This window comes from Corallococcus silvisoli (assembly GCF_009909145.1).
Classification (GTDB): Bacteria; Myxococcota; Myxococcia; order Myxococcales; family Myxococcaceae; genus Corallococcus; species Corallococcus silvisoli.
In genome coordinates this window covers 1-57,671 of sequence record NZ_JAAAPJ010000017.1, presented here as the reverse complement: position 1 = coordinate 57,671, position 57,671 = coordinate 1, and the positions used below count along the sequence as shown (strand labels likewise).

Annotated in this window: 45 protein-coding genes (1 of these 45 running past the window's edge); 16 read left to right on the top strand and 29 right to left on the bottom strand. The window is 67.2% G+C overall.

Going from position 1 to position 57,671, the window contains the following annotated elements:
• Window positions 1–836: the 3' portion of a hypothetical protein gene (locus GTY96_RS28890; protein WP_143904830.1), read on the top strand. The gene continues 799 nt to the left of window position 1, outside the view; 836 of the gene's 1,635 nt are visible here — the last part of the coding sequence; the start codon falls outside the window, past its left edge; it ends in the stop codon at window positions 834–836.
• Window positions 837–839: 3 nt separating this feature from the next.
• A complete protein-coding gene (locus tag GTY96_RS28885; RefSeq protein WP_143904831.1) occupies window positions 840–2,507 on the top strand; it encodes a type VI secretion system baseplate subunit TssF in 1,668 nt (555 codons plus the stop codon).
• Between the two features lie 10 nt (window positions 2,508–2,517).
• On the opposite strand, the gene GTY96_RS28880 is transcribed toward GTY96_RS28885, so the two are convergent.
• From GTY96_RS28880 to GTY96_RS28860, 5 genes are all read right to left on the bottom strand, one after another.
• Complete coding sequence (locus GTY96_RS28880; RefSeq protein ID WP_143904832.1) at window positions 2,518–2,904, bottom strand: DUF4280 domain-containing protein; 387 nt, start codon at window positions 2,902–2,904, stop codon at window positions 2,518–2,520.
• Entirely contained in the window at window positions 2,904–4,583 is a 1,680-nt protein-coding gene (locus tag GTY96_RS28875) for an AMP-binding protein (RefSeq protein ID WP_161666425.1), read from the bottom strand. Before GTY96_RS28875 ends, GTY96_RS28880 begins: the two co-directional genes overlap by 1 nt.
• A complete protein-coding gene (locus tag GTY96_RS28870) occupies window positions 4,580–5,614 on the bottom strand; it encodes a hypothetical protein (RefSeq protein ID WP_161666424.1) in 1,035 nt (344 codons plus the stop codon). Before GTY96_RS28870 ends, GTY96_RS28875 begins: the two co-directional genes overlap by 4 nt.
• Before the next feature lie 208 nt (window positions 5,615–5,822).
• Window positions 5,823–8,156: a PAS domain-containing sensor histidine kinase gene (locus tag GTY96_RS28865; RefSeq protein WP_161666423.1), complete on the bottom strand. Its 2,334-nt coding sequence runs from the start codon at window positions 8,154–8,156 to the stop codon at window positions 5,823–5,825.
• A 242-nt stretch (window positions 8,157–8,398) separates the two neighbouring features.
• Entirely contained in the window at window positions 8,399–8,779 is a 381-nt protein-coding gene (locus GTY96_RS28860; RefSeq protein WP_143904836.1) for a DUF1622 domain-containing protein, read from the bottom strand.
• A 261-nt stretch (window positions 8,780–9,040) separates the two neighbouring features.
• Here GTY96_RS28860 and GTY96_RS28855 point away from each other — a divergent pair, with 261 nt between their 5' ends.
• The 3 genes from GTY96_RS28855 to GTY96_RS28845 all read left to right on the top strand — a co-directional run bounded on the left by GTY96_RS28855 (window position 9,041) and on the right by GTY96_RS28845 (window position 12,228).
• The gene (locus tag GTY96_RS28855; protein ID WP_161666422.1) at window positions 9,041–10,963 is read left to right on the top strand and encodes a hypothetical protein; all 1,923 of its coding nucleotides are present in this window, start codon (window positions 9,041–9,043) and stop codon (window positions 10,961–10,963) included.
• A 140-nt stretch (window positions 10,964–11,103) separates the two neighbouring features.
• On the top strand, window positions 11,104–11,604 hold the full coding sequence (locus GTY96_RS28850) for a flavin reductase family protein (protein ID WP_143904838.1): 501 nt from the start codon (window positions 11,104–11,106) through the stop codon (window positions 11,602–11,604).
• 45 nt (window positions 11,605–11,649) lie between these two features.
• A complete protein-coding gene (locus tag GTY96_RS28845; protein WP_143904839.1) occupies window positions 11,650–12,228 on the top strand; it encodes a superoxide dismutase in 579 nt (192 codons plus the stop codon).
• A gap of 320 nt (window positions 12,229–12,548) precedes the next feature.
• On the opposite strand, the gene GTY96_RS28840 is transcribed toward GTY96_RS28845, so the two are convergent.
• The 4 genes from GTY96_RS28840 to GTY96_RS28825 form a co-directional block, all read right to left on the bottom strand.
• The gene (locus tag GTY96_RS28840) at window positions 12,549–13,784 is read right to left on the bottom strand and encodes a hypothetical protein (RefSeq protein WP_161666421.1); all 1,236 of its coding nucleotides are present in this window, start codon (window positions 13,782–13,784) and stop codon (window positions 12,549–12,551) included.
• A gap of 132 nt (window positions 13,785–13,916) precedes the next feature.
• Window positions 13,917–16,052, bottom strand: coding sequence for a peptidase domain-containing ABC transporter (locus GTY96_RS28835; RefSeq protein WP_161666420.1), 2,136 nt, complete (start codon window positions 16,050–16,052; stop codon window positions 13,917–13,919).
• 64 nt (window positions 16,053–16,116) lie between these two features.
• Window positions 16,117–17,067 (bottom strand): HlyD family efflux transporter periplasmic adaptor subunit, encoded by a 951-nt coding sequence (locus GTY96_RS28830; protein ID WP_161666419.1) that lies wholly within the window; start codon window positions 17,065–17,067, stop codon window positions 16,117–16,119.
• On the bottom strand, window positions 17,064–18,056 hold the full coding sequence (locus GTY96_RS28825; protein ID WP_268903988.1) for an efflux RND transporter periplasmic adaptor subunit: 993 nt from the start codon (window positions 18,054–18,056) through the stop codon (window positions 17,064–17,066). Before GTY96_RS28825 ends, GTY96_RS28830 begins: the two co-directional genes overlap by 4 nt.
• 242 nt (window positions 18,057–18,298) lie before the next feature.
• Between GTY96_RS28825 and GTY96_RS28820 the strand changes: the two genes are divergently transcribed.
• On the top strand, window positions 18,299–19,555 hold the full coding sequence (locus GTY96_RS28820; protein ID WP_161666417.1) for a radical SAM/SPASM domain-containing protein: 1,257 nt from the start codon (window positions 18,299–18,301) through the stop codon (window positions 19,553–19,555).
• Between the two features lie 18 nt (window positions 19,556–19,573).
• Here GTY96_RS28820 and GTY96_RS28815 read toward each other — a convergent pair whose 3' ends face one another.
• The 6 genes from GTY96_RS28815 to GTY96_RS28790 all read right to left on the bottom strand — a co-directional run bounded on the left by GTY96_RS28815 (window position 19,574) and on the right by GTY96_RS28790 (window position 28,585).
• A complete protein-coding gene (locus GTY96_RS28815) occupies window positions 19,574–21,094 on the bottom strand; it encodes an MBL fold metallo-hydrolase (RefSeq protein ID WP_161666416.1) in 1,521 nt (506 codons plus the stop codon).
• Window positions 21,095–21,250: 156 nt separating this feature from the next.
• Window positions 21,251–24,517, bottom strand: a complete 3,267-nt coding sequence (locus tag GTY96_RS28810; protein WP_161666415.1) for a lantibiotic dehydratase — start codon at window positions 24,515–24,517, stop codon at window positions 21,251–21,253.
• Window positions 24,514–25,584 carry a hypothetical protein gene (locus tag GTY96_RS28805; protein WP_161666414.1) on the bottom strand — a complete coding sequence of 357 codons (1,071 nt, stop codon included), beginning with the start codon at window positions 25,582–25,584 and terminating at the stop codon, window positions 24,514–24,516. The genes GTY96_RS28810 and GTY96_RS28805 overlap by 4 nt, the downstream gene beginning before the upstream one ends.
• Before the next feature lie 42 nt (window positions 25,585–25,626).
• Complete coding sequence (locus GTY96_RS28800; protein ID WP_161666413.1) at window positions 25,627–26,856, bottom strand: hypothetical protein; 1,230 nt, start codon at window positions 26,854–26,856, stop codon at window positions 25,627–25,629.
• 32 nt (window positions 26,857–26,888) lie between these two features.
• Complete coding sequence (locus GTY96_RS28795) at window positions 26,889–28,259, bottom strand: JmjC domain-containing protein (protein WP_161666412.1); 1,371 nt, start codon at window positions 28,257–28,259, stop codon at window positions 26,889–26,891.
• Between the two features lie 158 nt (window positions 28,260–28,417).
• The gene (locus GTY96_RS28790) at window positions 28,418–28,585 is read right to left on the bottom strand and encodes a hypothetical protein (RefSeq protein ID WP_161666411.1); all 168 of its coding nucleotides are present in this window, start codon (window positions 28,583–28,585) and stop codon (window positions 28,418–28,420) included.
• A gap of 220 nt (window positions 28,586–28,805) precedes the next feature.
• Here GTY96_RS28790 and GTY96_RS28785 point away from each other — a divergent pair, with 220 nt between their 5' ends.
• Both GTY96_RS28785 and GTY96_RS28780 read left to right on the top strand, forming a co-directional pair.
• Entirely contained in the window at window positions 28,806–30,065 is a 1,260-nt protein-coding gene (locus GTY96_RS28785; protein WP_161666410.1) for a lanthionine synthetase LanC family protein, read from the top strand.
• A 157-nt stretch (window positions 30,066–30,222) separates the two neighbouring features.
• The gene (locus tag GTY96_RS28780; RefSeq protein WP_161666409.1) at window positions 30,223–31,344 is read left to right on the top strand and encodes a HEAT repeat domain-containing protein; all 1,122 of its coding nucleotides are present in this window, start codon (window positions 30,223–30,225) and stop codon (window positions 31,342–31,344) included.
• 32 nt (window positions 31,345–31,376) lie between these two features.
• Here the strand turns inward: GTY96_RS28780 and GTY96_RS28775 are convergent, their stop codons facing one another.
• Entirely contained in the window at window positions 31,377–32,099 is a 723-nt protein-coding gene (locus tag GTY96_RS28775) for a GNAT family N-acetyltransferase (protein WP_161666408.1), read from the bottom strand.
• A 60-nt stretch (window positions 32,100–32,159) separates the two neighbouring features.
• Window positions 32,160–33,518 (bottom strand): MBL fold metallo-hydrolase, encoded by a 1,359-nt coding sequence (locus GTY96_RS28770; protein WP_161666407.1) that lies wholly within the window; start codon window positions 33,516–33,518, stop codon window positions 32,160–32,162.
• A gap of 262 nt (window positions 33,519–33,780) precedes the next feature.
• Between GTY96_RS28770 and GTY96_RS28765 the strand changes: the two genes are divergently transcribed.
• The 6 genes from GTY96_RS28765 (at window position 33,781) to GTY96_RS28740 (ending at window position 41,774) form a co-directional block, all read left to right on the top strand.
• Entirely contained in the window at window positions 33,781–35,055 is a 1,275-nt protein-coding gene (locus GTY96_RS28765) for a cupin-like domain-containing protein (RefSeq protein WP_161666406.1), read from the top strand.
• Between the two features lie 14 nt (window positions 35,056–35,069).
• Window positions 35,070–36,395, top strand: coding sequence for a JmjC domain-containing protein (locus tag GTY96_RS28760; protein WP_161666405.1), 1,326 nt, complete (start codon window positions 35,070–35,072; stop codon window positions 36,393–36,395).
• A 138-nt stretch (window positions 36,396–36,533) separates the two neighbouring features.
• Window positions 36,534–37,841 (top strand): TfuA-like protein, encoded by a 1,308-nt coding sequence (locus tag GTY96_RS28755; RefSeq protein ID WP_201756500.1) that lies wholly within the window; start codon window positions 36,534–36,536, stop codon window positions 37,839–37,841.
• Window positions 37,838–38,989, top strand: a complete 1,152-nt coding sequence (locus GTY96_RS28750) for a YcaO-like family protein (protein WP_161666404.1) — start codon at window positions 37,838–37,840, stop codon at window positions 38,987–38,989. Before GTY96_RS28755 ends, GTY96_RS28750 begins: the two co-directional genes overlap by 4 nt.
• Before the next feature lie 68 nt (window positions 38,990–39,057).
• Window positions 39,058–40,785 (top strand): glycosyltransferase family 4 protein, encoded by a 1,728-nt coding sequence (locus GTY96_RS28745; RefSeq protein WP_161666403.1) that lies wholly within the window; start codon window positions 39,058–39,060, stop codon window positions 40,783–40,785.
• A complete protein-coding gene (locus GTY96_RS28740) occupies window positions 40,782–41,774 on the top strand; it encodes an MvdC/MvdD family ATP grasp protein (protein WP_161666402.1) in 993 nt (330 codons plus the stop codon). Before GTY96_RS28745 ends, GTY96_RS28740 begins: the two co-directional genes overlap by 4 nt.
• Before the next feature lie 66 nt (window positions 41,775–41,840).
• Here the strand turns inward: GTY96_RS28740 and GTY96_RS28735 are convergent, their stop codons facing one another.
• Genes GTY96_RS28735 through GTY96_RS28725 form a run of 3 tightly spaced genes read right to left on the bottom strand, consistent with a single transcriptional unit; the run spans window position 41,841 to window position 44,219 of the window.
• Window positions 41,841–42,113, bottom strand: coding sequence for a ubiquitin-like small modifier protein 1 (locus GTY96_RS28735; protein ID WP_161666401.1), 273 nt, complete (start codon window positions 42,111–42,113; stop codon window positions 41,841–41,843).
• 27 nt (window positions 42,114–42,140) lie between these two features.
• Window positions 42,141–43,238 carry a polysaccharide pyruvyl transferase family protein gene (locus GTY96_RS28730; protein ID WP_161666400.1) on the bottom strand — a complete coding sequence of 366 codons (1,098 nt, stop codon included), beginning with the start codon at window positions 43,236–43,238 and terminating at the stop codon, window positions 42,141–42,143.
• A gap of 9 nt (window positions 43,239–43,247) precedes the next feature.
• On the bottom strand, window positions 43,248–44,219 hold the full coding sequence (locus GTY96_RS28725) for a class I SAM-dependent methyltransferase (RefSeq protein ID WP_161666399.1): 972 nt from the start codon (window positions 44,217–44,219) through the stop codon (window positions 43,248–43,250).
• 333 nt (window positions 44,220–44,552) lie between these two features.
• On the opposite strand from GTY96_RS28725, the gene GTY96_RS28720 reads away from it, so the two are divergent.
• Window positions 44,553–45,704, top strand: a complete 1,152-nt coding sequence (locus GTY96_RS28720) for a site-specific integrase (protein WP_201756499.1) — start codon at window positions 44,553–44,555, stop codon at window positions 45,702–45,704.
• 162 nt (window positions 45,705–45,866) lie between these two features.
• Here the strand turns inward: GTY96_RS28720 and GTY96_RS28715 are convergent, their stop codons facing one another.
• From GTY96_RS28715 to GTY96_RS37985, 5 genes are all read right to left on the bottom strand, one after another.
• Entirely contained in the window at window positions 45,867–46,433 is a 567-nt protein-coding gene (locus GTY96_RS28715) for a hypothetical protein (RefSeq protein WP_161666398.1), read from the bottom strand.
• A 33-nt stretch (window positions 46,434–46,466) separates the two neighbouring features.
• Entirely contained in the window at window positions 46,467–48,482 is a 2,016-nt protein-coding gene (locus GTY96_RS28710; protein WP_161666397.1) for a DNA polymerase, read from the bottom strand.
• 83 nt (window positions 48,483–48,565) lie between these two features.
• Window positions 48,566–49,096: a hypothetical protein gene (locus tag GTY96_RS28705; RefSeq protein WP_161666396.1), complete on the bottom strand. Its 531-nt coding sequence runs from the start codon at window positions 49,094–49,096 to the stop codon at window positions 48,566–48,568.
• Between the two features lie 179 nt (window positions 49,097–49,275).
• Complete coding sequence (locus tag GTY96_RS28700) at window positions 49,276–50,181, bottom strand: DUF4238 domain-containing protein (protein WP_161666395.1); 906 nt, start codon at window positions 50,179–50,181, stop codon at window positions 49,276–49,278.
• 66 nt (window positions 50,182–50,247) lie between these two features.
• Window positions 50,248–51,138 carry a hypothetical protein gene (locus GTY96_RS37985; protein WP_235685943.1) on the bottom strand — a complete coding sequence of 297 codons (891 nt, stop codon included), beginning with the start codon at window positions 51,136–51,138 and terminating at the stop codon, window positions 50,248–50,250.
• 675 nt (window positions 51,139–51,813) lie between these two features.
• Between GTY96_RS37985 and GTY96_RS28690 the strand changes: the two genes are divergently transcribed.
• Entirely contained in the window at window positions 51,814–52,026 is a 213-nt protein-coding gene (locus GTY96_RS28690; protein ID WP_161666393.1) for a hypothetical protein, read from the top strand.
• Window positions 52,027–52,087: 61 nt separating this feature from the next.
• Here GTY96_RS28690 and GTY96_RS28685 read toward each other — a convergent pair whose 3' ends face one another.
• The 4 genes from GTY96_RS28685 to GTY96_RS28670 form a co-directional block, all read right to left on the bottom strand.
• The gene (locus GTY96_RS28685; RefSeq protein ID WP_328701040.1) at window positions 52,088–53,914 is read right to left on the bottom strand and encodes a helicase; all 1,827 of its coding nucleotides are present in this window, start codon (window positions 53,912–53,914) and stop codon (window positions 52,088–52,090) included.
• Between the two features lie 2 nt (window positions 53,915–53,916).
• Window positions 53,917–55,221, bottom strand: a complete 1,305-nt coding sequence (locus GTY96_RS28680) for a RecB family exonuclease (RefSeq protein WP_161666392.1) — start codon at window positions 55,219–55,221, stop codon at window positions 53,917–53,919.
• A 74-nt stretch (window positions 55,222–55,295) separates the two neighbouring features.
• Window positions 55,296–55,976: a hypothetical protein gene (locus GTY96_RS28675; protein WP_161666391.1), complete on the bottom strand. Its 681-nt coding sequence runs from the start codon at window positions 55,974–55,976 to the stop codon at window positions 55,296–55,298.
• Between the two features lie 264 nt (window positions 55,977–56,240).
• Window positions 56,241–57,671, bottom strand: a 1,431-nt coding sequence (locus GTY96_RS28670; RefSeq protein WP_235685942.1) for a virulence-associated E family protein, incomplete at its 5' end; no start/stop codon positions are given.

Below are 57,671 nucleotides of genomic sequence, written 5' to 3'. Positions count from 1 at the left end.
ACGCGGACGCGATCTCCGGCGTCCTCACCGAGCGCCTGTTGACCTCCACGCTGGAGGGCACGCTCACGGACCAGGTGTCGCTGGAGACGAAGCGCGTGCGTCCGGAAGGGCCGGAGGTGCGGCTCACCTTCGCGCGCTACCCGCGCGTGGCGCTGGTGCTCAACGGGCTCTACACACTGGGGCCTGACTGGAGCAAGGGCTTCGCGACGCACGGCAAGCAGTACCGCCTCCACACGCTCTCGCTGGAGGCGCGCGCGGTGGAGGCGGAGGCGGAGGCGGCGCCGGACGGCGTGTTCAACGTCTACCGGATGTCGCTCACCGGGGCGCTGGAGGAGGCGGCGGACCCGACCTTCCGGCGCCCCCGCTTCCGCGTGCCGCGCTGGCCCTTCTTCGCGGAGGGGCGGGTGGTCAGCGAGGAGGGCAAGGAGGAGGAGCGCACCTACCAGGTGCGCCAGGACGAGGAGACGTCGCTGGAGTCGTACCGGGTGAAGCTGCCGCTGTGGGACGCGGAGGTGCGCGTCCCCTATGAGCCGCACCAGCAGCCCGGGCACTTCTACTTCCCCGCGGACAAGACGACGCGGATGCTGGTGGCGCTGAACTTCCAGGACGCGCGCCTGGATCGCTTCCTGGAGTGGCGCCCGGGCGCGAGGCTCCCCAAGGAGTCCCAGGGCAACCACCTGCTCCTGGGCAAGACGGACAAGAGCGAGACGTCCGTCCAGCACCTGTACCAGGACTCCAAGCCGCTGCTGCGCATCCAGCGCACGCAGGAGAAGGACACCCAGCTCATCGAAGTGGCCGAGGGCCGGATGTTCCTGCGCGTCCAGGAGAAGGAATAGCCCATGCGGATGGACGAAGCGCTCTATGCGTCGTTCCTGGAGGAGCTTCAGGCGCTGGAGAAGTTCCGCCTGGGCTACACGGCCCTGCACCCCACCGCGCCGCTGGACGGCGAGGACGCGGACGTGCGGCGGCTCACCGAGGCGATGGCGCTGTTCACCGCGCGCACGCGCCGCGCGGGCCAGCGGGCGCTGGAGAAGAGCACGCTGCGGCTGTTCCAGCAGCACTTCGCCTACCTGCTGAATCCGGTGCCCGCGATGGCCATGGTGCGCGCGGAGCCGGATGCGCGCTTCGTGGACGCCGCGGAGCTGCCCCGGGGCACGCCCTTCCTGCTCAACCCGGGGGAGGGCGGCGGGCCCACCGGGCCGCTCACGCTGCGCACGCTCACGCCGCTGCGGCTGTTGCCGGTCCGGCTCACGCAGGCGCGGCTGGAGCGCCAGGGGGATGACGGCGCGCTGCTGCGGCTCGTCTTCGAGGGCGGCTTTCCGCGCAACGACTCGCCCGGCGTGGTGCGCCTGCACATCAACCACCTCAACGACTTCCGGGCCGCGCTGGCGGTGTTCTTCCAGTTGAAGACCTCCGTCCGGTCGGCGACGGTGTGCTTCGACGACGGGGCGGTGGAGCACGAGGTGAAGCCCTTCGACGCGCACGAGGGGCCGGTGCGCTTTGGCGCGCCCCCGCCCGTGCCCGCGGAGGGCGAGCCCTCCGAGCACCCGCTCCAGCGGCTGCGGCAGCTGCTGCACTTCCCCCAGCAGGAGCTGTTCCTGGAGGCCCGCATCCCGCCCGCGCCGCGCAACTGGCAGGGCTTCACCCTGTGCCTGCGCCTGACGGGGCGCTGGCCGTCGGAGCTGGTGCTGGGCCCGGACTCGTTCGTGGCGCACGCGGTGCCGGTGGTGAACCTCCAGCGCGCCATGGCGACGCCGGTGGAGCATGACGGCACGAAGGAGCGCCACGCGGTGCAGCACCCGGATCCATCGGGAGGCTACCGGCTGAACACGGCGGTGGGCGTGTACCAGATGGGCGCGAAGGGCATGGTGCCGCTGCGGCCCGGGGCCATCTCCGGGGGCGCGGACACCTACGAGCTGGAGCACGAAGGCCAGGGGCTGGCGCGCACCGCGTGGCTGGCGGTGGAGATGCCGGACGCGTTCGTGCGGCCGGTGCGGCTGGGCGTGGACGGGCTGTGGCATCAGCCGCTGCCGCCGCGCTTCGACGCCCGGGGCTACCGGCCCGTGCTGGCGGACCGCTTCCTGGAGGGGGTGCCGTGGAGCCTGGTGGGCACGGTGGCCCCCGGCGGCGACAACCCGGTGGAGCACGGCCAGCAGTCGCTGTTGCAGCTGCTGGCGCTGCGCACGCAGCGGTTCATGGGGCGGGACGACCTGCTGTTCGTCCTGGAGGTGCTGGGCGTGCGCACGCAGCGCTACTTCCGGGAGCTGCTGCCGTCCCTGACGGAAGTGAGCGTGAAGCCCAAGCCCTTCGCCCGGAGCGCCGCGGGCTTCAAGTACGTGTACCAGATGGGCTTCGGGCCCATGGACGCGTCGCTGCTGCCGCTGGTGGATCTGCTGTGCGGCCGGCTGGTGGAGCTGCTCGCGTGCTGGAGCGCGGAGGACGTGGTGGAGCTGGAGGTGCGGCTGCCCCAGCGCGAGGCGCCGCTGCGCTACACGCCGCGCGCTTGAGGCTGGCGCGTCACTTCACCTGGGCCTTCATCTGGCCGGGCACGTTGATCTTGATGACGCCGCCCCAGGCGCAGTTGCAGATGGACTTGTCGGTGAGCGCGGGCTTGCCCTTGATGAACACCACGGGCGAGCCGGGGAGCCAGGGGGACACGATGACGGGCAGGCACGGCATGGGCGTGAGCACGCCCATCGCCGCGGCGGTCGCGAGCGCCACGGTGGGGTTGCTCGGCGACTGACACATGCCGAAGGGCGGCACGTTCATGGCGGGGACGTTGTCCATCACCGTGCCCGCGGACGCGGTGGCGTTGACCATGTTGACGGGCAGCACCGACAGCGCCGACGGCGCGGCGCCGAAGCTGCATTGGAGGGCTGCTCCGGACGCGACCTGGGTTCCCATCAGCGTGTCTCCACCCGGGCGCGCAGCGTGGTGAGCGCCAGGAACAAGGGGTCCCTCGACTTCAGCCGCAGGGCGCCCGTGAGGTACTGCGTGCGGCACCAGTCCTCGTCCACCGGCCCGTCCCGCGGGCCCTCGACGCGCCGCGCGTGGAGCGGGAAGCGCTCGATGCGGTCGGGCAGGGCGTCCGGGCCCAGGGCCTGTTCGATGCGGCGGCGCACGTCCGCGTCGCCCACCTCCACGCCCGGCGGCAGGTCACCCGTGAACACCAGCAGCACGCCCCGGTACGCGCCGGCCATGCCGCTCATCGGCAGGGCGAGCCCCACCGCGTCCAGCCGGGGGCCCGGCCCCTCGCGCAGCACCTGGGCCACCTCCGCGAAGGGGAAGATCCGGCCCTCCCGCCGAGGCTCTCGCGCGCCGGCGTAGTGGTACTGGCCCCGGACGCGGGCGAGGACGACGTGCGCGGGCGGACGTCCGTCGTCCGGCAGGGGCGTGAAGAGGCCCGCGTCGCCCGCGGCGTCCTGGCCGCTGCCGGTGAAGTCGCGCAGCGCCCAGGGCCGTCCGGGCGCGGGCGCGGCGTCCGTGTGCACGTCGCCCACGCGCCGGTGGGAGCACAGCACCGCGCCGCCCCAGGTCGCGTCCACGGACACGTTGCCGCCGGGCACGCCCGACAGGCCGCAGGCCTTGAGTCCGTCGCGCCACGCCAGGAAGTCGAACGGGGCCTGCGGATCGCGGAACCACAAACCCACGTTCTTGAGCGGCAGGCGGGCGCGGGCCACCAGGTCGCGCACGGCGGGCGTGAGGCCCAGCGCGCGCACCGGGTGTTCGGTGAGGAGCGCGGGGGAGACCTCCAGGTCCGCGGGCTCCACGTGCAGGTACGTCGCGCCCCTGAGGAGCGTGGTGAAGTACAGCGCGGGCAGGTGCTGGAGCGGGTGGAAGCCCGGCGCGGCCAGGTGCTCGCCGGGGGACAGGCCGAAGGTGAGCAGGCCGTCCACCAGCGCTCCGCGCCACGCGTCCCCGGCGGTGAGCGGCACGGGCACGTCGCCAGGGTCCGCCAGAGGGGAGAACAGCAGGCCCACCGGCTCCGCGGGCTTGTACGTGTACGACAGCAGCGCGGGCGGCACCTGGGTCTGGAGCGGCAGCAGCTGCGCCGCGTACTTGCCCAGGAGCGGCGCCTGATGCGGCTCCGCGGCGACGTGCTGCGGCTCCAGCGTCTCCAGCCGGCGGGCGATGAAGGCGCGTGCGCCGGGCGGCAGCAGGCTCACGCATGCGCCCAGGCCCAGCGCGGCGCAGAGCGACACCATCAGCTCCGGGCCGGGGTGCAGCAGCAGGCACAGCTTCGCGCCTGGCTTCACGCCCAGGCCCGCCCAGGCGGTGGCCCGCCGCGTGGCCTGTTCGTGGAGCTGGCGGTAGCTCAGCGTGCGCCAGCCCTGCACGCGCGAGTAGGTCCGCAGCGCGATGCGGTCCGTGGTGGCGTGGCGTCCCACCAGGTCGTGGAAGAAGTCGTGGTGCTGGCCCGCGCGGCTCTTGAAGGGAGGGCTCCGGCCGACGTGGAGGGGGGCGAGCGCGGCGGCGAACCCGTCTGGGTCCTCCCAGCTCCGCGGGAGCCATCCGGGCACGGTGTCCGGAGGCGGCGTGGTGCCGTCGAACGCGGCGAGGACGGTGCGCGGCTCGAAGGTCATGGCGGAGACGTGGGCGCGGGCTCGGGGGGAAGCAGCTCGCGGGTGGGCACTGGCTCCACGCGCGAATCCGGCGTGCGCTCCGGCCGCGTCTGGAACTCCTCCAGCCGCAGCTGGGGCACGGGCTCCGGGAGCGTCTCCATCCGGGGGGGAGGCTCCTGGCGGAACGACACGCCCAGGAGCACGCGGGCGACGGGGGTCCCGGGCGAGCGTCCCAGGCCGGGGCCCGCGAGCGCATGCAGCTCCAGGCCGTCGGAGAGCGGGAAGTGGCCGCCGCCCAGGATCTCCACCGCGGGCTGGGTCATGTCCCCCGCGAAGGCGGCCTTCACGGCCAGCTCGCCGCGCAGCCCCTGGCCGGCCGTCGTCACCCCCGCGCCCAGGCGGACCTCCAGGGCCTGTCCGGTGGCGCCCGGCGCGGAGAGCGGGTTGCGCGAGCGCAGCAGCACGCCGGCCTCCAGCGTCGGCCGCAGGAAGCCCACCTGCGTGCCCATGGCGGTCAGGGCCCGCACGCGCAGGCCCCGGTCGCGGCCCAGCACCGCCGTGCTGCCAACGGGAAGGCCCACGCCCAGATCCAGGGACAGGTCCAGGGGGTGCTCGTCGCGCCGGGACAACAGGCCCATGCGCGCCTGCACCTCCGGGGTGCCCAGCCCCTGGGAGGCCAGGGGCGTGACGCCCAGGGGACCGGGGTCGTCGCCGCGCTGCCACAGCACGACGGGCACCTGCGCGCCCACCTCCAGCCACGGCAGCACGCCATAGCTGCCCGCGAGGATGGCCGACGTGCGATTGCGCACGGCCTCCAGACGGCGCTCGCCATTGAGGAGCACGAGCGGCAGTTGTTGATACTGGCCCACGAGCCCGACGCTCAATCCGCCGGGAACCCGCAGCTCGCCGTTGCGCATCACCACCGTTCCCCGTCCTGGGTTGATCTCCAGGTGTTCCAGGTCGAAGCCGGGCAGGGCGGTCTGTGCCCCGGCGGGCAGGGCGCTCAACAGGAGCGCGAAGACAGCGCCGTGCGCGGGCAGGGATCTGGGCATGGGAATGATGGCGCGCCGGCCGCTTCCGGCGGGACGCGCTCCACGAGCCTCATGATACCCAGACAGCGTCTCGAAACATAGCCGTGGCGGCTGTATCGGATGAGCAGGGAATGGGTCGAAGCGGCCCTGATGCGTGGGGTTGCCAACTCAGCGGGTCCTGGTGTTCTGGCGGCGGAGGGGCTTCGCGACCTTGTTTCGCTTGTTTGTCTCAGGGGGCTGGAGCGAGCCGGGCCAGGGGCAGCTCGACGATGAAGGTCGCCCCCTGGCCCGGCTCGCTCTCCGCGCGCAGGGTGCCCTGGTGGGCTTCGACAATCTGTCGCGTGATGAAGAGGCCCAATCCCAGTCCGCCGTAATGTCGCGTGGAGACGGCCCGGGTGAATTTCTCGAAGATGTTCTGGAGGCTTCCTGGCGCGATGCCAATGCCTTCGTCCTTCACGCTCAGCCGCGCCCGTCCCCGGATCCTTTCCACCTTGAGCGTCACCGGGCGGCCCGGGCCGTACTTCAGCGCGTTGGAGACGAGGCTGCTCGTCACCTGCTCCAGCCGGTGCCGGTCCCAATGGCCTACCATTCCGGAGGGGGCTTTGATGACGAGCTGGCAGCCCGCCTTCGCCGCCTGGGCCTTGAAGCGCTCCGCCACCGCATGGACCACGGTGGCCAGGTCCACCGCCTCCAGCCGCAGCGGCGCGGAGGGACCCGTGAGCTGCGTCACTTCCAGCAGGTCATTGATGAGCGTGGTCATCTTCCGGACCTGCCCGGAGACGGCCTCCGCGGTGCGCACCACGCGCGCTCTCAGCCCCTCCAGGGACTCGGCCGTCCGGGCCTCGCGCACCAGCGCCTGGAGCTTGAGCTGCAGGGGCGTCAGCGGCGTCTTCAATTCATGGGAGGCCACCGTCAGGAATTCGTCCCGCAGGGACACCGCGTGCTGGAGCTGGGCCTGCGTCTTGCGAAGCTCGGTCACGTCCTGGAGCGCCAGCAGCACCGAAGCGGAGTGGCCGTGCTGGGCGGGCAGGGGGGCCGCCTCCACCAGCACGGAGTAGTGCCCGGTGGGGGTGTGCCAGACGACCGGCTCCGCGTGCACGGGTTTGCCCAGCGCCGCGCGCACGCCAGGGATCTCCTCGCTGGTCAGCTCGCGGCCCTCTTCGTCCGTGAATTGATGGAGGCCCGTGTAGCTCTCCGCGCGCAGGCCCTGCGGCACGTCGCCCCCGGCCATCTGCCGAGCCGCCTGATTCGCGAAGAGCGTCCGGCCGGACTCGGGCTCCATCAGCAGCAGGGCCACGGGTGTCTTGTCCAGCACCGCCTCCAGCCACTGCTGCTGGTTCTCCAGGGACGCGGCCCACTCCTCCAGCTTCTTGCGGGCCTCCACGCGCTCCGTCACGTCGATGGCGAATGACAGCACGGTGTCCACCCGGCCATGCACGTCGCGCAGCGGCTGGTAGGTGATGTCGAAGCTCCGCGTCGAATCCACCCCGCCGCCGTAGTCGGAGGTGACGGGGACCTCCGTCTCCCATTGGGCCTTGCCGGTGGTGTAGGCCAGGTCCAGCATCCGTGAGTACTGCCGCGCCCGGGGCTCATCGATGTCCCGCACGGAGATGCCCGTCACGTCGACCCCTCGCGACAGCACGCGGTAGAGCGGGTTCACCAGCATGAACACCTGCTCTTCTCCGGAGAGGAGGGCGATGGACGCGGGCGCGCTCGTCAGCACGGCGTGGAGCCGCGCTCGCTCGGTCTCCACCTGCGCCTCGGCCTGCTTGCGCTCGGTGATGTCCTCCGCCGTGGACACCCACTCGCGGATGGCGCCCCCGTCGCCGAAGACGGGGACGGCCCGGCCCACCACGTCGCGGTAGCCTCCGGAGTGGTAGCGCAGGCGGAACTCCCCTCGGTACGAGGTGCGCGTGCGCAGGGACTCCACCCAGCCGCGCACCACGCGCTTGCGGTCGTCGGGGTGGATGGCGGCGAGCCAGCCCAGGCCCAGGTGCTCCGCGTGCGTCTGGCCCGTGTAGGCCAGCCAGCGCGGAGCGGGGTCCACCACTTCGCCCCGGGCGTTGGTGGTCCACACCGGCTGCGCCATGGCCTCCACCAGCGAGCGGTAGCGCTGCTCGCTGTCGCGGAGCGCGTCGTGGGCCTTCCGCTGTTCGGTGACCTCCACCACGATGACGCCCGTGCCCAGCAGCACGCCCGTGGCGGTGCGCACCGGGTAGTAGCTGACGAGGAAGTGCCGCTCCACGCCCACCTCCTTGGGCGTCATGCCGCTGATCTCCAGCGTCTGCGGTCCCCCTCCGTCCATGACGCGCTGATACTGGGGGCGCAGCGTGGGCCACAGCTCGGGGAGGACCTCCTGCACCTTGCGGCCCAGGTGGGCGGCGCGCGGAACGCCGTTGATGGAGGCCAGGGCTTCGTTCACCTGGATGAAGCGCAGCTCCAGGTCCACCACGGCGAGGCCCACGGGCGTGCTGGCCACCAGCGTCTCCAGGAGCAGCCGGGAATGCGCCTCGGAGAGGGCTCCGGCGGCCACCGGGTCGAAGCTCGCGCTGGGACTCTCCACGCACGCCTCCTCAGGCTCCGGCCCTTCCCGGCGAGCTTGGAGGCAGGGCCTCGTGACGCCGCTTCCCACCATGGAAGTGGCTTGATCTGGAGGGTGTGCATCCTCGGGGTGTCAGGGCAATCAGCACCCACCCGGGGGCGCGGCCGCTGACTGGCTGGCACCTGCCCAGGCCCAGGCTGCTCGGGCGCCCCCGTCCTCGCGAGCGTCCGGTCGCCGGCCAACACATGGGTTGGCGGGGAACCTCAGGGGCCAGGCCCGCCCTTCGCGTCGCGGTCCTCCAAGCGCTGAGTCGGCTGCCACGGCCAACGCCCGTCGATCTCCACCTCCAGGGTGAAGCTGAGGAACGTGCGGATGAGGACGATGAGGCCCAGGATGATCACCTCGCGCAGCGTGGGGGCTTCGGCGATGGTCCGGATGATGTCCGCCGCGACGAGCAGCTCCAGGCCCAGCAGGATGGTGCGGCCCAGGTGGTGGCGCAGCAGGCGGTAGGCCTCCGCGCGCTGGGGGCCCCGGTAGCCCTGGACCACGAGCAGCACGGAGACGAGCGTCCCCACCACCATCACCCCTACACCCGCGCCTTCGAACAGGCGTGCGGCCAGGGCCACGAATTCGATGAATCGCATGGGCCGCTTCCCCCACCCGGGAAGATGGCGCATGCCCACCGGCCCCACCACCCCATGCCATCCTCCCCGTGGGGCAGGTCCACCGTCGGATTTGTCGCAAGCGCAGACCCCGGGAGGCCTCAAGGGCATACCTCGTCGGAGGTAGAGGCGGGACGTTCCAGGTGGGCTAATGAATCCTCCTGAACGCAACCGGGTCCAGCCGGCGGCTCGAGCGGGTGCGTGACAACCGGTGTTCCCCTGCCAGTAGCGCGAGGAGTTTCGATGTCCGCCAGGAAATCGTCGAGCCTGATTCACGCGATGCAGTCCACCGGTACGCATCACTTCATCGAGCGGACCTATCGAGAAGGGGGCGCCTTCCAATGGGCTCGCGAGACCTTGGTGAACGCCATCGAAGCCGGGGCCACGCGGGTCGAGTACGGCATTGAATGGCAGGCCGTCGCGCGCAAGGGCGTCTACCGGCGGGTCATCGCGGATGACGGCAAGGGCATGCGGCACGATGAGCTCGTTCGGTTCTTCAATACGTTTGGCGGGGGCGGCAAGCCGATTGGCGGCGTCACGGAGAACTTCGGCGTGGGTTCGAAGACGTCCCTCCTGCCGTGGAACCGCTACGGGATGGTGGTGGTGTCATGGGTGGAGGGTGAGCCGTCGATGGTGTGGCTCATGCAGGACCCTGACACCTGCGAGTATGGGTTGAAGTACTGGCACCTCTCCGACGAGGAAGAGGGCGGGGGGAGCATCGAAACGGAGCGGCCGCCGTTCGACGATGAAGAACATGGTTGTGATTGGCGCGCCGTGAAGCCGGATTGGATCAAGGCGCACGGAACGGTCATCGTCCTCCTGGGGAACTCGCCAACGGACGACACGGTGCTGGGCGACCCCAGCCGGGACGAAAGCGGCGTGCATGGAATTCCCAGGTACCTCAATCACCGCATCTGGGAGATTCCGTGCAACACCACCGTCGTGGTGGATGTCCTTCAGAGCGACACCAAGGAGAACTGGCCTCGTGATGCGCAGGAGGCGCAACACCACGGCCTCCGGCCGACCCTCCGGCGCACGGTTCGCGGCGCCCGTCACTGGATTGAATACCCGCGGGGCCATGACGGCGGCAGTCTGGCCGACAAGGGGGCCCTGACGCTGGAGGATGGCACGCGGGTGGATTGGTTCCTCTGGTCCGGTGCGCGCCCCAACATCCACGGCTATGCGGCGCGGTACGGGTACATCGCGGCGCTCTACCGCAACGAGCTGTACAACTATCAGACGCACCATTCGGTCTACCGTTCCCTGGGGGTGAGCGCCTCGCAGGTCCGGCAACTGCTCTGGATCGTGTTCCAGCCGCCGGAGTTCGACGGCGAGGGCCGCAACGGTGCCTTCCCGACCACGGACCGGAACACGTTGAAGCTGCGCGGAGGGCCGGGCGCGAACGACGACCTGCCGTTGAGCGAATGGGCCAGTGAGTTCGCCGACAAGATGCCTGAGCCCATCCGCAAGGCGCTCGCGGAGGCGAGGACAGGCGAGTCCCGGGGCATCGAGGATGAGGCCTGGCGGGACCGGTTGATCGAGCGCTTCGGGGCGCGCTGGAAGATGAGCCGGCTGTCGGCGAGGAAGGACGGCCCGGAGAAGGTCACGCCCGTCCAGCAGGGCGCCCAGCTGACGCTGCCCGGAACGCCGAGCGGGTCACGGCGTCCTCGGTCGGAGACGGTCTCCGCTCGAAGGAGTCCGCGGGGACCGGAGAACCTGGGGTCCACTCCTGGCGCCTCGGCCGCGCGGAGTGCCCGCGTGGGGGGCGGGCTGCCGCACTGCCGCGCCGTCAAGAAGGAGGACATGGATCGTCCGGGGCTCCTCGCGGTCTGGCAGCCACGAGACCCGGAGTACCCCAACGGCGTCGTGCTCCTGAACGTGGAGCACCCGGTCCTGACGCAGCAGATCGCCCACCATCAGGCGCAGTACCCGGATCACTTCGCGGAGGACGTCGCGACGGAGGTCCGCAACGTCTACATGGAAGTGGCCATCGCGAAGATCGCGCACTCGGAGTTCTTCCGCTCCATCCTCCCATCGCCGGAGGTGGACGGGGAGCTCAGGTCGCCCCACGCGTTGACGCTGGCGCTGTTGGGGTTGGTCTCGGAGGACTTCGTCATCCACAACCGCCTGAGCAAGAAGTTCGGCAAGGCGCGGCCGGTCGATTGAGCCCGGGCTTCGGGCGATGTCAGGGAGTTGACGCGCCGGGAAGAGGGGGCGGCAGGGGGCCCTGCCACCCCATTGGTATTCCGCCAATGGATTGGAGGAAGTGCTGACCTGGTGGCGGCGCGGGTGGTAGAGACCGGCACATGACTCAGAGCGGGACTGAAGGGGTGTCGGCCCCGGACTTCCGGGAGGCGATGTCCCGTTGGGCGAGCGGTGTGGCGGTGGTCTCGGTCCGCGACGCGGACGGGGTCGCGGCGACGACGATCAGCTCCTTCAGCTCGCTCTCCCTGACGCCTCCGCTGATCGTGCTGGCGCTGCAGAAGACCTCCCGGACGCTTCAGCGGGTGGAGGCCGCCCGTCACTTCAGCGTGAGCGTGCTGTCCACCACCCAACGCGAGGTGTCGGTCCGATGCGCGAAGGGGGAGGTCGAAGGCCTGGTGTTCGACGAAGGTGCCTTCGTCCAGGACAGCCTGGTGGGCCTGGCATGCAGTCTGTTGGATGTGCACCGTTACGGCGATCACCTGTTGCTGGTGGGCCTCGTGGAGCGCATCCAGCAGGGGGCGGAAGGGGAGCCCCTGCTCTACTGGAACCGGGCGTATCGCGCGCTGACGGCGCACCCGGAGCCAGGGCCCGCCCCGAAGTAGCCGACGAGAAGACGAACCACCCTGAACCCAGAAAGGACGTACCCGATGCCGTTCACGCTGCCCGAGCTCCCGTACAAGAAGGACGCGCTGGCCCCCCACATGAGCGCGGAGACGCTGGAGTTCCACCACGACAAGCACCACGCCGCCTATGTGAACAACCTCAACAAGCTGGTGGAGGGCAAGCCGGAGGCGAACAAGTCGCTGGAAGACGTCATCATGAGCAGCGACGGTGGCGTGTTCAACAACGCCGCTCAGGTGTGGAACCACACCTTCTTCTGGAACTGCATGAAGCCGAACGGCGGAGGCAAGCCGACGGGTGAGCTGGCGGACGCCATCAACCGTGACTTTGGCTCCTTCGACAAGTTCAAGGAGGAGTTCTCCACCGCCGCCGCGACGCAATTCGGCTCCGGTTGGGCGTGGCTGGTGAAGGACGGCGACAAGCTGGCCATCATGAAGACGTCCAACGCGGACCTGCCGATGAAGCACGGCAAGAAGGCGCTGCTCACCATCGACGTCTGGGAGCACGCCTACTACATCGACTACCGCAACCTGCGTCCCAAGTTCATCGAGACGTTCCTCACGAGCCTGGTGAACTGGGACTTCGTGGCGGCGAACCTCAAGTAGTCCAGGCGTGACGTCACGGGAACCGCGCGGCCCGGCTCGGCACGGTCCGGAGCGGCGCGGTTCTCCGCTGGAGGGGGGCTCAGCGGGTCGGGCTCGGTCCTTCCCGATTCCCTTCGCCGGGTAGAGTCGGGAGAGGAACTCGAGGTCGCTGTACGCGTAGGCGTTCCCATCCGCGGAGACCTCTGCCATCGGGAAGTGGCGCTATTGAGCTCGCTTGTCTGGGCGGTGCGTTTGATGGGGGCTGTGCGCCGGGTGCGCTGAAGCAGGATGGCATGAGACTCGAACTCGCCAGGGAGTGCTTCGTCCCCTGGCGGACCCGCTCAGCGCATGAAGAGAGGCCGGAACAGCGTGGACTCGCGCAGGGAGGTGGCCAGCGCGGCGATGTCGTCCGACTGGCCGTCTACCTCCGCGTCGTCGAAGGTCTCCTTCAGGCGGGCTATCATCTCCGCGTGGCCACGAGAATGGAGCAGTTCTCGGAAGACCATGAGGGCGGAATCGCCCATGGACACCCCGAGTGAGTCGCGCGACTGGCCTCCGTCCTGCGCCGGCCGTGTCAGCGCGGTAACCCACTTCATGATGAGGTCCACCGGATCCCGATCCGGGAACCGCTGGCGCACGAGCTGCTGGATGTGTTCGCCACGCTCAACATTCAAGAGGAGCGCAAGGAAATAGCGGTGCTCCGGGTCCTTCACCTGGCTGCGCCGGTCGATGAGCACCGCCTTGCGCATGTACTCCTTGAACACCGGGCGGAGCTCCCCCGCCAGCGCGCCATGCGTGCGCACCGCCACGTCCCAGAAGGCGTCCAGCGCCTCCAGCTTCTTGTGCAACTGGAGCAGCCGCTCGAAGACAAGGAAGCACGTCAGGAGGTCCGAGCGCTCGATGATGCCGGAGATGAGCTGCGTGCGCTCCGGTGGGTTCAGCTCCGCCAGCAGTGATAGGGACTGGAGCACCTTGCTGGTGTGCGCGTCCTCGACACCTGGGTAATAGGCCAGGTGCGGCTTCTTGTATGAGTACTGGTAGCCACCGTCTGGCGAGTGCAGCGTGCGCACCACGCACGTCACCGACGGCCGCTCCAGATGGAAGAGGGAGTGGATGTACCGGTCTCCTCCGAGGATGCGCTGGATGTCGCCCGTGCACAGCCCCGTCACCGACAAGAGCTCCAGGTCTCCGAACGCGACGCGGCTGTTCACCTTGTGCCGCTCGTGCCAGTGGTAGTGCCCATGGACGCTGCTGCCCTGGAGCACTTGGAAGGCGCCACAGAAGCCGTGATGGTGGATGTCGGTGGTGCCGTCCACCCAGTAGTACAGGTCGATGAGTAGACGGGAGTCGGAGAACACCGTCAGCGCGGGCTGGCCAAAGCCCGGACTCGTGGTGAGCTGCTTTGGGAGGTCGCGCGTCCCGTAGAGCCACTCCAAGGGCTCCAGCGTCTTGAACTCCTGATACGGGGCCAGCTCCCGCAGGACCTCGGCCGCGATGTCGGGAAACGCCTCCTCGCTGTGCTGGACCTTCAGCCACCGCTCCTGGAGGAGCCTCCCCATGTCCTGGAAGATGCGCATGCGATTCCCCGCTCACCAGCGTGTCCGAATCCCATACGGACCGGCGGACACCCTAGCTCGATTCCTTTCAAAGTGGCACCCATCGCTCCTGGGCTTTCGAAGAGTGGGTGCGTGGACACGGAGTGTGGCGGGTCAGCGCGCGGCGGAGAGCTGCGCGGACACCAGCTTGGCGTAGAGGCCGCCCAGCTTCATCAGCTCCTCGTGCGTCCCGCGCTCACAGATATGCCCCTCGTCAACGACCAGGATGAGGTCCGCGTTCCAGATGGTGCTCAACCGGTGTGCGATGATGATGCGGGTGCATTGGAGTCGTGCCAGGTTCTCCTGAACCGCGCGCTCCGTCGCCGCATCCAGGGCGCTCGTCGCCTCGTCGAGCAACAAGATTCGCGGTTTGGGCAGCAGGGCGCGAGCGAGCGCCAGTCGTTGAATCTGGCCCCCGGAGAGGGTCGCGCCATTCTCGGCCAGCAGGGTGGCGTAGCCTCCTGGAATCTCAACGATATCGTCGTGGATGCAGGCCTGCTCCGCCGCACGGGTGACATCATCAAGGGTGGCCGTGGGATCTCCCGCGGCGATGTTGTTCCGGATCGTCTGGTGGAAGAGGAAGGGACTCTGCGTCACCACGCCGCACTGCCGCCGCAGGAGGGAGAGGTCGTATTCGCGGATGTCCACGCCATCGAAGCGGACCAGCCCCTCCTCTGGAATGGAGAGGCCAATCAGCAGACGGGCCAGGGTCGTCTTCCCCGACCCCGAGCGCCCGACGATGGCGACGAATTGACCGGGTTCGATGCGCACGGACAGGTTTCGCACCACATACGGAGCGAAGGTTCCATACCGGAAGCTCACGTTCTGCAACTCCACCCGGCCCTCCAGCCGGGGAGGCTGCTTGAGCCCCTCCCCGGCCTGCTCTGGCTTTGCCTGGAAGACGTCCTGGATGCGCTCCAGGTGCGCCCGTACATAATTGAGCTCGACGGTGGTGCTGACGAACGACCCGAGCGGGGTGAGGAACCCCACTGCCAGCGCGAAGAGCCCCAGCATCATTCCCAGGGAGAGCTGCCCCCTGAGCACCAGGTGCGAGCCGTAGCCAAGAACCACGAGCGGCGAGCCGTACTGGATGGCCCGCAGGAGCCCGTCCAGCATGCTCTCGATCCGGCCCCGGTGGAGCTGTGCGTTGAGCAGTTCGGTGAATCGGTCCGTCCACTGCTGGAGCGCCCGGAACTCCCCTCCCATCGTCTTCAGCGTCTCGATGCCCCGCATCATCTCCGCGGCCAGGGCGGATGATCGCCCCTGCAGATGGAGCTCGGAGTCCAATAACTGCTTGCGGGTCCGGAGCGAGAACACCAGGCAGAGGACTTGGAGTGACCCGAGCCCTAGGACGAGCAGCCCCGCCGAGACATCGACCAGGATGAGCGCCCCCAGGTAGAGCAGGGTGAAGAGGCCATCGAGCAGGGAGGCCACCACCGTCGCGGAGAGCGTGTTCTGGATCTGGGTGGTGCTCTGGAGCCGTTCGTGGAGGTCGCCAATCGACCGCACCTGGAAGAAGGCGTAGGGCAGGCGCAGCAGCCGCTCCATGAACTCGAGCTTGAGCCCCAGGCTGAGACGGACCCGCAGGTACAGCACGAGGAACTGTCGGACCCAGCCCGTCGCGAGGTGGAAGCAGAAGAGGATGGCGGCGCCTCCCATGAAGAGGAGGAACAGCTCGTGATCCGCCCGGGGAAGGATCCGGTCCACCACCACGGTGGTGTAGGCGGGGACGAACAAGGCCAGCAGCTGCAGGAAGACGGAAACCACGACGAGCCGGCTGATCGTCCCAGAACTCATGGCCAGGTGCTGGAGGACCTCCCACGCGCTGCGCTGGGCCCTGGCCGGGCGGAGTGCCTCGGTAGGCTCGAAGAGCAACCCGACCCCCGACAGCGAGCGGCGGACCTGCTCGAGGGGCACTGTCCGCCGCCCCATGGCTGGGTCGACGATGCGGATGCTGTCGCCCTCGTATCGCTCGAAGACGACGTAGTGGTTGAGGTCCCAGTGGAGGATGGTTCCTGGGTCGAGGAACTCCAGGTCCTTGATGTCCAGCGCCACCCCTCGCCCGCGCAATCCGAACAGCCGGCCCGTCTCCAGCAGGTCCCTCGCGGAAACACCGGACCTGCTCGGGGCGACCAGCTCTCGCAGCTCCTCGAGCGCGGTGGGGCGGCCGAAGTAGGTGAGCACCATGGCCAGTGAGGCAATGCCGCACTCGTTCACGGTGTGCTGCTGGATGACCGGGATGCCACGCATCCCCTGAATCAATCGCTTCAGGGCGGGAAACCGCTCGACGAGCGCAGCCAGGCCTCGGTCGGACTCATCCATCATTCGAGCGCAGCCCTCTCAGCCAGGGAAACATCACCAGGATGATGCGCTCACGCCGCACCGGAATGTCGGCGCGCCCCATCATCCCGTCGTAGAAGCGCAGCCGCAGGCCATCGGCCATGAAGGTCGTGTCATCGACCTCGGCGGTCACTCTCACCTGGGGACCGGAGAACTCGACGGCGTCCGCCATTTCGGGCCCAAGCACGCGGCGCACCTCGGCGGGGCCCAGGATGACGTTGCCCACCTGGCTCGTCACCAGGGACTGGTGGTTGTAGCGAAACCCGGCGAGCTCGAAGCGCAGGGGACTGCCTGGCCGCAGGAAGGGGCGCTGGTGGCCGGGGAGCAGGGCCACCACCGTGAAGTGCGTGTTCTCCCCCGCCACCGTCACGGCCACCTCGCCTGGCGCGAGGTTCTGTCCCGGCCGGACGCGCACATCCGAGATGCTCCCGGACGTCGGCGCCCGCAGGGTTCGCTCCTCCAGATGGGCCCGCGCGGCCTCACGCTGGCCCGTCAGCGTGGCGAGTGCTTCCCGGGCGACCGCGTTCTCTGGATCACGCAGGGTCTTCATGAGCTGGACCTGGTACTCGCGCTCGAGCCGCTCATGCTCCGCCTGGGGGGCGCCCGCGTGCAGGCGCACGAGGGCCTGCCCGCGCTGGACAGCGTCTCCCGGTGAGACGAGGACCGCCACCACCACGCCCTGCTGGCTCGAGGAGACCGGGATGAGCCCCTGGGCTCGAACCACCGCGGGGCCGGTGGCGTATTGGTTCAGCCGGCCGAATATCAGCACCACGCCCACCACCAGAAACGCCACCGCCAGCAGCCAGTAGGCATGGTCCAGCGATGCAGGTGACAGCCGCACGACCTGGCCAGGTGCGTTCTCCCCCGCGTAGAAGGACTGCAGCGCCTCCTCGCGGTAGATCTTCTTGGTGGGTTCCTGGGTCACTGAACGGCCTTCTCCGCGGCCTGGTTCCCGGCCACGACGTCCAAGCCGACTGGGGGCGCCTTCACGGGTCCGCGCTCGAGTCCTGGCTTGTCGATGATGAGCTGGACCGGCATCCCGACCCTCAAGGTGGCTCCTGCCCCGCCAGACAGGGGCGCGCTCGCCTCAATGAAGACCTGCCGCGAGGCGATGTCGACCTCGGGCCACACCCAATCCACGAAAGCCCATCCCCCGGTGGCGGCACCGGGATCCCGCACCTCGACCCGCGCTCCCGGTTGAAGCTGTCTGGCGACTGGCTCGGGCACCGCGAAGCGGACGCGGAACCGCTCTTCCTGTAACAGGAGCCGGATGACGGTCTGCCCCTCGGCCACCTGCCCTCCCACGGGAACAGGGAGCGCCGCGACCTGGCCATCGAAGGGGGCGCGAAGCTCCATGTTTTTCAGGCGGATCGAGAGCAACTCCACGCGGGCCGACTGCTCGGCCATGCGCGCGGAGGTGATGGAGACCTCGACGGAGGCCAGCTCCTCCGAAAGCCTCGCGTCGTCCAGTTCCGCGCCAGAGACCTGCGCCCCGAGCACCTCGACGCGCTTGAGTTCCACCCGCGCCTGCCGTTGGCGGAGTTCCGCCTTGCGGTGCTCCGCCTGCTGCGCGAGTGATTGTGCCTGAGCGACCTTCAACTCCTGGCGGGCCTCCTGGACATCGAGTGATGCCAGTACCTGCTCTTTCTTGACCCTTTCACCCACCCGCACGCGCAACTGCTCGAGTCGCCCCGCTTGTCGAAAGGCCATGCTCACATCACTCGCGGCGACCACCACTCCTACGATGGGCTCGGTCGCCTCTCGCGGCGCGGGGACAGAAGGGGGGGGGCGGTCGCGTTCGGAGCGCTGGAGTTCCGGCCCATTTCCGAGTCGATCCACTGCCCAGGCAAGCAAGGCTGTGCAGATGCACAGCGCTAACAGGCGAAAGCGGCGGAAGGAAAGGAGACGTCTCATGGCGCGCTGGGGTACCCGAGGCCCTACGTCCACCATGACTGGTGCGGCGTCTCCGCCATGCTCGGCCGACCCAGCCTAGCAAGAGTCAGAGGGCCGTCCAAGCCTTGGGCTTGAGGCGCCTCGGAATGTCTTGACCGCTCAAGGCCATCGCTCGTGTAATGAACTGGCATTCTCGCGTCCGAAGTCTGGTCGTCCGGGCCGTGTCGACTTCGCTGGGCCCTTGATGCTGGAGAGCCGCGTTCATGGACAGCAGTGGCACTGGCTTCATCGTCTCTCCCTACCTCGTCTCTGTTCCTGACTCCGTGGTGGATGCTTGGGCCACGCAGCGCGAGGTCCTCGCCGGTCGAGGCATGTTCTACGATCTGATGGCGACGCGTCTGGTCGTGACGTCTCGTGAGGACAAGCTCCGCCTGGAGCGGTTGCGCGGCCACCCGGAGGAGGTCGCCGCGTTCGCTGCCGTGGCGCCAGGGCCGTTCCAGCTCCTCACCCAGCGGCAGGTCCTGCTCCCGGAGGAAGATGCGTTTCGCCGCCACCGGTACACCTGCGTGGAGATAGAGATCAACCGCCACTGCAACTTTCGCTGTTCGTTCTGCCCGGTCGAGGCCGCCCCGAAGCCCAAGGCATTCATGAGCCCGGAGCTCTTCTCGCTCGTGCTCGACCGGGTGCGGGAGTACGGGGCGCCGTCGATCTCGTTGAACCATTACTCGGAGCCGACGCTCGACCCCATGCTCATCGAGCGGGTGCGCCTCGCGAAGGAGTACGGGCTGCAGGTGCGGCTGCACACCAATGGCAGCCTCCTGACCGTGGAGAAGATCCGCGCGCTGGCGGAACTCGGCAATGTCATCCTCGTCATCAATCTCCCCTCGGTGGAGCGCGCCGAGTACGAGCGCGTCACCGGGACGAAGCTCTTCGACCGGGTCCTCGCGAACCTGCGCGCCATCCATGAGCACGGTCTGCCGGCCCGGCTATCGGTCAACTCCCCGCGCGAGTCCTCGGACGAGAACGTCCGGCGGATCAACGAAATGTTCGCTGCGATGTTTGGAGACTCGGTGGCGTGGCCGACGGACAACCGCGCGGGATTGCTCAAGAAGGACGAGTACGCGGCGGACGTGCAACACCTTGGACGCCTGTCGGGTTGCACCTACGCGCTCAACCAGATCAACGTCGCGCATGACGGAAAGGTGTTCCTCTGCTGCCAGGACTTCGACCAGAAGTACGTGCTCGGAGACCTCCAGCGGATGAGCCTGCGCCAGGTCGCGGAGAGCGACCGAATGGCGCAGTTGCGGCGGTGGATCTTCGGGCATGAGACGCCCCCCGAAGGCTTCATCTGCTCCCAATGCTCGTGGACCTCCTCGCTGGAAACCGGGAGCGCACCCCTTAACGTCGGGGCTGATGTGCGCCGTACGCAGCGTCTCCCTGGCAATGCCAGCCCGGCGATGCCTCCCTGGCCTGTCGCCTGGGCGGTTGGTGCTCCCGAGCAAGGGTTGGCGGCGGGGTAGTGCCCCGCCCCTCGTTGCTCAGCGGCGCTTCCTGGAGGCTCGCTTCGTGGGGGCCGGAGCGTCGATTCGGATTGGGTCGCCATAGCGGGCCGCCAGGAGCCCGGGACGCGCGGGCGATCGCGCGAGTTCCTGTTCCAGCCGCTCCAGGTCCGCGACGCTCATCGAGTTGATGGGGATGTAGAGCGGATCGCCTGGCTGGAGCCGGAACCAGGGCGCGGAGCCTCGGGCATAAGGGAAAAAGTGCTGGAGGTTGGCGCGGCGCGAGAGCCGCTCGAGCTGGGCGTAGGTCACGTTCGTCAGCCGGACGGGCTGGAACATGCTCCAGAGCGGTACGTGCCAGGAGTAGAGCCGAGCATCGTTGTACAGTTGGGTCGAACTGCTCCCATCCCGCCAGCCTGGCCCGAAGGTGTGCTCCAACGGCGCACCGGCCAGGAGCGTCAACGGCCTGGGAGTCGCACCCAGCCGGGCGATGAGGAAGTCCTCCTCCTCGCGCTCGAGGCGCGAGTCGGCGAGGCAGGCGAGCGCCGAGTCCTTCGTCTCCAGCAGGTAGCAGTTCCATGTATGCGGGAGCGAGGGCGGCATCTCACCGCGGAAGGGGAACGCCGTGATGCGAACTCCCCCGAGGTCCAGTGTCTCCCCGTGTGCCAGCACGCGGATCTCTCGCGCGGGACCGAGCACCTTGCGCAGGAGTCCCGCGATATCCACCTCCCAGGGATGATCGGGCGCGCGCCGCGGGATGACGATGGGGATTGCGTCGGGGAGGGACATCAGCACGCCGAGGTCGAGGTGGTCGGCGTCCTGGTGGGTGATGCACACTGCATCTGGCAGGGGCAGCTCGTGCGGCGCGAGCTGGGGCGCCTCAGGGCCGTAGGGCTCGAACAGCCGTGCCTCGGCATGGGTCCGCGCGAAGACGTCGCCGAGCTCGTCCTGCTTCCATGCGATGCGCGGTGACAGGAGTGGGTCAATCCAGACGGTCCGTTGTCCGGACTGAAAGAGCGCCGCTGCATGGCCGAGCCACGTGAGGCGATCTCCGTGCCCGGTCTGGAACCGGGGCGCGGTGCGTTCTTCCGGTACGTCCACCTCCTCGAGGACCTGCGAGGCCAGGAGGCGCTCGAGGACCGCCTCCAGGTTCGCGAGGTCCCCGTGGGCGATGGCCGCGAGTGTTTTCCTCGAGGCGCCCGTGCGCATCGCGGCGAGCAGCCGTGCCACCGTTGGTGTCGCCGTGCCCGTGGAGAGCAGGAGTGTCGACTGGCGCGTCCGGATGCGACCGTTCGGAAAGGCCACGGCGAGCCGGTCCACGTTGAATGACAGGCCATCGCGCGCCTGGGGGCGCTCCTTCGCGACGAGCCTGCCACGCACGTGCGTGAGCTCGACGAGGCTCCTTGCGAAGGGAATGCGGTCGAAGACGTCCATCACCTGCTCGAGCGAAACCTGGGCCTCCCGCTGACCGCGCAGCTCGTCCAGGAGCAGGTTGAGGTATTCGACCATGCCCTCCAGATACTGGAGGCGCTCCGGGGCCTCTTGCATGTTCTGGGGCACGAGCCTGTGCCTGCCGAGCTGGACTTGCGGCAGGGTATACGCGGACAGGCGAAGCACCCCACGCCCCCGGCTCCTTGCTGCTCGTTGATTGTGCCTGGGTCTCGTCATCGTCATGTCCGCTCGACGGGCATCCGCCCCGTGTTCCCCTGACCGCGTCTACCTTCCCACCCTGGAGCGAGCGAGCTGGGAGTCGTAGAGGCGGCTCAGGAAGTCGTAGAGGACCAGCTCCTGCTCCCTGGCATGGGTTCGCAGGACCCGGTTGGTGAACATGTGCATGGCGCTGTTGGCGAACTCCTCGAGTGGCACGGTGAGCTTGCCGGAGCGGGCGCGCTCTCTCAGCCCAGCGACGACGGGCCCGAGCTGGACGCCACGCCTGTCGAGGATCTCCATGCACCCTCGAAGCGGGGTGGGCACTCCGCCGCCCGGCGCGAGCAGCGCCTCGATGGTGCGGCGCTCACGCCGGTAGCGCATCCCGAGTCGGTGGTCGAACTCGGGTGACAGCTTGAAGAGCGCACCCAGTTGCGCGCGCGCGCTCCGGACCACCAAGCGCCGTTCCTCGAGCTCGAGCCCGAAGTCGAGCAGGAGTCGGTGGATGCCCTGGAGCGCGAGCAGCCACCGGGCGCGAAGTCCCGCCTCGCCCTGGGGGGCCCGCAGCAGGTCCACGACCGCCTCGCTGTCCGCCTGGAAGAGGGACTCGGCGAGCAACATTCCCTCCAGGCCGCCGTAGCGTTCGACCTCTCGTTCGTAGGTGTCGAACTGGACGCGATGGATGGTGCCCGATTCGAGCCATGGCGCGAGCGCGGCGTACAGCGCCGGCAGGACCTCGGAGGCAAGCCGGCCCGGCGGGCCGTGCAGTCGGAACCGGAGGTGCCAGTCAGGATCGGCATAACGGATGAAGAACCATTGGTCGGCCGCCCCCGAGGCCAGCGCTCGCCTGGCGATCGGCGCAACGACTTCGCGGAGCACGTCATCCGCCAGCAAGCGCCCCGAGTACAGCTTCGTGAAGAGCCACTCCGAGCCCGGTGCGAAGGAGCGCGCGGAGCGTGGCACCACGGGCGCTGGAGCACGTGGGGGACTGGGGGCGCTTGGTGGGCACTGTCGGACGAAAGGCACAAGCAATTCGTGGACGAACCTGCCCTCTGGCCCCTCCGCGCAGAGGTGCTCGGGGTCGGGAAACATCTCGAAGAACGCCGGGCGCTGGACATCTCCCAGGAGCTGGACGGCATTCTCGAAGCTGAGGACGTTGTCGAGGTCGACGGGAAAGTAGTCCGTGCCCTGGGTGAGGGTGACGTAGCGCGGCAGTCCGAGTTCGGCCGCGAGGCGCTTCATGCGCGCATACCGGGCCGCTCCGCATGCCTCGAAGATGGGGCGCCACTGCTCGGGTTGAAGGATCCATCGCGCACGGCACAGCACGAGGCGTCCAGCCGTCACCCGGGGGAGGAACGCCGCGTGTCGGAGCGCGCCCCAGTTCCAGCGCAAGTTCGACGCCTGCGCCTGCTCCTGAAGCATCCCCAGGAACTTGTAGAGGCGGGAGAGCCGCTGATCGCGGAAGTTGTGTGCGCACGTCAGCCGCGGGATGACCTCGCGACCGAGCCGTGCCGAGCGCAGCACGAACCGGCCCTGCTCCACCGACAGCCACAGGTCCCCGATCGCGAGCTGCCCCTCCTCCGGTACGCTGGGTCTGGCGAGATAGGGGATCTCGTGCGTGCGCAGTGCCGGCCGCAGCACGACATTGCCGACGCGGTTGCCGCCCAGGAAGGCGACTTCCGCGAACACCGCGTCTGGCCGCAGTGCCTCTTCCGCCCGCAGGTGGCGTTCGACGTGCGCGGTCAGCTCTGGATCCGCGTGGCAGAAGCGTCCAAGGAGGGTTGCCCCGGAGGGGCCGTAGACGCTCTCGAGGAGGAGCTGGAAGTCACCCCGCGCCAGCGCCTCCTGGGAACCCGCCGCGAGCGAGGCGTGAACCGAGAATGCATCTGGCAGGGGGAGCCGGTCTGGGACTTCGAGCGCCGCGAGGTCGGCTTCGGTGAGTTCGATCCGAGTTGCCCCGGTGGCCCGCGCGCGCTCGAACTTGCGCAGGAGCACGGCCTCACGCTGGTTGATGGGCCCCAGCTCGTCCGTCTTGGCCTCTGGGAAGGGCAGCTCCGCGAGCAGTGGGGACGCGTCCTGGCGCAGGTGCTGCGCCGAATCCATGTCGAGTCCGCTGTCCTCGTCGAGTGCCTCCATGAGGGCAACGGCCTGGTCTCCGAAACGGCGCGCGAACTCCGCCCGCAGGCCGCCGAGCCCATCCGCCTGCTCCGAGCGGGAGATGCGGTGCAGCAGGCGTGTGCCACGACTCAACTCGTCGTGCACCTGCGGGCCCAGCACCGCGCCCTCGCCCGGCTTGTGCAGGTCCACCTGGAAGGCGGCCGATTGCTCGGAGAGACCTGGGAGCTCGCGGAGCATCTCCGTGAGGGCTTGATAGCGGGCGGGAGGGAGCCCCGGGCTGGAGGCATTCAACTCGGAAAGCAACTGGCGAACGCACAGCAGGGACTGGAGCATCCCATGCCCGTTCGACAGCGCTTCGAGTCGGTCGATGAGATGGTCGAGCGGCTCGGGGCCGGTCGCGGAGAGCGCGAGCTCTGACTGGAGAACCTGACGACGGCACAGCTCATCGACGTAGGCTTCCGCCGCGCTCCGCTCCACCGCCTGAGCCTCCTCGAGCGCGGTGGCCAGCTCGTCTCTCGTGGCTCCCCGGGCCGCGCGTGCCAGGAGCGTTCGGAGATGGGGCGTCGAGCGGATGCCCACCTCGCGGTAGGTCCGCTCGACGCCGTTGAACCGCGCTTCGATGTACCGCAGCTGGTGGGTGGAGAGGGAATAGCACGTGGTGTTCGGCCAGTACCTCAGGCGGTTCTGAAGCTGCGCGTCCGCCGCCAGGGTGTTCGCCAGGGCCGCCAGCGGATCCGTGTCCAGCCGGACCTGGCGGCGATAGCCTTCCCGACCAACCATGCGGATGCGTGTCTCCGCTCCGGTGACACCCACGGACAGGCCCGCGAAGAGTCCGAAGGGCGTAGGGCGTCCCATCATCCGGGAGAGGTAGCGGACCAGTGCCCGTTCGACCTTGGCGCCGCTCTCGCCGTCGGGATCCACCCACCAGTCCCCGAGCTGCGCATGCAGGGAAGGCGATGCCACGAAGAGCGCTTCAGTCACCTCGGGACGGGCGAGGAGCCGCCGCATCCGGGAGCGCAGCTGACGTCGATCCGCGGCGAGCGCGAGCTCCAACCGGGCCATGTCCCCCGGCTCACTCGGTGCCTCCAGCCCCTCGCCCCAGTGCAGGAACTCATCGAAGGGCAGCGCCGGCGTACGAAAGACGAAGAACTCCGACCCCAGTCGCTCTGGCGCGGAAGCCCCCGGGGGCGGCGGATCCCTGTCTGAGGGGCTCGTCATGGATGCGCGGGCTTCATGCCATGCCGCTCGAGTTCTCCGAGGTACTGGAGGGTATCGGTGGGCGTCACGCGTCGGGCAGGGGGCGCATCGGCGTAGTCCGTCGTTCCTTGCACGAGCATCTCCGTGAAGTTGTCCAACAAGGGTTGTTGCGTCTCACGCTCGATCCAGAGCCACTGCCCGGCGGGATTGATCTCAAGGAGGACGTAGTCACCATCCGGAGTGAGGATGAGGTCGAGCGCGCCGAACGCGAGGCCCAGGCTCCGCGTGAATGCGCGGCACCGCTCCTCGATGGAGGGGGGGAGTTCATGGGATTGGAACCTGAGCCCACGGTCCTGCCCACGCCGCCAGTCCACGCGGCTCTCCTCGGCCTGCTGAGAGTCGATGAGGGTCGCGAAGACCTTTCTGCCAATGACGTTGACCCGGAGTTCGGCGCGCTTCGGGACGTATTCCTGGAACAGTCCGGGAGCGGCCACCAGCCGCTCGACATCGGCGAGGTGTCGCGGCGTCAGCTTCGTCGTGTAGAGAACCCGACCGCTCTGGGTCATGCCGGGAATGGCAACCCCGGAGACGAGCTTGTAGATGACCTCCCCGCCGCAGCGCCGGTAGAACTCCTGAAGCTCCCGAGGATCATTGGTGAGCAATGTCCGCGGGACGCGGAACCCGAGCACCGAGGCTGCCTCGAGTTGATGGACCTTGGAGAGCGCCAGCTCCCGTTCATGCCAGGGCGGGTTGACCCAGAACCGATCCTCCAGGTGCAGGAACAGGGCTCGAAGCCCCTCTCCGGTTTCGAGCTGGCCCTCCTGGATGAGTCGAGGAGAGAGTGCCGCAGGGGGCTGCATGGGCCTGGGTTTCCGGTGCCAGAGGGTCCGGATGTCGTCGAGGGCGATCTGCTTGCCATCGCACATCAGAATGCCAGCGGGTCTGGCCCGGCCGGGCTGGAACGCCATCGTGAGCGTGGGGGGTTGATCATCGGTGTACCAGGTACAGAAGGGCGCCCCCTTCTTCTGGAAGGCACGCTCCGCGACGAGTGCGTGTGCATCGCCTCTGCTGGTGACGATCAGGATCATGGGCGCAGGATCATGGGCGGCTGTTTCGAGTGGCCCCGGCCGTCAGCGCAGTGGACCGCTGTACTCTTGTGGGACGTACTCGAAGAAGACCGACGTCGACGTGCAGCCCTCGGCCAGCCGGTCGCGGAAGTGGGGGACCTTGATGCCCTCGAAGAAGACGCCATCTCCCCGCTTCTGGAACACGGGCACGACGCCGCGCGCGGCGGGCTCCAGACAGAGCGGCCAGGGGGAGCGCTCCTCGGTTTCGGGGGTGGAATCCACCAGGAGCGAGATGCTGTAGTGACAGGGCTCCCGGTCGAGGTGTCGGACGAGCATCGCGCCTGGCTGGTAGGCGCGGAAGGACGTGTAGGCTGGCTTGAGCTGCCTGCCGACGATTCTGCTGATCAGTCCCGTGAGCTGGTCATGCAGGTAACGGCAGATGCCCTCGTTGTGGGCGGCGTAGCACACCGTCTCCTCTCGCGTCCGCTCGGCGTGTCCTTCCGCGACGAACTCCCGCAGGTAGCGCCGCAGCGCCGTGAGTTGCATGGGGTGAAGCAGCCCTTCGACGTTCACGAACCCATCCGAGCTGAAGGCGGCATGCGCCTCGCGAATCGTCTGCTCCCACGCCTCCTGGCGCCGTGCCGTGAAAGGCCTCGGGATGAGCACGGCCGCACGCCGCAGCAACTCGCGCGTCTCAGGGGAGAGGGAGGAGGGGGGCGGCTCACCCGGACGCAGCGACGCGATGACGGGCTCAAGGCGCTCGGGCACACTGAAGACGGTCAGGACCTGCGTGCCGGGGTCCTCCACCCAGAGCCGTCCACACCCGGGCGCGAACCAGTTCTCGGGAGCGCCCCACGCGAATTGCTTCTCGAGCAGGATCCGCCCCGCAAGGGCTCCGGGCAGCGCCGCGCCGGGCGGCTGGTACACCGCGACGGAGGCCACGACAAGCTCTTCCATGTCCGACGCCATGGGCAAGGTGTTGCCCATGCTCCCGACCTCGGGCTCGGCCAGCCAGCAATGGAAGACCACTGGCCGGGAAACCTCCCTCGGGTCGATCAACAACCCCAGCCGGGTGAGATCCGCTTCATGGCGCGCGATGCGCTCCTCATCGAGCTCCCCGGATTGGATGATTCGCCGTACGGCCTCGAACAGCGCGGCATCCTCGCTGTTGACGACCTTGATGCGCAGGTCCTGCCCCTTGATGGGCGATGCAAGGAAGATCGAGCGCCATTGCTCTCCGTCGCGCCTCACTGCGACACGGGTATTCGGATTGAGGATGGCTGGGGCTTCCATGGCGTCCAAGGGACCGAGGGGAGGGGGCTGGGTCAATCTCGCGAGAGGGGCATGGGGCGGACAGAGGAACCGCGCTGCCCATCTGGTCGCCCGCGAGTCTCCTGGGCCACCTCGGCGAACTCGATGGCTCGGCAACGGTGGAGGCTCTTGAGCAACTGGATGACGTCGTCCGGGTGGGGCCGTGCGACCGTGCCACGAACACGCGTCGTTGACCGTGGCTGGCGCAGGAGCTCGGCGACCGGGACCGGAAGTCCCTGGTTCAATCGCTTGAGCACGCGCACGAGCACCGGATGGAAGGACGCTGTCAGCGCATGCCCGTTGGCGGCGATGACGAGCGTGTCACCTGCCCTCGCCCACTGGATGGGGTAGCGCGCATTACCCCGGACGGTCTCCTCGTGCGAGAGCTTCGGGGGTGGCCGCAGCGGCGGAACCGGCTGGAAGCCGAAGCCCGTCAGGCGGCGGAGCTCCGCTGCAAGGAGCCTTCCCTCCAACGCTCCGTTGATCATGGACTCGCGCAGCGCCTCGACCGCGGCTCTCAGCGGCATCGAGAGGGTCAAGGGCTTTTCCCGCAAGTGCTCGAAGCTGCTTCCGCGCTTCCGGGCGCTGCGCTCCTGTCGCGACCGGGCGTTCAGCAGGCCCTGCACGGCGGCGGCCATGATTTCGGGTGGGGCGTTCAGGGGGGTGGGGTTCGCCGCCGTTCCGCCCCGGGTTCCCAGCGCGACGTTCAACGTCAGCGAGAGGCCGTCGGACTCGCCGACGTGCCAGTGCCCCGCGGGCCAGTACACGAAGTCACCGGCCACCGCACGAGCGCAGGTAGAGCGCCGCAGGAGTGGCTGGTACGCGTGCCGATGTCGCGCGACCTCGGACGGCGCGAGCGCCATCGGCTCCCAGAAGCGCAGGGTCTTGCTCCCCTTCAGCACGAACATCATCACGTCGACCTGGTCCTGGTGGACGCCGAAGGCCGTGGATTCGTAGTTCCCGAGGAAGATCCCCGCCTCGGCCACGTAGGGAGGCTCTCCGGTGGACTGATAGAAGCCGTGGAGGAATTCTCGAAGGTGCGACCAGAGGCTGAAGCTGTGGCCTTGGATCGCGCTCACGACAAGCCCGAACTTCCGCCCCTGCAGCAGGTGCTCCAGACGGCTGAGATAGGCATCGAGCGAACCATCGGTCGGCGCCGGGAGGTATGCGATATCCGGTACGAGCGCATCTCCGATGAAGAACCGCACCAGCGCGGAAGCAGAGCCACCCTTTGATGCCTCGCTCGCCGCGACCAGCGCGGTGAAGAGTTCGTCAGGTGTGGCCTGGAAGGGGAGACGTGGCCGCTGTTGGTGAAACGGGGATTTGCGCCAGTGGCGAGATTTGAAGTGACGCCAGAATGTGCGAGATGGCGCGAAACGGTTCATGGAGAGCAGCTTGACTGGGATGCCCGGCGTCACCGCGGCGCAAGCCAAAACGCTGGCCCCGGTCTCGAGGCCAGCCTACGACTGGCGGCCGCTCTTCCTCAAGATGGTGCATGAAGACCCAGGGGCGCCGTGCTCTTCACTCTAACGAGTGTGAGGTCTTAGTAACCCCAGACGACGTCGCCGCCAGTGTTGGAGGAGATGGGGATCGCACCGCCCGCGACGTTGGCCAGGTCGGTATCCTCGATGAACTCAAGAGCGAGGGGCTGCTTCTTGGCCTTGTCGGTACCCTTGGACTCGACCTTCTTCTGCTCCGGCTTGGTTGCCATTGTGGTTTTTCTCCGCTGATGCTGCGTGGCGTCAGTCCAGTTGTCATGCAGCTCGACAGCAAACCGAATTGACTAGCAGATGAGTTTCAAGAGAGGAGTCACTCTTGTCAAGGAGTGAAGATCCGGTGTTTGGAGGATCCTTGCGGAACGACAGGTACCGCCAGGAATGGATGCACATCAAGCGATTGACGCAACCGTGATGGAGACTCCGTCAAGCGAATTGCTTCAGGGTACGCCCGACCCCAGCACGAGCGGATCGGGTGCCGCGCGCCCCTATCTGGTGGCGGCGGTGAAGGCCTCCGTCTGGATTCGGGGGGAGCGGCGGCGCCGCGTGGGCCAGCCCGTGACGCGCAGCCTGTGCGCGGGAGTCGCCGGAGAGTTGCTGTTCTTCGCCGAGCTGCATGGATCGACGGGTGATGAGGAGGCGCGAGGGGAGGTGCGTGCGATCGCGGATGATCTCGCGGCACACTTCACGAAAGAGGCGGAGCCAGGTCTGTACACCGGCCTCGCGGGCCAGGCGTTCGCCCTCGCGATGGCCTGGCGTGTCACGGCGGATCCGCGCGACCGCGACGCGGCTGTCGCCGCGTTCGACCACCTGGTCCGGTGCGCGAAGCCGGAGGGGCAGGGGGTGGTCTGGAACAATGTCACCGACGTGTTCTCGGGCTCGGCGGGAATCGGTCTGGCGTTGCTTTGGGCCGCCAGGGCGCTCGACCGTCCGGCGCTCGTGGAGAGCGCTCGTGGCGTGGGGGACCGCCTGCTGGAGGTTGCCCGACCTCGCGAAGGGGGCCTGTCGTGGGACCTGGCACCGGGCTTCCCCAACTACATGCCCAACTTCTCTCATGGAACGGCAGGCGTGGCCTTCTTCCTGGCCAGGCTCCACGAGGCGACCGGCGAGGCCCGCTATTTGAAGGCCGCGAAGCGGGGCGCGGCTCACCTGATGGAGATCGGCAACCTGGACGGGCTGGTCTACCACCATGCACCCGGCGGCACGGAGCTCTACTACCTGGGGTGGTGCCACGGCCCCGCGGGGACCTCTCGCCTCTTCGTTGCGTTGAGCCAGGGCCGTGGAGAGTCCAGGTACGGTGTCTGGTTGGCTCGCGGCGTGGACATCCTGCTCCGCCTGCTCTCCGGTGGGCTGCCGGAGCGCCGCATGCATGGCTTCTGGAACAACCGGGGGTTGTGCTGTGGTGACGCGTCGCTCGTGTCGTGGCTGATAGACCTCCACCACCTGGAGCGTGCGCCGGAGCAGCTCGCCGCCGCGCGCAAGCTGGCGGATCATCTCCTGGCCCGGGCGGAGCCGGATGGCGATGGATTCAAGTGGACCTTCGCCGAGTACCGCGACCTGCCTGGACGTTTGGAGGCCCAGACCTGCCTCATGCAGGGCGCGGCAGGCATTGGCCTGGCGCTGCTCTGGCTGGACGGACTCGAGCAGCTGCGCCCCGCCATCGTGCGCATGCCTGACGCTCCTTCCCAGGACTGACCCTCCGATGGGCCGCGCCAGGATGATTCCAGGGGCCGAGGGGATTTCCATGCGAGGGCCGCCTGGATGCGCGTTATCCTGGGATTCGCTTCACCATCCACATTTCGCGCAATCGGCGTCGAGCACCCTGCGCCACTTGGCGCGGAGAGGGAGAAACATGCAGCGCTTTGTCCTCTTGGGTCTTGCACTTCTCACGGCCTGCGCAACACCTGTCCATCAGGCTGCGTCGCCCGCCGCCTCGGTGGCTCGGGCGTCCGAGGCTCCACTGGAGGCCAAGGCCGCGGCGCCGGTCCAGCCCAGCCCGCTCTACCTGTTCGAAGGCGTGGAGGTGTTCGGCTCTCGCAAGGTGCCCAAGGAGAAGCTGCTGGAGGTCATTGGCATGCCCGCGCCCGGCGCGCGCTTCAACCTCGAGAAGGGAGAGTTCACGCCGTACCTCATGGAGAGCAAGCCGCGCCTCCTGGCGGCCTACAAGTTCGCGTTCTGCAGGTTCTCGATGGTGGCCTACCCGCCGACGCGGACGTTCCGGGTGACGGTGGATCTGGTCGATGACGGGGATGAGTGGCGCATGCCCTTCTCACCCGCGCCCCAGGGCGATGTCCCGGAGCCCGAGGGCCTTCTCTCCGCCTGGGGTGAATACGAGAAGACCTACTGGAAGCTGAGCAGGGAGGGGGCTGTCCCCGAGTACGGCAAGAGCAAGTGCCATGCCCTCATGTGCCACGGCGGGTTCGACCATCCTGAGCTCGCGCCCCTGGAGCAGCGCTTCATGGAGGGCGTTCCCCGCAATCTCGACACGCTCGTGCGGGTGCTGCGTGAGGATCGTGACGACTCCAAGCGAATGGCCACGCTCATGGTCCTGCCCTACATCAACTCACGTGATCAACTGGTGAAGCTCGTGCTTCCGTCGGTGCGAGACCCCTACGAGGGCGTGCGTAACGAGGCGCTGCGCGTGCTGGGGACGATGCAGGAAGGACAGTCGAGGGTCATCATCCCGCTTGAGCCCGTGCTCGAGGCGCTCTGGTACCCGCTCGAAAGTGACCGCAACAAGGCCGCCTGGGCGCTTGCGCACATCGTGGAAACAGAAGGCGCCGCCCATCAGCGGCGGATTCTCGAAAAGGCGGGCGCGGTGCTGGTGGAGATGGCTGGCATGCGGCAGCAGACCGATTCAGAGCCTGCTCGCAAGGTGCTCGCGATCCTGGCGGGGCGGGACCTGGGGGGGGATCCGGCGGCCTGGCACCGCTGGGTCGAGCAGACGCGCGCCGCCAACAGCGCTCAGCGTTGACGTCCGGCCCGTGCTGCTTTGCGTTTCGTCCTCTACCTCCGGTAGATCCTTGCCCTGAAGACAGGCTTCAGGCCCAGCTTCATGTCCAGGGCGAGAACGCTGGAGCCCGTTGATACCTGACCGGTGATGGCGGAGCAGTCCGCCTCCCGCGCATCCGCGCAGGCCCGGGCGACCATGCTCGAGTACACGCCCTTCTTGCGGTGCTCTGGCGAAGTCACCGCGAAATAGATCCCGGCGATGTCGGCCTTCTGCAGGCGCATCAGGACGCCCGCCGGGCTCCCCCCGATCGTGGCCACATAGAACGTCTGGGTCGGGTTGGCGAGGTTGCGCTGGTTCGCCGCGCGATACCATGCATACCAGGTCTCGCGAGCATCCTCCCTGCCCACCATGTCCGTGCACTGGATTTCGGTGAACAGGTCCATCTCCTCTGCGTTGGACACCACCCGGATATCCACGTCCGGCCGGGCTTCATGTTGCGTGTCCGGTACCATCCCCTGGTACGTCAGGCCCCCGAATTCGTGATAGCCGCGCCGGGCGAGTTCGTGAGGCAGTGCCTCGGGCGCCCAGGGCAGTTGATGGATCACATTGAAGCGATCCAGGAGCGAAGGGTCCCAGCTCTCCCGGCCCGGCGCTGCATAGCAGAACTCCGGGCGCTCGCTCTCCACCAGGACCGTGTCGCCGTGGCGGCGCACCGGCCCACGGTGTGTTGCAATGAATTCCAGGTGGTTCTCGAACAAGAGCAGACGCGGATCCATGATTTCAGGATAGTGGCCCCGCGAAGGCGGGAACAAGAGGGGGGGCGGCGTGGTGACGCCTCACCGAGGAGGGAGCCGCTCCAATAAGAGCTGGCCTCGTGAGAACCGCGCCACGTCTCCGGGACACCACTCGGGGACCTGGGTGGGAAGGGCGCGGGCGGCCAGCTGCTCGCGCAGTCTGGCGTTGCTGGTCGCCTCGGAAGGCTCGCGACTGCCCCAGCCGATATCCAGGATGGGTCTGCCCAGGCCCTGAAATCCGTTGGCATAGGCAAGGAAGTAGCGAGCTCGGGCGATGCCGCACGCGTCCGCGATGCCAGTGATTCCAGCGGTCGTGTTCTTCATCCGTCCTGCCACGTAGTCGAGGTAAAGGCCCTGGAGCTGCTCCCAGGGGAGGGCCGCCCAGATGTCGCTCAGGCCGCCGAAGAAGGGCGACGGGAACTCACGCTGGCACGCCAGCAGCACGTCGACGGGGCCACGTCGCGCGTGGGATTCCGCCATCACCCGATCCATGCTTCCCTCTGGATCCGTGCCTCCGTCCACCAGCAACACGCACGAGAAGTCCTCGGTGGTGAAGCGGTAGCAGTTGCCCCAGTTGCGCAAGCCAGCCTTCAGGGGAGGGCCTTCGCGCGCGGGCTGCTCACCGTAGAAGGGCAGGATGTCGATCTCGATATCGCCCACCTTCACTGTCTCTCCCCAGGCGGGGGTCAGCACTGCCTGGCCACAGGCCCTCAACGACGCCTCGAAGTGCTGGGGAGTGAGCAGGCTGATACGAGGCAGGCGTGGCACCAGCACCGGAGTGTCCGGTGTGGCCAGATGGGTCAGCAACGACGGCAGGTGCCAGTGGTCCCCATGTCCGTGGGTGATGGCCACGGCGTCCACACCCTGGGAAGGCAGATGGACAGGAGCCTCGCTCATCTGGGGCATGCGGCGGTCCAGGCTGACCGGATCCACCAGGATGCTGGTGGTTCGCGAGCGGATCAACAGGCTCGCGTGCTCGCGGCGGTAGATGCCGGGCGTGTCCGGCGTGGGCCAGCACACCCGGGGCGCCGGCGTGAGGTGCAGCAATCCGAGCCCCTCCTCCTCTAGGAAGGGCCACGCCTCGCGGAGGCCTTGGAGTTCCTCTCCGTGGGTGGCCAGACGGAGGAAGTGGGCGATCGAAGGAAGCACGTCCGGAGGCACCTCCGTGTGCCACGCTGCTTCCGGCGCATGGAACTGCAACTGCCAGGCGCCCTGCTCGGGGAACAGCGCCTCCTCCTCGAGGACCATCCCGCCGTCGCCCACGCATTGGGGGCGCAGCACGGGGCTCGCTACACGGCCATTCATGCGCTCCAATACCGCGCGGGATTTCCTGGGATCGAATTCGGATTGAAGCAGCCGCTGGAGCACGCCACCCAGGAACCACGCCTCGAGCTTCGGCATCGTCGTGAGTTCGACGAAGAGTCTTGGAGGGAGTGGCATGGGGTCCGCACTGACCGGCGGATCCACTCCAGGTCCAGGACCGGGTGGAGTCATGACCGCCATGGGCAGCACGTTCTATCGGTTGTCCCATGCCATATCAACCGTGCGACGAGCCCGATGCCGACCTTGACGCAACCATCATTTACGAAGGCACGGCTCGACATATACGATGTGCCCGCACGCCGGGGCGCTATGCGGCGACTGGCCATCAGAACAACAGAGAATGGGCGACATGACGGCAGCGCCGCCAGGCGGCTGGAAGGAATTCATTGCCAGGTACTGGCGCAAGGCTCCAGTCCACTTCCCCGCGATGCTCAATCCCGGGCTCCTTTCGGCCAGCGAGGGCTTTGAGATTCTCGTCGCGGCGAGTCGCGCGGCGGGCGAACCGGGCAGCCGGGTTCCAATCCACTTCTACACCGGCAAGGGCTTCAAGGAGTCGGACCCGCGAGCCTTTCTTCCGCTCAGGGATGCGTCCCTGGATGCCTATGCGGAGCGGCTGGCCGGGCAACTGCCTGGTCAAAACTTCGTGCTGGCGCTCAACCATGCCGAATCGTGGAACGATGCGCTGTGGTTGCGCTGCCGGGGCTTCCTGCGGGAACTCTATGCCAGCGTCGGGATCCCAGAGGGTACGGATCTGGCCTTCTGGTTGAGTCGGGCGGGCGTCAGCGGCTTTGGCGTCCACAACGATCCGTTTGATCACCTCATCTTCGTCCTCACGGGACGCAAGCGGTTCCTGCTGTGGCCCACGGAGATCATCCGGACCCATCCCGAAGTGGTGAATGACACCTGCTATCTGGGGATCCGGGACCAGAGCCTGAGGGTCGATCTGGAGCCAGGGGACATGCTCTACATCCCCGAAGGGTACTACCATGTCGTGGAGGGTGACGGTCGGCCATGCTTCCAGGTCAGCTTCGCCATGACTTCCGAGCGGATGTTCTGGCTTGACTCCTTTCGGGGCGCGATGCACCGGTCGCAAGAGGTCCGGCTCCGCGATGTACCGTCGAGCATGACGATTCCGTTGACCCACTTCGAGGGCGGCGAGGTGACGACCCAGCCGCCCCCGACCCTCGAGCTGCTGACGAATGTCTTCACGGGCCTTGGTGGGGAGATGCGTCTCAACGTGGCCCGGACCTGGTTGGCGAGGTTGACGGGCTTGGGACTCGCCGCTCCACGGGAGCGCGATGTTCGCGCCATCACGGATGCCGATCTGGTCCAGGGCGACCGCGACAATCCCATCCTGCTGTACCCAGTGGGGGACAGGCTGGTGGGAGCGGCCCGGGGCCACTCGTTCGTGACGCGGGAGAACGAGGGCATCCGGGCGCTGATGGAGCACGTCAATAGCGGCCATCGGGGACGGGTGGGGGAGTTGCTTGATGCGCAGGTGGCCACGTGGAGGGGCTCCGCCGCGGACCGCGCCGAGGCGCATCGCCTGCTCACCCAGCTCTACCGGGTGCGTGCCGTGGACGTGGGATCTTTGCTGCCAGGGATGATGGATTGACAGGAGTCGACACGATGGTTGCGGTGCCCCAGATGAACTGGCCTGACTTCGTAGCTCGCTACTGGCGGAAGGAGCCCGTGCTCTTCCGGAAGCTTTTTCAACCGGGGTTCCTGGCGAAGGGTGACGCTTTCCGCATCCTTTCGGCGGCGAGCAAGTCCGCGAACCAGCCCGGCGAAAAGGTGTCGCTGCGCTTCTTCGTCGACAAGTCGTACCGGGAGTTCGACGCGAGAGGTTTCCTGCCTCTCAACGACGCCTCCTTCGAGGAGTACACCCAGCGCGTCACGGAGGCGCTCAACGGGCGTGGATTCGCGGTGGTGCTGAACAAGGCGCACACCTGGGACATGGAGCTGTGGCGGCGGACGCGAGGGTTCGTCCAGGGGCTCTACTCGGAGATCGGGGTGCCTGAGAGTACCGATGCGGTCATCTGGTATAGCCGGACCGAGGTCACCGGGTTTGGGGTCCACGAGGATCCCATCGACAACCTCCTGGTGATGCTCGATGGGCGCAAGCGCTTCCGGATGTGGGCACCCGAGGTGCTCCAGCGCAACCCCCAACTGCTGGGACATGCTGGCTACGAGTCGATCCTCGGAGAAGCCCAGACGTTCGATCTCGAGCCGGGGGACGTCCTCTACATCCCGCAGGGCTACTACCATGTGTCCGAGGCCGGTTCGGAGCCTGCCCTCCAGGTCAGCATCTTGATGGCGGTCCACAAGCACTACTGGATCGAGTCGATCCAGCGGGATGCCACGAAGCTCATCGACTCGCGACTCAGCAAGGTCGAGAGGAGTCAGACGATCCCGGTCTTCCAGGCAGACAAGGCACTGCGCCCGCCCGAGATGCCAGGGAACCTCAACACCATGCTGGAGGCCTTCGAGAGCATCGGCAAGGACCTGCGCCTCGCCGTCTCGCGCAAATGGCTCGCCCGCTTGAGCGGTCTGGGGCTGGATGCCGCGGCGAAGCAGGAGGCCCGCGAGTTCAAGGACACCGATACGGTCTGGGTCGATCCTTCCGAGCCGCTCCTGTTCCAGGTTCAGGAGGGCCAGCTGCTCGGCGCCATCTACGGGCACTCGTTCGCCATCCAGGCGCACCCGAAGCTCATCGAGCTGTTCCGCGAGCTGAACCGCGGCCAGCGCATCAAGGTCCGCGACCTGATCAAGAAACACTCCGGCGAGGCAACGGTCCGCAGGAAGCAGTACACATTGGATGCCCAGTTCATCCGGGCGCTCCTTGGCCGGCTGTATTCGATGCGCGCCCTCCAGGTCGAAGAGGCCGTTGCGCGGCCGGCTCGCGCGACCGTGAAGAAGCCAGCGAAGAAGCGCACGCGGCCCGAGGCGCGTTAGGACGTGGCCAGCTCAGTGGCATCGACCATCGTCTTCCTGGGGCCGTCTCTCGGTCTGGAGCGGGCCCGGACGCTCCTGGACGCTGAGTACCGCCCGCCCGCGCGCAAGGGCGACATCTACCGGGTCCTGACCTCCGGGGTGAAGACCCTCGTCCTGATTGACGGGATCTTCCATAGCGGGCCCTCCGTCTGGCAGCGGGAGATACTCACGGCGCTGGACGAGGGCATCGAGGTGCTCGGCGCCAGCAGCATGGGGGCGCTGCGGGCCGCGGAGCTCCACCCGTTCGGGATGGTGGGGCACGGCACCATCTTTGAGTGGTACCGGGACGGCCTCATCGACGCCGACGATGAGGTCGCGCTGCGCCATGCACCCGAGGACATGGGCTACCGCGCGCTGTCCGAGCCTCTCGTCAACATCCGCTTTACCCTGCTCCAGGCGGTGGACGACGGGAGGCTCTCGGTGGACGAGGCGGACACGCTCGTGGCCTTCATGCGGGAGACATATTACCCCGAGCGCTCCTATCGCCGTCTGCTGGAGAGCCCCCTATTCCTCGGCTGGGCCGGGGAGCGGCTGGCGGCGTGGCGTCAGTACCTCCGCGAGAATGCCGTGGATCTCAAGGCGCGTGATGCGAGCGAGGTCTTGCGCTACTGCGCCCGGCGGACCGAGGTGGCGCATGTCGGGCCGGGGCGGCGGGTGGACGTCTGGCGCGAGGAGTTCCAGCGCGTCAGCCTGGGCTTTCGCCAGATGGGGCACGGAGCCGGGCCCGACGCAGGCCACACCCTCCTGCGCGCGGTGCGTCAGTCGAAGACTCTCTGGGACGCGACAAGCCGGCGCGTGGTGTGTCAGTGGTTCATCCTCGACTGGGCACGCCAGCGGGGCTTGACGTGCCCGGAGGACTTCGCGCGCGCCTCCGAGCGCCGCTGGGCCGCCGAGCACGACGTCGTGGATGCGGGCGCTTGGGCGCGGGCCCAGGGGCTGACGCGGCAGGAGCATGCGGCATTGCTCGCGGAGCACGCACTGTCAGCCTGGCTGATCGAGTCCGGCCCTGGGGCGTTCGGGCTGGAATGGGATCAGGATTCCGTGACCCGCGTCCAGGCACGCCTGTTCCGCGAGGGGGCGTCGCGGACTCTCGACGCCGAGACGTGGCCTTTCATCGTGGCGTGGGCGCACGAGAACGGCCTCGGGTGTCCTGTCGTCGAGCGCGACGCGCTTCTCGCTTCATGGGGGCTGGGCTCCATCGCCGAGCAGGCGGAGGCGGCCCGTTCACTTGAACTCCCTCAGGAGCGCTTGCGCCGCATCCTCGAGGAGCGAGCGCTCCTGGAGTGGATGCTTGCGCAGGGGCCCACCCGATTGGGCCGCGCGCATGACCTCGAGGTCGCCGTCGTCCAGGAGCTTCAGTTCCTGGGACGTGTCACAGACCTGCTGGCCCTCGGATCGCCGACATGACCCTTGAACTGCGGAAGGCCTACGTACGCGGGACGCACCGCGCCGTCGCTCCGGAGGCGACGCTCGAGCGGATCCGCCCGCATTTGCGCGCCTTTGGCATCACCCGCTGCGCGGACATCACGGGGCTCGACTGCATTGGCATCCCGGTCTACGTCGCGGTCCGTCCCCAGGGACGCGTGCTGCAGACCTCCAATGGGAAGGGGCCGCGCCACGTCGATGCCCAGGTGTCGGCGCTGATGGAGTCCATCGAGGTCTGGCACGCCGAGAACCCCGCCGTTCCCTTTCAACGCGCGTCGCTCGCACGGCTGCGTCGCGAGGGGGCACGCGTCGTCTCTCCGGAGCGCCTCGAGGGCTTCTGGTCGTCCGCGCACTTCACGGAGGACCTGGTTCTTGACTGGGTGCGTGGCGAGGATCTGCACTCGCGCGAGGAGCTCTGGGTGCCGGCATTCGCGGCCTACTACTACCGCCATCAGCACCATCGGTACTCGTTCAACGGCCTGGCCAGCGGCAACAACCTCACCGAAGCGACCCTCCACGGGATGTATGAACTGATCGAGCGCGACACGCTCTCACGCCTCTCCGAGGGCAACCGGATCCATCTGGGCCGGTGCGATGTCATCGACCTCGACACCATCACCGACGACGTGGTCGGGGGGCTCCGGGAGCGGATCCAGCGGTCCGACCTCCAGCTCGTGCTGCTGCGAGCGCCAAGCGACCTACCCACGCACGTGTTCCTGGCAGTCGTGCTGGACCCGTCGCCGTTCAGCCACGCCTCGACCGTGAACCTTGGCTATGGAGCCCACTTGAGTCCCTCCGTGGCCGCCGCGCGGGCGATCACCGAGGCGGCCCAGTCCCGGCTCACGTTCATCCACGGCTCCCGAGATGACCTCACGGAGGCGGCCTACCGGGGAGGTGGCAGCCACCAACGGCTGTATTCCTTCTTCTCGCAGCTCGACCCGCGGACGCGTTGGGAAGAGCTCGAGGATGGCTCGAGCCAGGACCTGACCCGGGACTACCAGCGGCTCCTCGCCAGTGCTCTGGAGGGGGGCTTCGAGGCCGCGTACCGTGTGGACCTGGGCCAGCAGTTCGCGGATGTCGCGGTCGTGAAGGTCATGATCCCGGGAGCGCGACTCACGATTTCGATCTGATATATGCCACTCGCATACCTGCTCCTGGCCCGGAGAATCGAGAGCCACTCGGCGGCGGGTCCACGTGGATGACCGGGAAATCCGTGGCCAGAAAGCAAGTCGTAGAGAGTGGGGTCCCCACATCGGTGCTGGGGATGTTCTTCGACGCCCAGCTGTCTCCCGCCGACGCGATGGTCGGGGGAATGCACGTCGCGATCATGGACTTCGTGACGGCGATGCTCGCGCATGGCGAGTCCCAGCCGCGCTTCTTCTCGTCACCGGGCAACGTCGCGGCTACCCGCGGCGAGGTGCAGCGCCTCCTGGGGCTCTGGCGCCGCCCGCCCGACATCGCCAGGGTCGAAGGCTATGGCGCGTTGTTGAACGGACTCGAGGCTCAGGGCATCACGCACTGGCACGACATCACCGGCGAGGTCGAGCGCCCGTTCGCGCTCCGCCAGGCGCATGCCCGTACGCTCTATCCCATCACGGTCACTCCGCACGTCATCAGTCGCCGCCACCTGCTCCACTCGTGGTTTCTCCAGTTGCTGCTGCTTGACGTCCAGCCCTGTGACTCGGTGGTGTGCATCTCTCCGACCACGCGGGACGCGTTGGTGGCGCTCATGGGACAGGTTGAGGAGTCCTTCAACCTGTCCCATGGCACCCGGCTGAAGTACCGCGGGCGCTTCGACGTGATCCCGCTCGGCGTCGATGAGCGCCTCTTCCAGCCACGAGACCGGGCCGACATGCGCCACCAGCTCGGGCTCCCGCAGGATGCGTTCATCCTGCTCTGGGCGGGGCGCATCGCGCCCGACCACAAGGCGGACCTTCTTCCGCTGCTGCGTGTCTTCCGCCAGCTGGTCTTGGACAACCCCCAGCACCGTCCGCTCCTGGTGCTCGCTGGCTCCGGATCGGACCTCTACTTGAGGACTCTCCGTGAGCACACGCTCCAACTGGGAATGGGTGACCGGGTGGTGATGATGTCCGAGCTGCACAAGGCTCGCCGGCACATGTACTACGCCGCCGCGGACGTGTTCGTGTCACCGATTGACAGTGTGCACGAGACGTTCGGCCTGACGCCGCTCGAGGCCATGGCTTGCGGCATCCCCGCCGTGGTCTCCGACTGGGATGGCTACCGCAGCACCGTTATCGAGCGGGAGACCGGCTTCCGGATTCCGACGTCGTGGATGCGCTGCGACTCGGATGTCTCCATGCTCGGGGGGCTGTTGGAGTTCCCGACGGATCTGGTGATGCACCTCGCCCTCGCGCAGTCGGTTGCCGTCGACCTGGAGGTGCTGCGGGATCGCCTCCAGTTGCTGATGCGCAATGAGGCACTTCGACTCGAGATGGGCCGACGCGCGCGGCAGCACGTGGTGACGTCGTTCTCATGGAAGGAGGTCTTCGCCCGCTATGAGGCGCTCTGGGGGGAGCTGCGCGCCCGTGCGGCGCGACTGCCGAGGCGAGCCCGCCGCCGCGTCCCTCCCCATACGCATCCGCGCTACTTCGATGCCTTCAAAGGCTTCGCCACCGAAGTCCTGACGGACAAGAGCATGGTCAAACTCGGCGCGTCCGGCAGGGCGCTGCTCGCGGGGACCGAGCCGCCTCCGCCCCGCTACGTGGGGACGGAGCCGTTGCATCGAACCACCGTGGAGCAAATCCTCGCGGCGCTCGCTCGTGGCAAGGGGAAGTCGGCGACGACTGGCTCCGTGTTGGGTGCGTTGACGAAGGGGGGCACGGCCCTATCCGGGGACCGAGCCCGTCGGCAGCTCATGTGGCTCCTCAAGTACGGGTACCTTGAGCGGTCCAGGAGGAAGGGATGATCTTGTTGGTGACCGATCCGGGTGACCGGCACGCGTATGCCCTGGAGGGCGCCCTGCGCCAGAAGGGCGCCGAAACATTCCGGTTCCATCCGGAGGACCTGCCGCTCGCCGCGACGTTGACTCTCTATCCCGGAGTACCCCAGGAGTCGGGATGGCTGAGGGGGGAGCGGGGGGACCTCCGCTTGGATTCGGTCCGCTCGGTGTGGCGGAGGACGCGACGGCCGTTCGCGCTGCCTCTGGAGTGGAGTGACCTCGCGAGGCAATACACCCGGGTGGAGTGCACCGAGAGCGTCTCCGGGCTCTACCTGCACCTGCGCGAGCGGTTCTGGGTGAACCCTCCCTGGCGGCTCAGGCATGGCGCCGACAACAAGGCGCTCCAGCTTCGCGTAGCGCAGGAGAGCGGGCTGGAGACGCCGTTGTCGCTCGTCACGTCCGAGTCGAGCGCCGCGCAGGAGTTCTTCCGTCAGTGTGAAGGCCACGTGCTGCGCCTGAGCCTGCGGACGCATCCGTCAGGCGGGGGCGCGGGAAGGCCGCTGGAAGAAGTGGTCTCCCTGGAGCAGCTCCAGGACGTCGAGCTTTTCCATCGCGCCCCGCTCCTGCTCCAACAACTCCTTCCCGTGGTGGCGAGGGTGTGGGTGGTGGTCGTCGGGTGCCAGCTCTTCGCGGCGGAGGCGCCCGCGGGCCCGGTGGGTCGCTCGCGGGCCCGGCGTGCCCCCAGGTTGCGTCCCCATTCTCTTCCCGAGGCGACAGGCGGGGCCTGCCTGCGAATGATGCGCAGGCTCGGCCTGGCGTCGGCGACGCTCGAGCTGGGCCTGGTGGCGGAGGCCCGGTACGTGTTCCTTCGTCTGGATGCGCAGGGCGACTGGCTCCCGCTGGAGCGAGAGGCCCGCCTTCCGGTGTTGGAGTGTCTGGCGGAGCTGCTCCTCCAGGGAGGGTGCGAGCGTGAGCGCACAGCGGATGCTGGCGGCATGTTTCCCTCGGACGCGTGAATGCCGTGTCGCGTGGCCGCGGCTCGGCAAGGGCGATGTCCGCGGGCCAGGGGGAGGCGCGTCGGCCTATCCGCCAGCGATGGCGGGGACGATGGTGAGGCGGTCGGTCTCCTTCACTGGAGTGGCCAGTGCCTGGAGGAACCGGATGTCCTCGTCGTTGTGGAAGACGTTCACGTAGCGGCGCACGCTTCCCTTTTCATCGAGCAGGCGAGCGCCGATGCCGGGGTAGTGCTTCTCCAGGTCGCGGAGCACCTCGCCCACCGTGGCACCCTGAGCGGACACGTCGCTGTGGTTCTGGGTATAGCCTCGCAGGGTGGTGGGGATGCGGACAGTGGCCATGGTCAATCGCTCCTGGGGTTGAGGGCGTCAGCGGATTCTGCTCGTGTCCAGCTCTTGGGTGAGGCGCTCGAGCAAGCGGGCCTGCTCCTGGCACTCGTGCCTGGCTTTTTCGAGCTCCCGCTTTGTCTGCTCAAGCTCGAGCGTGGCCACGTCACGGGACTTGCGAAGCTCCGTGTAGAAAGCCCAGAGCGTGTTGTACCGGGCGAGCAAGGTGCCGCCATCCGAGAGCGTGTCCGGGGTGAGGTTGCCGGAGGACACCCCCGTGATGAACTGTTGGACCCTGGCGGTCAGCTCGTTGCGGAGCTTCAGGTAATCCAGGTCATTGGGTTCGGGGTTCTGGAAGTCGAAGGGAATCCCGCTTCCCGTCATGAACTGCTGTGGGGCGCAATGCCGGAGCAGCTGATGGAGGCCCGCGAACCGGGTCTGGTCCGGACTCTGGTCGATCAGCAGGACCGGGGTTTCAAAGGCGAGACAGGGCAGGGCGCAGTGCAGGCGGGTGGTCACGACGCTGTGCGCGCGCTGGTAGGTGTCCAGCAGTCCTTCGGCCTTGGCGAAACGCTTGGCTACATCAAGGGTGACCGCATCGTCGTGGGTGAGCCTGCGGATTGGCCGGTCCGTTCTCTTCTGGAGGGCCTCGACGATTTCGTCGGACACGTCGACGGCCGCGATGAAATCCTCCCGTTCACGGCCCGGCTGACGCTTCAAGGTGAGCGTCAAACAGCCGGAGAAGTACGCGGGCACGTCGGCCTTCTTCAGGAGCTGGAGGGTATGCAGGTCCCGCGCGCCAACGGGCCCCCACTTCCGGAGGTACTCGCGGGCCTGGGGGTGCAGGAAGAACAGCTCCGCGGAAATCCCCGCGTTCCCCCAGCCAGGGAAGGAGGAGAGGTGCATGGAGACGGGGAGGGGGATGATGTTCTCGACTGGGGGCCAGTTCTCGGCGCGGTGGGCGAACCAGCCGTTGAGGATCAACGCGACGGCCGCGCCGTCCTCGGGCACGAAGTCGGCGAGGAAGTCGCGGTCGAGGAGGTGGTCAACGCGCGGTAGGAACTGGCGAGCCGCGAGGCTCTGGACCTCATCCCCCAGATTGCGGGTGTTTCGAAAGCAGGACAGGCCGAACTTGAGCACGAGCGTTCCTTACTGCGTCGGGTGGAGCCCGTCACGTGAACAGGACATGAGGACTTCGATGAAGGCAGGCATGCGCTTGAGTTCCCATCGGTCCTCAACGCGCCACCCTCTGTGCCGTAGCAGTGCGTCGAGACCGTCAAAGGTGAGGTCGTTGACCCAGTCGAGCTTGCGTCGATAGGCAATCGACGTGTCCGCGCGGCAGCAGTACGACAGGATGAGCCGGGGAGCGGCGGCGGCGATGCGGGTCAGCACGGCCTCCGGGTCGTGCATGTACTCCAGTACGCCGAGCATCATCACCACGTCCCAGCGACCCTCCGGGAACTGACCGGAGTCGAGGTCAGCGACGAGGCAGTCCTCGCTTCGCTTGACGAAGTCCGAAGGAGTGTAGCGGCATGGGGGCGCCAGGAACCACCGCACGGCCATCTCACCGGCGCCGATGTCGAGCACACTGGCGCCCGGTGTCACCAACACTGCGGCTCGCCGCGCGCGCTCGGTCCAGTGCCCCTGTACGTTGACTGGGTTTGCCCACCGCGTAGCGTGGTCCAGCGATGCATCGCGAGTGCGTCGCTGGACGATCAGTGATTCGTTGGCCTCCAGCACACGGAACTCGGGGGACGCGACGACCCACTCATCCAGCAGGCGGCGGCGGTCATCGCTGGACCTGTAGTGTGCGAAGACGATCATCCCGTTCGGGCTGATGCGCTGGGCCAGTTGCTCCACGCACGCCTGGACAGGTCCGCGTCCCTCACAACCCATGTGCGCGACCGCCACCGCTTCGCCAGGGGCGAGCGTGTCCATGGCGTCGCCTTGGGGTGGGAGGATGTCATTGGCGACACCTGCCTCGATGAACAGGCCGGGGACTCCCATGCGCTCTACCTCTTCGCATGCCCGGGCCAGCAGCTTCAGCCTCGTGCCGTCGGTACCGTCCATGATTTTGCGAGCTTGCAGGTGGGCAATCGCATCTTTCACCGACAAGATCATGGCGGATCCCTACCAGGGTTTGGGCTGAAGGTCGCATCGAGCGTATGCCCCACGCTACCGAGTGGGTCTTTTGGGAGCGGTAGGGCGCGGGAATCGAACTCGCCAGGGACTGCTCTCGCGGCCCCTCGCTGGTTTTGAAGGCGAGTTCACGCCGCCAGCGCCACAGAGGGAAAACGCCCCCATTTAGGACTCGGAAGGCACGCGCTAACGACGCGCTAACGACCGAGGACCGAATTGGGAGCAGCTCCGAAGTGGATCGGGAAGTGGGCAGGGGGAAGGGTCCGTGAGGCCCGAGGACGCCAAGTTTGGGTCATTGAGCGACAACGCCGGGTAGTGGCCCTCGATGCCGCCAGCGAGCGTGAGGCCCTGGCGGAGTTGGCTCTCTGGGAACGCAACCCGGACGGCTATCGCACGCGACGACAGTCGGCGGCTGACGATGCGCCGGTTCGGATCGATGAGGAGGCCTTGTCCGGCCTGATGGCGCATCTTACCGAGAAGGGACGCAGCAAGGACTACCGGCGTGACGTTCGGAACTACCTCGCGGCGTGGGCCGAAGCCCTTGGTGGGCGGGACCTGCGGAAGGTCCAGCTTCGAGAGCTGCGCAAGTACCTCGCCGACTGGAAGACAGCTCGCAAGGGCCGAATCATCGCGTTGAAGACGCTGACTGCGTGGCTCCGTGAGGATGACCAGCTCAAGCCGTCCGAGGACCCGACGCTGGAACTCAAGGTGCCGCCCTCCATTGCGGAGAAGGGTCGGAGGAAAAAAGGCTACCCGATGGCCGTGGTTGAGAGTTTCTACTCCGCTATCAAGAGCCAGTCCGTCCGAGACGTGTTGTGCCTGCGTGCGAAGACGGGCATGCACGACTCGGAGATTGCGCGGATAGCCTCGGGTGATGGGGAACTACGTGATGTGAACGACCCATGCGGCATCCGGGGGACTGCTTGCTTCCGTCATAAGAATGGGCGTGTACACGTTGTCAGCTTGGATGCGCAGGCGTTCATTGCAGCGCAGCGACTCCAGGCCCGGAAGAAGTCTCCGAGCCGAAGCACCGTTCATGAGTGTCTCGGGGCAACGGCTGCCCGACTCACGAAGCGCTCTCCGGAGGGGAGCGTCGCGCCCATTCACCCTGGCGAGCTGCGACACTGCTTCGCGACGTGGTCCTCGGAGTGCGGTCGGGTAGTGAAGCCCACTTCGGGTGGCGTTGCCCTGGAGATGGTCGCCGCCGTCATGGGGCACCTGAGCACTCGGACGACCAAGTTGTTCTACGAGGGAGTCCAAGTGCCTCCGATGATTGTGTTCCCGCTTCGGCTGGTTCATCCCGAGGACCCCGTCGTGGTCATTCCGGAGGCCCAGCAGGCCGCCCGGCGTGGCCGTCCAAGGGGACGGCTCGGAGTACAGCTGCCCGGTGCTCGGAGCGCACCGCCCGGCGTCGGGCGGGCTCGGGAGGAGGCGACCCAAGCCGCAAGACGGACAGCACGGATGTAGTGAGGACGGTTGTCCGCCGTCCGAATCGAGGGGCGCGAACAAGGCGCCCCTCTTTCAAGAGCGCGAAGATGCGAGCCCGACTGCAATGCAGCAGCTCCGCCGCGCGCTCCACGGTGACGGCGGGGCCATCGAGTCCAGGGCCGGTCAGTTGAGGGGCCATGTTCACCTCGGGAGGACGCGACGAGGGGCGAGCCGGCCAAGGGCGTGAAGCCCGATGCCGATGGCGTCCCAGACGTTGTGGTGGAGGTCACGCGCGGCGGGCAGCTCCACGCGCAGGTGCTCGCCCGCGTCGAGGCGCTGTTTGCTGCGCTCGATGAAGGCGTCCGCGTCGAGGGTGCCCTTCCAGTCGCGCGGGTAGACGCTGCGCCGGCTCGCGACGGGCGCCAGGGCCCCGCCCAGCGTGCCGACGACGCCGGTAAGCTGGAGGAGGTCGTTCTGATCGCCCTTCTGGTGCGCAGCGGCGTAGACGCGCGGCAGCTCAATGACGAGGTGGAAGGACTCGTCGCCGACGCGAGGCCGGAGCCACTCCTGGACGGCGCTGGCCGTGGAGGCCCAGGAGGCCAGGGACAGCTCGCCGTGGGCCGGCGCGGGGTTCCTCGGCAGCCCGGCGCACAGAAGTGCGCCAGAGGGGATGTCGAAGAGGGCCACACCGCAATGGCGCAGCCCCGGGTCGATGGAGACAAGCCGCGTGTCGGACTTGCCGCTGGTAGGGGCGGATAATGGGTTCACCCCCTTCCAATGGGGGCACTTTCTGGGCGTGGCTTACGCGGCGGCCCTCTCCATGGGCTCCCACACCCGCAACCGCCCCGAGGCGTCGCGCACTGTCGCCGCGTCCTTCGACAGCACGCGCGAGAGGGCGGGCTCGGCCTCGATGGCGCCCGCGAGGTCCGGCGTTGTCTCCCTCATGGCCTGCCGCATGAGGTGCGCCATGCGCTCGGCCGCGTCGTGGAGGCGGTTGGGACAGTCTGCGCGCAGCTCCGCCACCAACTCGTCATGCACCATGAGGACGAGTCGCGAGCCCCAGAGGGGGGAGCGCCTGTCCGTGTACATCTCCCGGGACACGCGCCACGTCGCCAGCTTCGCGCCCACGGCGCCCAGGCCTTGGAAGGGGGTGTTGAGCCACTGCGTGTAGCCACACCCGCCCCGGAGGATGTTGGCCCCGGGAATCATCACGTCCACCAGTTGCCCTCCGTAGGTAAGGCGACTGGCGCGGGAGAACAGCTCCCGCTGCTCAGGCCATGCCTGCATCCACCTGTCGCCGTACTGCCTGGAGACGTCCACGCACGCGGCGCACACCATCTTCACCTTGCCCTGGACGCGCACCGGCACGCGCTCGACTCCGCATGTCTCCGCAGCCTTCGCCAGTTGGCAGAACCGGACGCCGTCCTTCGCCCGCGCGTGGTAGGCCATGCCGCCCGCGCCCAGCCCGCCGCCCTTGCCGAAGTTGAAGATTTTCGCGAGGGAGCGGAAGGACGTGGCGGTGGCCTCCTTCGCCTTCACGCGAGGCAGCAGGGCCGCGTAGCTCTCCCCGAGGAAGGTGGCGGCGGCGGAGGTGTGGACGTCCTCCTTCGCCAGCAGGGCCTCGGCCATGCGCGACCAACCCACGTCCCAGATTGCGTGCTGGGCCATGGTGCGCAGCTCCAGGCCGGCGTAGTCCACGGAGCAGAAGACGAAGCCGGGGCGGGCCTCGTGGCACTCGCGGACGCCGCCGCGCTGGGGCAGCTGCTGGTAATCGCTGGAGACGCGCGTCGTGGACACCAGCACGTTGAAGCGTGGGTTGAGGGGGCGCGTGACGCCGGCCTCCAGCTTGCCCAGGTAGGTGGAGCGGTACTTGTCCACCTTGCCGGCCTTGCCCAGCTCCTCCAGCAGCGGGTCCCCCGAGTCGAGGAGCGTGTCCCTGTCGGTGGCCACCTGCCCGTCCGGGAAGCGCTCCGTGGGCGAGGTGACGGGCGGCAGGCCGCTGTAGGCGGCGGACACGAGGGCGGAGAGGCGCTTCGAGTCCTTGGTGCCGTCGGGCCGGAAGATGCCCGCCGCGAGGAAGCGGGCGCGGTTGGCACTCCACTCCGCCTCCACGCGCTGGCGCAGCTCGGCGACACGCCCGCCGTGGGTGCGCAGGCCCCAGAGGGAGGCGAAGTGCAGCGCCAGGGCGGCGCGGACCTGGTGCCCTTCCGCGTGGAGGTTGCCGCCATTGGGGATGTCGGTGGCGGCGCGCTCCTGGGCGTGGTGGACGTCGAGCGTGAAGCGGGCGTCGCGCTTCGGGTAGTCCACGGCGGCGAGGGGCCACTCCTCCAGGGGGACGCCGTCGAGCTGCGCGTACCGCAAGCGCCATGCGTCTGGGGCCTTCTTCTCCACGCTGATGTCGAGGCCCAGGTGGCGCTTCACCAGGAGGGCCAGCGGGTAGCGGGCTCCCTCGTCGTCGTCCAGAGGGCGACCCGTCTCCGGGTCCACGCCGTGGAGGCCTCGGGCGATGTCCAGGAGGGCCTCGCGGATGGCGACGTCATGCAGGCGCCCGGCGTCGGCCGCGTCGAAGACGGCGTCCACGAGCCGCGCGTCGTCCGCGCACATGACGCCCAGGTCGTAGGCGAGGTTCGCGCCCGTGAGGTGGACGTCTGGGGAGGAGAGGACCGCCCGGAACCAGTCTCGCGTCTGGGCTGCGGAGAGAAGGCGCTCACTGCCCGGTGCCGCGTGCGCGATGGATGCGCAGACGAGCGGCGGGGCGAGGAGGCCGGGTTGAATCAGGTGCGTCTCGGTGTCGAAGCTGAAGAGGGAGGTGGGCACAACACGAAGAGGCCCGTGTCGTGGGCCAGCCGTGGCGGTGGGGGACGCGCCAGGTACTCAGCGGTGTCGGAGGAGGGGACTGCTCAGGCCAGGGCGGCGGCGAGGGCCGGCAGCTTCGCCTCGGCGCGCTTCGCCTCAATGGCCGCCAGCTCGTCGTCCGTGGGGCTGACGGTGCTCCAGCGGTAGCCTTCGATGACCTTCCCGGGCTTGCCGTCCTTCTCGGGCAGCGTCTTGGGGAAGACCTCGCAGTCGATGAGGAGGAAGGCCCCGGCCTGCTTGTCGCCCGTGAACTTGGCGAGTTGCTCCAGGGACAGCTCCTGCTCCTCGGCGCCGGTCAGGGCCATGACGAAGGCCTTGAAGCGCCCGCCGCCGTTCTTCTTCACCTCGGAAAGCTTCTCCACGTAGGAGGCCACCATGCCGATGCGGCTGGGCTCGCAGGCGGGTTGCGTCCGCTCGGCGGACACGACCTTTAGCTCAGCAATGGCGGACAGGCCCTTGAAGCCGTCCTTGGTACGGATGGACTGCACCTCAAGCCGGTAGTGGCCGACCTTGAGGTACTGCGCGCCGAGTGCCGCCTGTGCGCTGACGATCCGCGAAAGTGCTGCGTTGCTCATGTCCCGTTGCTCCCATTCAAGGGACGTCAGAAGGACGTCCTCGCCATCTCAAATGGGGGCAACTATTGGGCTTGGATCACCTGGAAAACGCTGCGCGTTCTTTGATTCTCAAGGCATGTGTCAAGCTTATTGTGAAAGAGCTTCTAGGTTCTTGAATGGTGCTTTGATGTTCTTGGGGCCTAACCAATATGGAGCGGTGGTTCTTTCGGTGGGAGGACTAGACCATCTAGAGGCCTGATGTCCGGATGGTGAAGGATCCACCTGGATGCATTTGCAGCAACTAGGGCGTTTATTCCTCGCGCCAGTTCCGGCCCTTTGCTGACTCCGAAACTCAAGACTTGTTCGTCGGCCTGAGATTCATATGCCATCACCAAGCTGTGGCGAGTATCCAAGGGCAAGGCGATGTAGTCTGATGTTGCTAGGCTGTATCCGTAGTCTCTTTCGGCTGTCGGAGCAGACCAGTAGACTACTGGAGCGTCAGAAGTAAGAAGGCATGCCTCGGCGTGGTCGAAGACGAACCATTTTCTTGCGGAAATTATGTTGGCAAGGCCTGGGGCTATCTTGATCATTGCGAGAATCGACTCCAGCTTGATTTCCTGTGGCGAAGGTTTATCGGCTAGTTTTATTGGGATGGATGATTCTGGATTGGTGATGAGTGTTGGTGTTGATGGGGCGTCCGGCCTTTGCATTTGACTGAGCCTGCTCTGGATGGCCTCATGCATGGAGTCAACTAGGTGCTGGGTAGCTCTTCGAAAATCATGTCCGCGTAGCGCCTGGAATGCGACGAACATTGAGATCTCTCGCCGAATTTGAGGTGGCGGAGGGAATTTGTCTTTAAGAATTGATTTGATTGCATTTGCTGCCGGGCTCTCGATGTACTTGTCGAGAAAGCCCTCAACCTCTTGGCTTCGGCGTCCGCCTGATGTTATGGCGTAGAAGTCAAGCTCTCTACATGCCTTTTCTGCTATCGTTGGCGGTGTGCGTATCTTTTGATCTCGGGAGACCATTGTGAGTCGTTCTTTTTTGTCTGAAAAGCGCTTGAGATAAAATTTGGGAACAACATGGTGCTTGCGGGGTTCGGTCATTTAAGTAAAAATTGGATGGGAGATGGAGGCGAGTCGTGTTGGGATCGAAGGGGCTTAGGCGGGGGACTAGAACGGGATATCGTCCGCCGGAGTTGTGCGAAACACCCGAGCCTCTACTGCGACCTTTGATGGATCCCTGTCGGCGGTCTTCATTTCGGCGTCAATGTGCTCCACAAGTCGACGAGCTTCTTCGAAGTATCCCTTGGGGGTGCTAGGTCGAATCGAAAATATCTCATACCCATGATCTGCCAAATAGGCGTTGCGTTTCTGGTCGGATTCGTCGCTGGTGGAGTTGTGGCCGCCGTCAATTTCAACTGCTATCCAGCGAAATCGATACTGCTGGAGCGGAATGAAGACAACGAAGTCTGGGCGGCGCCTTTCTCCTATGCCAATCCGGGCCTGCGGAATCAGCATTGGAAACTGCCTGTCTCTTACGAGGCTTAGGTAGCATCGAAGAAAGCGCTGCTCAACTTCGTTTTGGATGAGCCTTTGGATGTTGCCCCATAAGGCGCATGTCTCGTCGCCTCTGGCCCAGCCAGAAGTGATGTGACAGGCGTGGCCATCGTCTATGTGTGGTGATTCTGGCGTGTTGCATGTATCGCTAAAGACGGGCTCGCGGAGTACGGTTGCGCTCTGTGTTGACCAGAAAAGGCATCCTCCGAGTGTGTCCGAAGTCTGTTTGAGGAAAGAGCGTATAGACCATGGGGGCGCCCAGGAGTATGCGGGGGGCTGTATATTTGGTGGCACTGCGTATATTTTGATTACGGACTCTTTGTTGGCGCCAATGTACAGCGAGGAGGGGATTGTTGAGTGTTCCGAAGGGATTCTCCAGGAGTTGATGGCGCTGCACTTGCAGATCCAGTTGGGTCTTATTTTGTTTTTGTCTGTGAATGAGAATGTGGACGTTTTTTGACAGCCGCCGCAAGTCGATTTGAGTACGTAGTGCTCAAAGCCCATGTCGATCGATCTCCGAACCCCAGGGACACTGGAGTGATAAGCTTCTTGAGATCGTATGGAGCTTGTCGACTGCTGGCTAATTTGTGCTTCTATCCAGTTCCGCTATCGGCATGGGTCGGCATGGACCCGGTGTGGCGGGCCGGTTCACCTGAATCAGATGAGCCCTCAAAGAACGGCGAACCAGCCGCGCGAGCGATGCAGCCTCTGTCTCCGAAGATTTTGATGGGGCTGTTTTGACCTAGAGCGGCGCCGCCCTGATGACGGCAGCTCATCGGTACTGCTTGGTAAAGAGCGTTTTCAGTAGCCGAGGAAAAGCCGGCCCTGAGCAGCTTTGAGTCATCATGAGGTTGCGTATGTGGCTTGGGCCCTTTAGTAGACGGACAGAACCGGAGGATGGGCTCATGTCGATCCAGCGCGCCATAGCTTGGCCTAGGTGGCTCCTTCTCCGAACCGTCGGAGGGAGTAGAAGGAAGTTCTCGCTTGCAGCGCTGGGCCGCAGCGCCGCTTCGGACCCGCACCAGTCTTCACCTAGGCAGCTCGCTACATTCTCGCTGCTCCAGTTCAAGGAATTCTGGCTGATGCGGCTTGCTCAAGTCTTCGGGGGCCACTGCCCACGTGGTGGCGAGCTTGTGGCGTTGGGCCACAGCCGACTCGCCGCGTGGACCGAGTTCTGCCTTGAGTACGAACACGCCTCCCCCCAGCAATCAGAAGAACCAGATTCTCGTTGCGCTTGTACTGGCTGACATTGTCCTCCAGATCACCACGAAGCTGTGGGCGCTGCGCCTGACCGAGCTGTCAGGAACTCCCGAGTCGCGGTTGTATGTGACCCTGGTTGTCGTCAGCCTTGCCATCTATGCCATCGTCAAGCTGTGGACGATGAAGAAGTAGCTGACAGTCTTGCTTCCACTCAGGAGGCTCCGTTGCCGCGACTGAATGTGGATAACGGAGCCTATTGAGTAGGGGAATTGCCGCACAGGCACAGGAGCTTCTGCGGTTGTCCGTCCGTCTGCTGGATGAAGAGGGCTCTCACCTGGGCGGTAGCGAATGCCTCGACGTAGTCTTGGGTGTGGAGGCATACCTCCACCTCGACGCGCGCCGCCTGTTGTCCAGGGCGGTGCGTGCGTGCGAGGAGTTGCTCCCAGAGAGCGCCGTCCGAGGGAGGCGTCACCACGAGGTTGCGGCAGAGTTGCTGGAGGTTCTTCCCCGTCGCGTGGGCCTTGATGCTCGCGACGATGGAGCGCCGCCCACTCTCCTGGAGGATGGCCTCAGACGCCGCGCGCCCCCCGCCGTAGAAGGGCACGCCGGCGGCGCGGGCGATCCGCTCCCCCAACTCCGGAAACTCCACCCAGACGATTCCCACCTGGGTCCGCGCCCACTCCGCAGCGTCCTGCACGAGGAAGTCCGACACCCATACTGCTTGGGGCTCGGGCTGCACCGCGTCGTGAATCTCCGCCCAGTCCGTCCACGTTGCCGCCTGCCAAACCGGCTTGTCGCCCTCGTAGGGCGGCACCATGTGCGCGCGTATGGCGGCCTTGGTGAGTAGGCCAGGCGAGTCCAGGTGCTCGCGACGCTCGCCCTTCAGCTCCTCCCACACCTCCTTGTTCCAGGCCTTCCGCTTCGCGAACCACTCCTCGATCAGCTCCGGTGGCTCGCCCCGAGGGTAGCGCCAGCGGTGGTAGAAGCCGGCTGACAGCTGCCGGGCACATGCCATGGCTTGGAGCTGCTCTTGAAACTGCTCGCCGTCCGGTCGCTCGCCACCGTGCGCTAGCTCGATGAGCGCCAGCAATTCGGTGGGCACCGGTCCCGGGTAGCGCGGGCGGATGATGAGCGGCTTGTCCAGGGCGCTCTCGTCCGTGGCGACAACGCCGCGCGTGTCGTTGCGGCGGCGCCGAAAGCCCTCGCGGACATGCTCCTCGGGTTCGCACAGCCGCTCCAGCGCGCCGGACGGGGCCACCACCTTGCCGGGGTCCAGCGCCGTGCCCCACTCCTCCACGACGTGGTGAGCCAGGGGCAGCGGCGAGCCCTCGCGCAGCGCCAGCCGCGACAGGTGCGCGTAGTCCTTGATGCTCTTGGACGCGAACGTGCCAGACAAGGCCACGAGCCGCGTCTCCGGGCGCTTCTCGAAGTAGCGGAGGAATCGCCCGGTGCGAGAGGCCTTCGGGTCCTTGAGGTTGTGCGCCTCGTTGAGAATGACGAGGTCCGGGCGGATGCGCTCCAGCAGGTCCGTCGCTTCCTGGCTGGAAAGCTTGTTGTAGGTGATGACGTGCAGCACCGGCAGGCCTGGCCGGAACCAGCGTCCACCCGCGAGGTTGGGAAGGCGCCAGTGAGCGCCGTAGTAGTCCCACTCCGCGTTGAACTGGGACAGGAGGCTCGCGGGGATGAAGAGGCAGGCCACACGGCATGCCGGCATGGCCATGGGCATGAGGAAGGTGGTCAGCTCCTTCCCGTGGCCGGTGCCGATGGGCCCGAGCAGTCCGCCCACTCGCGAGGCCTCCAGCAGCGCCAGGGCCTGAACGCGCCGGAGCCGCGAGGGGCACGGACGCGGCGCGCAACTGCACGGCCCTGGGGGCGCGCGCAACTGGGACTCCAGCGCTTCGAGGTCCGCCGCCGCGTAGGACGTGGCGAGGTCGCGGCGCGGCAGGGCGAGGATGCGCGAGAGGTCCGACGACCAACCCACGGGCGAGCGGCCGGTGCGCGAGAAGTCCACCGCGACGGATGCGCCGTCCTGGGGAGTGGACGGCCGTGGCGTGACGCCGAAGCGCTGGAGGAGGCCCACGGCTACCGGACGCCCCGGACGAAGTGTCCCGCGCCGCAGAGAGGCTCCAGGGCCTCCACGGCCACCTGCATCAACTCGCTACCGGCCACGCCCAGCGCGGCGTAGGTGCCGGGCTCGGGAGGCTCGGCGCGGATGGTGGCGGCCAAGACTCCCTTCCACTTCCCGTAGGCCAGGGGCGAGTCGTTGGGAGCGACGCGGATGTCCACGACGCCGCACTCCTGCTCAATCTTCGCGGCCATGCGGCCGACGTAACCGGCCAGCGGCTCGGCGGGGCAGTTGGGCACGCAGTCCACGAACAGGGACAGGCCGCGTGCGGCCTCCATCTCCGCCTTCGTCCGTCGCTTGCGGCGTGGGGCCTCGTCGCTGGCCGGCGCGGACGCGAGCGCCGGATCGCTCTTGGGCGCATCGGGCGGCAGCACGGCGGCCAGCTCCTGCTCGGGAGCGGCCGGGGCCGGCGTGGGCGCGGGCGCGGACGGCATGGTGGACGTGGCGGACTTCGTAAGGCGGTTGACGAGGGACATGGGCGGCTTTCCTTGGGACTGCGCGTTGAGGCACTGCGCTTGGAAGGAGCACCCGCCGTACTTCTGGCAGGCGCTCCAACTGGGCTTCACCTGGTTGGGGGACGTGGCTCGCGCGACGTCGCGCATTCGGCGCGCCAGCGGTTCGATGTGTGCGAGCCACTCGTTGCGGACGTGCTCGGCGCTGATGGTGGCAACGACGGAGCGGGCCTCCCGCGCACCGCGCGTCTGGAAGTAGAGGTGCTCCAGCTCCAGCCGCTTCAGTCCCGGGAAGCGCTCGGCGGCGAGGACAGCCCAGTAGCCATAGCCCACCATCTGGATACCGGCGTCATGAGCGGCGGAGGCGAACTGCTCGGGCGTCGCGGCGTAGCGAGCGATGGAGGACGTCGTCTTGTGGTCCGTGACGCGCAGCACGCCCTCGGCGAGGCGTCGCGGGTTGACGAGGTCGATGTATCCGGCGAGTGGGACTCCGTCCGCGAAGAGGGGCGACGGCTGGCCGAAGTGCTCCTCCACCAGCAGGTCCACCCCCGGCGCGGGCAGCAGGTGCTTGCCGGCCGCCGCGATGGGCCCCAACACGTCCTCGCCCGTGCGCAGGTAGTGCTCCAACTGTGCATGCGTGGAGGTGCCGACTTCCCGAGCCTTGGAGGGCCGCTCGGGAAGTCGGAGCACCTTGGAGAAGAACCACGCGCGCTCGCAGAGTGCGAACCTCCGCAACTGCGAGACGGACAGGTGGTGGAGGACGCCGTCTTCAACGGCGCGGGACTCCGGTGTTTCGGGGGCTGGACTCACCCCTATTCAATGGGGGTAATCTTGAGGACTGCTGACTTTACGAGATGTGTTGGCGCGCGCATGCGCGCGAGGCCTTATTTTTTGCTAGAATCGTCGGTCTTCGCAGGTGCGGCCGAAGGGAATGCGACCCTTGTTGCCTCCGCGTTTGCGCCCAACCATTTGGCTCGGGCAGCGAGGCATGTTTTCCAGCGATCCTCGTCGCTAAGTCCAGGAATGAAAGCCAGCCCAGCCTCACCGCTTGCAGTTGCTGCTGCGCTTGCTCGGCCAAGGAAAATGAATCCAATGGCAGTGACGATGGCTCCTCCTGCGGTTAGTGCAATCTTGGGGCTGAGGTCTTTGGATGAATCTGATGTTGCAATGAGGGTTGCGCCTGTGGTTGCGCTAGTGAGGCCGACAATGCCGAAAATAATACCCCAGGCGGTCCCGGCTTGGTAGCTGTCTTGGCCCCAGGTGACAATATTTCGACAGAACTGGTCACTCGAACGAAAACTGTCTTTTAGGAAAAGGTCCGGCTCCTTGTTGCATATGCGTGCGTGTGCCTCTGATCCGAGATTTTTATCGATGTCGTCGTCGGCGCACGCGGCCGTAAACGTCTTTCCAGGACGTGCGTCTGAGAGTTGCTTTGAGAGTAGCTGCTCTTCGGGAGTTGGTGCCTGGATAATGTCGCTCTTGAATGTTCCACAGGCGGTCAATGATAGGACGATGATGGCTCCACTAGCGGGAAAAGGGGAGCGGGAGAATTGCGAACCAATCATGCGCGCACTCACGGGCCAAAGTTGGGTGTGAGAGTATATCGCTGTTTTGGGAGATGGCTGCTCGCCTGTGCGGGTGACCACTTTTCAGTGGTATTGATTAGTGGGTGAGTGTGGCTGGATGTGGTCTTTAAGTGTGTCTGCTAAGGGCGTTGTGTCCTGCTGACATATCCAGTTGGTGCCGTTTGGGCTTACCTGTACCCGTACTGGCGCCGGGGCCGGCCGATGGATTGGTAATTTTCTCCGGTTTAAGCTGACGTGCCTCGGCTAGTATCGATGTTGCATGATAGAATTGCTCAATGGAGGCATGTAGGACTGTCGCGCCTCCTGATTCGCGGTTAGCAAGTCCTCCGGCGTGCGGTACATGCGAGGCCTGCGCCCGTCCGCACTCCGGCGCTGGTGCTTGGTGAAGCCGAGCGCGACGAGGCAGGTGCCCACCTCCGTGGACGCGCGATGGTCCACCTGTGCGACGGGCATGCCCAGCGCGTCTGTGGCCACCTGGAGAATGGACACCTCGGCGGGCCGCCGCTCCTTCGGCGTGCGCAGAAACCACTGGACGATGGCTTCCCCGCGACCGTCACCCGCGCCCTCGGCGCGAAGCGCCGCCTGGGCCTCGGCGCGCTGGGCATCCTCCTCGGACAGCCACCAGGGCTCGCCCCGCTGGAGGAGCACCACGGCCTCCGCCCAGAGCTGGTTCCTGTCCTGGCGCAGCGCCTCGATGTCGATGTGGGTGCAGTGCACCGGCCAGTAGCGGCGGTGCCCCGTTGGGTCCTTCAGGTAGGCGTCGTCATTCGTGGTGCCGACGAAGATGCAGCGCCGGGGCGTCTTCACGTTGGCGCGCCCGTAGGGGGGCCGGTACGTGTCCTCGGTGCGGCTGATGAAGCCCTTGAAGGGTTGGTTTTCCGCACGGCGCAGCGTGGAGAGTTCCGCCAACTCGATGAACCAGAACTGGGACGCCAACATGGCCGAGTCCTTGTTGTGGACGTCGATGGGCGCGTCGCTGAACCAGTCCCCCGCCAGTACGCGCAGCGCCGTGGACTTCCGAAGGCCCTGCGGCCCCTCCAGGATGAGGACGGTGTCCACCTTGCAGCCCGGCCGCAGCGCCCGCGCCACGGCGCCGATGGCGAACTTCTCGCCGATGGTGCGCAGGTGGGCGACGTCTCCCTCGGCGCCAAAGTAGCGCGCGAGCATGCCCGCGAGGCGCGGCACCCCGTCCCACTCCAGCGCTTGGAGGTAGTCGGCGACAGGGTCGTAACGGTTGCGCTTGGCCACGGCGAGAATCTGCGGCGCGACGACGGCGGCCTTGGGCTGGAGGCCCAGGCGCCCGTACTCGCTTTGCTGGAGCCAGTTGGCGATTTCGACGTCGAGCGTCTCCGGGTCGATGCCTGGAGGCAGCGGACCGCCCACCACCTCCAGTCGCTTGCTGACTTCGTTGAAGCGCAGCACGCCCCGCCACTCCGGGGACGACAGCAGGACGGTGAAGACGTTGGCCTCGCAGTTGCGGAGGCGGCTGTCGCCCTTGCTGCTGACGTCCATGATGAGGTTGCGGCCCCATGCCTCCGGGTCCTCCTCGCCTTCCTCCGGGGCCAAGCCGGGGGGCTGGGCGGTTGGAGGACGGGTGCCGAGTGCACGCCAGATGGCCTCGTTCTCCGCGAGCCGCTTCGCGTCGGCCTCCGTGCGGCGGGCCCGGTGGCGGCG

What these genes read in the sequence shown, in the direction of transcription:
- GTY96_RS28885 (WP_143904831.1), top strand. Translation starts at nt 840, where the DNA reads ATGCGGATGGACGAAGCGCTCTATGCGTCGTTCCTGGAGGAGCTTCAG.
- GTY96_RS28880 (WP_143904832.1), bottom strand. Translation starts at nt 2,904, where the DNA reads ATGGGAACCCAGGTCGCGTCCGGAGCAGCCCTCCAATGCAGCTTCGGC.
- GTY96_RS28875 (WP_161666425.1), bottom strand. Translation starts at nt 4,583, where the DNA reads ATGACCTTCGAGCCGCGCACCGTCCTCGCCGCGTTCGACGGCACCACG.
- GTY96_RS28870 (WP_161666424.1), bottom strand. Translation starts at nt 5,614, where the DNA reads ATGCCCAGATCCCTGCCCGCGCACGGCGCTGTCTTCGCGCTCCTGTTG.
- GTY96_RS28860 (WP_143904836.1), bottom strand. Translation starts at nt 8,779, where the DNA reads ATGCGATTCATCGAATTCGTGGCCCTGGCCGCACGCCTGTTCGAAGGC.
- GTY96_RS28855 (WP_161666422.1), top strand. Translation starts at nt 9,041, where the DNA reads ATGTCCGCCAGGAAATCGTCGAGCCTGATTCACGCGATGCAGTCCACC.
- GTY96_RS28850 (WP_143904838.1), top strand. Translation starts at nt 11,104, where the DNA reads ATGACTCAGAGCGGGACTGAAGGGGTGTCGGCCCCGGACTTCCGGGAG.
- GTY96_RS28845 (WP_143904839.1), top strand. Translation starts at nt 11,650, where the DNA reads ATGCCGTTCACGCTGCCCGAGCTCCCGTACAAGAAGGACGCGCTGGCC.
- GTY96_RS28840 (WP_161666421.1), bottom strand. Translation starts at nt 13,784, where the DNA reads ATGCGCATCTTCCAGGACATGGGGAGGCTCCTCCAGGAGCGGTGGCTG.
- GTY96_RS28835 (WP_161666420.1), bottom strand. Translation starts at nt 16,052, where the DNA reads ATGCGTGGCATCCCGGTCATCCAGCAGCACACCGTGAACGAGTGCGGC.
- GTY96_RS28825 (WP_268903988.1), bottom strand. Translation starts at nt 18,056, where the DNA reads ATGAGACGTCTCCTTTCCTTCCGCCGCTTTCGCCTGTTAGCGCTGTGC.
- GTY96_RS28820 (WP_161666417.1), top strand. Translation starts at nt 18,299, where the DNA reads ATGGACAGCAGTGGCACTGGCTTCATCGTCTCTCCCTACCTCGTCTCT.
- GTY96_RS28810 (WP_161666415.1), bottom strand. Translation starts at nt 24,517, where the DNA reads ATGACGAGCCCCTCAGACAGGGATCCGCCGCCCCCGGGGGCTTCCGCG.
- GTY96_RS28805 (WP_161666414.1), bottom strand. Translation starts at nt 25,584, where the DNA reads ATGATCCTGATCGTCACCAGCAGAGGCGATGCACACGCACTCGTCGCG.
- GTY96_RS28800 (WP_161666413.1), bottom strand. Translation starts at nt 26,856, where the DNA reads ATGGAAGCCCCAGCCATCCTCAATCCGAATACCCGTGTCGCAGTGAGG.
- GTY96_RS28795 (WP_161666412.1), bottom strand. Translation starts at nt 28,259, where the DNA reads ATGAACCGTTTCGCGCCATCTCGCACATTCTGGCGTCACTTCAAATCT.
- GTY96_RS28790 (WP_161666411.1), bottom strand. Translation starts at nt 28,585, where the DNA reads ATGGCAACCAAGCCGGAGCAGAAGAAGGTCGAGTCCAAGGGTACCGAC.
- GTY96_RS28780 (WP_161666409.1), top strand. Translation starts at nt 30,223, where the DNA reads ATGCAGCGCTTTGTCCTCTTGGGTCTTGCACTTCTCACGGCCTGCGCA.
- GTY96_RS28775 (WP_161666408.1), bottom strand. Translation starts at nt 32,099, where the DNA reads ATGGATCCGCGTCTGCTCTTGTTCGAGAACCACCTGGAATTCATTGCA.
- GTY96_RS28770 (WP_161666407.1), bottom strand. Translation starts at nt 33,518, where the DNA reads ATGCCGAAGCTCGAGGCGTGGTTCCTGGGTGGCGTGCTCCAGCGGCTG.
- GTY96_RS28765 (WP_161666406.1), top strand. Translation starts at nt 33,781, where the DNA reads ATGGGCGACATGACGGCAGCGCCGCCAGGCGGCTGGAAGGAATTCATT.
- GTY96_RS28760 (WP_161666405.1), top strand. Translation starts at nt 35,070, where the DNA reads ATGGTTGCGGTGCCCCAGATGAACTGGCCTGACTTCGTAGCTCGCTAC.
- GTY96_RS28750 (WP_161666404.1), top strand. Translation starts at nt 37,838, where the DNA reads ATGACCCTTGAACTGCGGAAGGCCTACGTACGCGGGACGCACCGCGCC.
- GTY96_RS28745 (WP_161666403.1), top strand. Translation starts at nt 39,058, where the DNA reads ATGACCGGGAAATCCGTGGCCAGAAAGCAAGTCGTAGAGAGTGGGGTC.
- GTY96_RS28740 (WP_161666402.1), top strand. Translation starts at nt 40,782, where the DNA reads ATGATCTTGTTGGTGACCGATCCGGGTGACCGGCACGCGTATGCCCTG.
- GTY96_RS28735 (WP_161666401.1), bottom strand. Translation starts at nt 42,113, where the DNA reads ATGGCCACTGTCCGCATCCCCACCACCCTGCGAGGCTATACCCAGAAC.
- GTY96_RS28725 (WP_161666399.1), bottom strand. Translation starts at nt 44,219, where the DNA reads ATGATCTTGTCGGTGAAAGATGCGATTGCCCACCTGCAAGCTCGCAAA.
- GTY96_RS28705 (WP_161666396.1), bottom strand. Translation starts at nt 49,096, where the DNA reads ATGAGCAACGCAGCACTTTCGCGGATCGTCAGCGCACAGGCGGCACTC.
- GTY96_RS28700 (WP_161666395.1), bottom strand. Translation starts at nt 50,181, where the DNA reads ATGACCGAACCCCGCAAGCACCATGTTGTTCCCAAATTTTATCTCAAG.
- GTY96_RS37985 (WP_235685943.1), bottom strand. Translation starts at nt 51,138, where the DNA reads ATGGGCTTTGAGCACTACGTACTCAAATCGACTTGCGGCGGCTGTCAA.
- GTY96_RS28675 (WP_161666391.1), bottom strand. Translation starts at nt 55,976, where the DNA reads ATGATTGGTTCGCAATTCTCCCGCTCCCCTTTTCCCGCTAGTGGAGCC.